Origin of the sequence: Citricoccus parietis (assembly GCF_042433045.1) — a bacterium.
In the GTDB taxonomy this organism is placed as follows: domain Bacteria; phylum Actinomycetota; class Actinomycetes; order Actinomycetales; family Micrococcaceae; genus Citricoccus; species Citricoccus parietis.
Genome location: NZ_JBHLWH010000011.1, coordinates 1 through 57,671, shown reverse-complemented (window position 1 = coordinate 57,671; position 57,671 = coordinate 1). Strand labels below are relative to the sequence as shown.

Sequence of the window (57,671 nt, the reverse complement as noted above, 5' to 3'; positions counted from 1 at the left end):
GATTTAAACCCGGTTCTGCGCCTCTCATGCGGAGGGGCGTACCCGCCCCAGTATTGATTCAAGCCTGGCGGATGGCTCGGGTGGTGGCGAAGTACCAGACGAGTCCGAACAGTGCCAAGGTGCCCACGGAGTAGGGCCACATCTGCGGAGCCAGGTAGAACAGCAGGATCGATTGGGCGAGAAGGAACAACAGGGCGAATCGACCGGTGGGGGCCAAACCGATTTGGGAGATTGACTCTTCCCGCTCGTCGGCAGGTTCGAAGGCCATGATGCGTTCGATGTCCTTGGAGTCTCGCCACCGGGCCATGCGCGCCCCGCCCCACCAGAAGAAGGCCACCACCAGCGGCCCGAGGATCTGGAACCATCGTTCCCCCTGGAGCATTCGAATTATCGCGGAGGCGGCGACGATGGCAATGATGGCCCAGTTCATTCCGGACACGGACCATTTCCCGCGATCGGCAGGCAGGTTGTCTTGGTCGCGGAGGTCAGCATCAGTACTCGGTCGGTTTCGGGTCATCGTGGAAGATCTCCTCGATCGGTTGGGCGAAGAATCGAGCCAGGGCGAAGGCCAGGGGCAGGGATGGGTCGTAGCGATCGTTCTCGATCGCGTTGATCGTCTGGCGCGAGACGCCGAGGGCAGCGGCCAACTGGGCCTGGGAAACCTCCCGATCGGTCCGTAGCACCCTGAGCTGGTTGCGCATATGGAAAGTATCTTTGACACTCTCGATTCATGTCAAACACGCTTGTCATGGCGAGCCGATCTCGTCATCGCGGGCATACCCACTTGGACATTCACTGCCGACCCTCAAGCAGTGTCCGTAAGACCGGTCCCATGGTCTGTCCGGTCAGCGCGGGGGCTATCTGACGAACTCCCACGCCGTGGTTGCGCTGCAGTGATGGATACCCACGCCCGAGAGAACGACGAATCTGGCCCTCTGGCACGGTGAGACCGCACTGGACATCAGTCCGCTGGATGAGGTGGATGCGAGGATATCCGCCCCGTTCACTACCATGGACAGTTGCACCCGTCACCGGCGAAAGGCCCCTGAAGAGAATGACCGATCAGCAAGCCACGGTGCTCTTCGTGTGCACGGGCAACATCTGCCGCTCCGCCTACGGCCACCACATGCTGGCCCAGCGGCTGGAGCAGGAGACGCCCGGCCGCTACCGGGTCATCTCGGCGGGCACCCAGGTCAATCCCCGCCTGACGGTCCCGCGGCAGATCCACGGGCTTCCGGGCGCCGCCGGCCTGCTGACGCTGGGCACCCACTCCCCCACAGCGCTCAATCCGCGGACGGTGCAGCGGGCGGACCTCATCCTCGCGGCCACCGAGGACCACATCGCCCGGGTCCTGCGGGACACTCCGGGCGCGCTGAACCGGACCTTCACCATGACCGAGTTCGGTGCGGCCGCCGAGGCCCTGCAGAACGGGACCTTGCCGGTCTGGGGCGGGCCGTCGTCGGGCACTGGATCTTCTGAGAACCTGCCCGAGCGGGTCCGGTCCCTGGCACGGCACCTGGCCCGGCACCGCGCGGTGGTCCGCGGCTCGCTGGAGTCGATCGACCTACCGGATCCCTATGGCCGGGAGGATGCCGCCTACCCGGCCATGGCCGAGGTGCTGGAGCCGGCGGTCGGGCACATGGCTCAGCTGCTGGCGGACCTCGCCCGCTGATTCAGCGCGTCGGCGCGGGGTGGAACTTCTGCTGGGCCTGCTCCAGGGACGCGGTGGCCAGTTCGACCACGGCGTCGGCGGCACGGTCCAGGTGGAGGGGCAGCAGCTCGCGTTCGGCGGCACTGAAGGGCCGCAGGACGAAGTCGGCGGCGGGCTGACGTCCCGGCGGCCGGCCGACGCCGACGCGGACGCGGAGGTAGTCCTTGGTGCCGAGCACCTGGGAGATGGACTTCAGCCCGTTGTGGCCGCCCTCGCTGCCGCCGATCTTCAGCTTCAGCGCGTCGAAGGGGATGTCGAGCTCGTCATGCACCACGATGATGTTCGCCGGGGTCACGGAGTAGAACCGCGCCAGGGCGCCTACGGGACGCCCTGACACGTTCATGTAGCTGGCCGGCTTGGCCAGCAGGAGCTTGGGCCCGCCGGGTGCCGGGTGGGCGGTCCCGACGGCGGCGCCCGCCTTTTGCGCGGTCAGGCGCGTCCCGAAACGGTCGGCCAGTTCGTCGATGACCATCTGGCCGACGTTGTGCCGGGTACGGGCGTAGTCGGGCCCGGGGTTGCCGAGCCCGACCACCAGCCAGGTGGAGGCACCTGAGGCTGACGGGGAGGCCGGAGCACCGGCCCCCCGCGCCGTATCCTGCGTTGTCACGAGAGGAATCAGCCCTCGGTGGGCTCAGCGGCCGCGGTCTCGGCGCCTTCACCCTCGGTGTCGCCCAGGTCCTGCACGGTGAGCTCGGAGATGGTGGCGATGACGTAGTCGTCGGCCAACTCCAGGGTGGAGCCGGCGGGCAGCTGGACATCGGCACCGAAGACGTGCTCGCCCGCGGTGCGGCCCTCGATGTTGATGGTGACGCTCTCCGGCAGCTGCGTGGCATCGGCCAGCACCGGTACGGAGGCCTCCTCGAGGTTGAAGGTGGTGCCCGGGGCGGCTTCACCCTCGACGTGCACCCACACGTCCACGACGACCTTCTCGCCGCGCTGAACGACGATGAGGTCCAGGTGGTCGATGGTCTGCTTGATGAAGTTGCGCTGGATGGCCTTCGGCAGCACCAGGTGCTCCTGGCCGTCGCGGACCACGGTCAGCAGGGCGTTGGGGTTACGGACGGCCAGGGAGGTCTGCTGGGCCGGCATCAGCAGGTGCACGGGGTCGCCGCCGTGGCCGTAGACCACCGCGGGGATCAGCCCGTCGCGGCGGGCCTGGCGGGATGCGCCCTTGCCGAAGTCCTCGCGCAGGGTGACCTGGATCTTGGTGTTGTCGCTCATGGTGTTCCTCCTGTACTTCTTCATCCGCGGCCACGGTGGTGGCGGCGGGCCTTCCAGGCAGGAAAACAGCCGTGCAGTACGGCAGCCTCGTCGATCACGGAGCTGAAAGCTCCCTCGCCTGGGCAACGCCGACCATCCTACCAGTAGGCTGGGTTCCCGAGGGACCCGCACCAGCGCAGGAGGATCCGTGGACGTGTCAACCGCCAGGCAGGAGCACGAGGACGGAGCCGGCCAACGGCACGAGGACGGGCCCGGGGGCAGCACGCAGCAGGACGACTCCTGGGCCGCGGGCGGTGAGCGGCTGACGGCCGCCGCGGCGGCGATGCTGAACGCCATGGACTCCGTGGTGGACGGCCAGCACCAGGCGGTCCGCACCGCCCTGCTGGTCCTGCTGGCCGGCGGGCACCTGCTCGTGGAGGACGTCCCGGGCGTGGGCAAGACCCTGCTGGCCCGGGCCCTGGCCCGGACCGTGGGCGGGAAGGTCAACCGCATCCAGTTCACCCCGGACCTGCTGCCCGGGGACGTCACCGGCGTCTCGGTGTTCAACCAGGACCGTCACACCTTCGAGTTCCGCCCGGGAGCGGTGTTCGCCAACATCGTCATCGGGGACGAGATCAACCGCGCCTCGGCCAAGACCCAGTCCGCCCTACTCGAGTGCATGGAGGAGCACCAGGTCACCGTGGACGGGACCACCCACCGGCTCGAGGAGCCGTTCATGGTGGTGGCCACCCAGAATCCGGTGGAGTCCGAGGGCACCTATCCCCTGCCGGAGGCCCAGCGGGACCGGTTCATGGCCCGCATCACCATGGGCTATCCGGACCCGGAGGCCGAGTTGCAGATGCTCCGCACCCACCAGGGGCCGTTGCCCTCCTCCGCCCCCGTGAACCGCTTGGCTCCCGTGACCACCACGCAGGAGGTCCTGCAGATGATCGAGGCGGTGTCCCGCGTGCACGTCTCCGAGGCCGTCGCCCGGTACGTGATCGACCTGGGCCGTGCCAGCCGCGAGCATCCGGACGTCCTCGTCGGCGCGAGCCCCCGGTCCCTGCTGCAGCTGCTGCGGGCGGCCAAGGCCGAGGCCGCGATCAGCGGCCGGTCCTTCACCACGCCCCAGGACGTGGCCGGCGTCGTGCCCGTGGTGTTCCCGCACCGGTTGATGCTCCGGCGCCGCTCCACGCAGGAGGCCGCCCAGGCCGACGCGACCACGCAGCGGATCCTGCACTCGGTTCCGGTGCCGGCCGGCCCGTGATGTCCTGAGCCGCTCTGAGACGATCCCCTCCGCCATGGCCTCCGCCCGTCCCTCCCGGCGCACGTCCGCCCGTACGTCCCGTCGATCCACCGCGGGCGCCTCCTCCCCGACCGCTCCCCGGCCGACGCCGCGCGGACTGGCCCTGGCCGTGGCGGCGGCCCTGCTCGTGGTGGTGGGGCTGGCCCTGGGCCGGCGTGAGGCCGTCGCGCTGGGCCTCTTCCTGGCCGTCGTCGTGGCGATGTCCTGTGCGGTGCTGGCCGTGCGGACCGTGCTGGCCCGGCGCATCCGGCTGACGCGGTCCGCGGTGCCCGGAGCGCTGACGGTAGGCGGCAGCACGCAGGTCACCTTTGACGGTGGGGTGCCCGGCCTGGTGGACGCGCTTCCCGGCGGCCGGCCGGTTCCCGTCCCGCCGGGCGGCTACCGGTGGCGGGCCCGCGAGCGCGGGGTGTACGACGTCGGCCCGGCCCTGGCCCGTCTGTCCGGCCCCTTCGGCCTGTGGTCGGCCCGTGCCCAGGTCGCCGGGACGAGCCGGGTCGAGGTGGAGCCCCTGCCGCTGGAGGACGACGAGCTCGACCGGGTCCTGCGGGCCGGCGTCGGTGAACACGACGCCGCGGACCTGCTGGGCAGCCAGGCCGCCCCGGACGACCTGCTGGTGCGCGAGCACCGGGACGGGGATGCGCTGACCCGCGTCCACTGGGGCGCGACCGCCAGGACCGGCCGGCTCATGGTGCGTCAGGAGGAGTGGGCGCACGACCCCTGGGCGGTGGTGGTCCTGGACTGCCGCGCGGTCTCCTTCGCCGCCGAGCGGTTCGATGTGGACGGCGGTGCCGGCCGCCACTGGCAGAGCTCCCCCGGGTTCGAACGCGCCCTGCAGGCTGCGGCCGCCCTGATCCTGCGGCTGCAGGACGCCGGCCACCAGGTGCTGCTGATGGACCAGGACGGCCACGCCCTGGACCCGTCCCTGGCACCGGCCGTCCTCGAACCGTCCTTCCGGGAGGCCACGTGGCCGGCCGCGCTACCGGGCGAGGCAGCCGCCGTCGTCGCCCTGCTCGGGACCGCCGTGGGGCAGGACCTCCCGGTGCTGGCCACAGTGCCGCACCACCTGCAGCGGGTGGCGGTGCTGTTCGGGACGGAGGGCCGCCGGGATGCCGCCGAGCGGTTGGAGGCCGGCGGCTGGCTCGTGGCGGAGGGCGGGTCATGACCGCGAACGGTCAGCTGTTCAGGACCGTGTGGCTGCCGGCTGTGCTGGTCGCGGTGCTGGTGTTGTCCGCGGCCGTGGCCGTGGATGCCGCTTTCCGGGCACCGGTGACCGCGTGGCTGGTGCCGGCCGCCGGACCTGCCGTGGTGGGGCTGGGCGCCGCGGCCGTGGTGCGCAGCCTGGGGCCCCGGATGCTGCGCCCGCTGCTGGCGGGACTGCTGGCCGCCGGGTGGTTCTGGTGCCGGCAGTGGTGGCCCGAGACCCTGATGGTCGGGCTGGTGCCACAACCGGAGACCCTCGCCGCGATCGCCACCTCCACCGCCGACCTGCGGGAGACCATCTGGACGGGCACCATCCCGGTGGAGACCAGCGCGCCGCTGCTGGCCGGCGTCGGCGCCGTCCTGGCCCTGACCGCCCTGGTGACCGATGCCATCGCCGTGGGCCTGCGCTGCCCCGCCATCGCTGGCCTCCCCCCGTTGGCCCTGATCGCCGGGGCGGCCGCGATCACGGCGGGGTCCACCCCGTGGCCGGCCCTGGCTCTCGCCGCCGCGGCCTGGCTGGGACTGCTGGCGGCGGATACCGGCTCGGGCGCGAGCAGTCCATCGGCCGGCGCGATCGGGGTCGAGACAGTGAGCACTGGAGGGGCGGCGGACGCGGGAGGTCGTCGCGCGGCGGGTTGGGACTGGACGGCGGGAGGGCGCTGGGCGGCGGGATGGGGCACGGTGGCCGCGGCCGGCGTCTCGGTGGGGGCGCTGATCGTGGCGCAGCTGACCCTGCCCTTCCTGTCCGCTGGGCTGGCACCCGAGGGTCAGCGCTTCATCCTCGGTCAGGGCACCGGGCCGGTGAACCCGGCGGCGGACCTGAGCCAGGAGCTGCGCAGCGGTCAGGGGTACGCGGGGATCACCTATGAGACGGACGATGGTCTGGGCGTCTATCTGCGCACCGCCGTGGTGGACGACGTGATGGCCTCGCCCTGGGATGCGAACCCACCGCAGTACGCCGGTGATCCGACCAACACCTCGTTCTACCCGGCCGCGGCCCACCTCGCTGAGATCGAGGGCGGTGACGTTGGCGATGCAAGCGATGTGAGCGATGGTGGCGATGCCGGCGACGCTGCCGGCACCGACGGCACCGCGGACGGCGGTGCCACGCCGAGCTGGGATCTGGTGTCCCTGACCCTCGACGGGTGGACCGGGAACTGGGCTCCGCTGCCGGACCAGACCGTGGCGATCGAGCCGATCGTCGGCGAGTGGGGCTGGCAGGTGGATCCCACCACCTTCAGCGCCTATCGCCAGGAGGCAAGCCCAGTGGAGATCTCTTACCAGACGGCCGTGCTGCCACTGGATCTCACGCTCGAGGAACTGGCCGACCGGGCCGGCGCGGTGGCCCCGCAGGGCGTGTACAACCGGTGGGGTGCGGACCCGGAACTGGAGGGCTCCGCTGTCCAGGAGCTCGCCGAGGACCTCACCGCGGGTACGGACAACCCGGTGGAGCAGGCGGTGGCCCTCCAGGACCACCTGCTCTCCGACGAGTTCACCTATTCGGAGACGGCTCCGGTGGAGCAGGGCTATGACGGGTCCGGCCTCGAGTTGACGGAGCAGTTCCTGGAGGCCGGCGCCGGGTACTGCATCCACTTCGCCTCGGCCATGGTGATGATGGCGCAGTCCGTGGACATCCCGGCCCGCGTGGTGGTGGGGTACGCCCCGGTCGGTGCAGTGGACGGGCGCCACCGGGTGACGGCGGACCGTGCCCACGCCTGGCCGGAGCTCTACATCGACCAGGTCGGCTGGGTGCCCTTCGAGCCCACTCAGAGCGTCGGCCGCGTGCCGTCCTACGCCCAGTCCGAGGACACCGCGGAGCCCACCGCCTCGCCCGATCCCTCGGTGGAGGGCCAGGGAGCCTTCCCGTCCCCGTCCGCGTCCGAGGAGACGGAGTCCCCCGGTGACGACGCCGGCCCGGACGCCACGGCCCGGCCTGGCACCCCCGGTGCCCCCGGAGTCCCGGTCGGGGTGCTGCTCGCCCTGGCCGGGACAGTCCTCGCGGTGATGCTGCTGCTGGTCCTCCCCCGCGGGCTGCGGCACCGTCGGCGGCAGACACGCCTGTCCTCCGGATCGGCGCCCCGGGCCTGGGCGGAGGTGGAGGACACCGCCGTGGACCTCGGCCTGGGACGGAAGCCGCATGAGTCCGAGCAGGCGTTCGTCTCGAGGCTGACAGCGGTGGCCTCGGTGAGCGATGCGCCCGCGGTGGATGTGGTGGCTGGGATGGCAGGGCGGTCACCGGACCTCGAGGCAGCCGCAGACACCCTGGTCGAGGCGATCACCTGGCTCCGCTACGCCCCGGCGGGCGCGCCGCCCCCGGAGGGGGCCGAGGACGTGGCTGCGGCTGCCCGGGTGATCATCGCGGGACTGGAGGACGCCTCGGATCCGGCCGGCCGGCGTCGTGCCCGGTGGTTCCCGCGGTCCCTGGTGCCAGAGTCCCTCCGCCGCTGATTCAACGCGACCAGTGACGGACTAACACATCACAAGACCCACTGATCGTGACGATTCCCGGTGATGATCACCGGGAATCGTCACGATCAGTGGGTCAAAAGTGGGCGACCGGCGCAACGCCTGACGTCAGGACTACCTCTTGGCGGCGTACGGGTCGGCCATGCCGATGTACTGCACCGTGGTGTACTCCTCGATGCCCTCGGCGCCACCCTCACGGCCCAGGCCGGACTGCTTCACGCCGCCGAACGGGGCGGAGGCGTTGGAGATGACACCGGCGTTGAATCCGACCAGGCCGAACTCGATCTGCTCCGAGACCCGGAACATCGTGTTGACGTCCTTCGTGTAGATGTACGAGGCCAGCCCGTACTGCGAGGCGTTCGCCAGCTCGATGGCCTCCTCCTCGGTGGCGAAGGTGGTCACGGGGGCCACCGGGCCGAAGATCTCCTCGGTGAGGATCGGGTTGTCATTGCCCACGGAGAGCAGGGTCGGGAGGTAGAAGTAACCGTCGCCGTCCTTCGGCTGTCCGCCAGTCACCACCTCGCCGCCGGCAGCCACGGAGTCCTGCACCAGCTGGTGGATGTCGTCGCGGGCGCCGCCGTCGATGATCGGGCCCACGGTGGACTCCGGCTCGGTGCCACGGGCCGGGTTCAGGGCCTTGAGCGCGGCGGCGAACTTCGCCTTGAACTCCACGGCCACGTCCTCATGGACCAGGAAGCGGTTGGCCGCGGTGCAGGCCTCGCCCATGTTGCGCATCTTGGCGGCCATGGCACCCTCGACGGCGGCATCCAGGTCCGCGTCCGCGAACACCAGGAACGGGGCGTTGCCGCCGAGCTCCATGGAGGTGCGCAGCACGTTGTTGGCGGCGTCCTGCATCAGCTTCACGCCCACCGGGGTGGAGCCGGTGAAGGAGACCTTGCGCAGGCGCGAATCCTTCATCAGCGGGCCGGAGATGGCGGACGCCGAGGAGCCGGCCACCACGTTCAGCACGCCCTTCGGCAGCCCGGCCTCCTGCATGACCTCTGCGAACAGCATGGACGTCAGCGGGGTGAGCTTGGCGGGCTTGAGCACCATGGTGCAACCGGCGGCCACGGCGGGGGCGACCTTGCGGGTGGCCATCGCCAGCGGGAAGTTCCACGGGGTGATCAGCAGGGACGGACCCACCGGCTTGTGGGTCACGATCATCTTGTTCTTGCCCTCGGGAGAGGTGAAGTAACGGCCGTAGTGGCGCACCGTCTCCTCGGAGAACCAGCGCAGGAACTCGGCGCCGTAGGCGACCTCACCGCGGGCCTCGGCCAGCGGCTTGCCCATCTCCAGGGTCATCAGCAGGGCGAAGTCCTCGGCCCGTTCCGTGACCAGGTCGAAGGCGCGGCGCAGGATCTCGGCGCGCTCACGCGGGGCGGTCAGCGCCCAGTCGTGCTGGGCGGCCGCGGCGGAGTCCAGGGCGGCCATGGCGTCATCGGAGTTGCCGTCCTGGATGGACAGCAGGACCTTGCCCGTGGCCGGGTCATGGACATCCAGGGTCTTGCCGGAGCTGGCATCACGCCACGCCCCGTCGATCAGCAGGCCGGTGGGGACGGACTGCAGCAGTTCCTGCTCGCGTTCGGCAGTGACAGTGGTGGCAGTCATGGGGAACCTCTTTTCCGGTCAGTCGGCTCGGTCGGGCCAGCGCCGGTGAGACCGCGCGGCTGGGTACCTTCGATCCCAGCCTACTGGGCGACGAAGCCCCGTGACGCGAGCAGGTCACTTTACGACTGCGCAGGTGCGGCCGCGGATGCTGCCCGGGATATCACTGGGGTGCCAGCCGCGGTGTCAGCCGCCCGTGGGGAGCCGGGCCGACTCCTCGGCCTGGCACAGACAGAACGGGTGCCCCGCCGGGTCGAGGAAGACTCTGAAACTCTCGCCCGGCTGGTGTTCCGTCTTGGTGGCCCCCAACTCGAGGACGGCTTTCTCCCCGGCGTCGAGGTCCTCCACCATCACGTCGAGGTGCATCTGCTGCGGGTTGTCCTGCCCCGGCCAGTCCGGTGCACGGTAATCCTGTGCCCACTGGAAAGAGATGCAGTTGCTGCCGTCGGCGGGACGGAGGTCGAGCCAGTGGTCGTCGCCGTCGGCCTGGTCCTGGGCGTCCCACCCGAGCACGGCACCGTAGAACTCCGCCAGAGCCGCTGGATCCGGACAGTCGATCACGAACGAGGGAAAGCGTGCGATAGCCATGGGCGCCACCGTACCTCTCCGGAATCGGCAGGCCGAGACCTCAGGCGCGGGCGGCCAGCACCGCCTCGTAGAGGTCCCGCTTCGGGACGCCGCGCGCGGCGGCAACGGTGTTCACCGCCTCCTTCAACCGGGTTCCGGAGGCCACCAGGACCTCGACGTCGGCCACCTGGCCGGCCGTGTCCGTGTCCGGTTCCGCCTCGGTCCCGCCGGTGACGATGACGATCTCACCGCGGATCTCCTTGGAGTTCGCCCACTGCACCAGGTGGGCCAGCGATCCCCGGGCCACCTCCTCATGGAGCTTGCTCAGCTCCCGGGCCACGCAGGCGGGCCGGTCGGCGCCGAAGGCGTCCCGCAGTGAGGCCAGGGAGGCGGCCAGCCGGTGCGGTGACTCGAAGAACACCAGGGTGCGGGCGTCCCTCGCCAGTTCGGTCAGCAGGCGCGCCCGCTCGCCCTCCTTGCGGGGCAGGAACCCCTCGAAGGCGAAGCGGTCCGTCGGCAGCCCGGACAGCGCGAGCGCCGTGGTGACGGCGCTGGGCCCCGGGGCACAGGTGACATCCACGCCCTCGGCCGCGGCGGTGGACACCAGCCGGTAGCCGGGATCGGACACCAGCGGCATCCCCGCATCGGTGACGACGGCGACGACGGCACCTCCCCGCGCGGCTGCCAACAGTTCCGGGGTGGATTCCCGTTCGTTGTGCTCGTGGTGGCTGACGACCTTCCCGGTGATCCGCACGCCCAGCCCTTGGGCCAGGTGATGGGCCCGGCGGGTGTCCTCGGCAGCGACGATGTCCGCGGTCGCCAGCAGGTCCTTCAGCCGCTGGGAGGCGTCGGCCAGGTTCCCGATCGGTGTGGCCGCCAGCACGATCTGACCGGTGGTGTCGCCGAGCCGGTCCTCGGGGGTCTGTGTAGGGGCCATCCCCTCATGCTAGAGGTCTGCCCGAGGACTGAGTCCCCGTCGGGCTGACTCGCCTCAGCCCTGGCGGGCCTTCATCCGAGGATTCTTCTTGTTGATGACGAACGTGCGCCCGCGCCGGCGGACCACCTGTGCGCCGGGGACCTTCTTCAGTGCCCGCAGTGAGTTCCGTACTTTCATGATGCTCTCCGGGAATCGATGTCATGGGTGGTGTCCAGGCCGAACGGGTCGGCCAGCGCGGTGAAACCACTCTTCATCTCGGCCTCTGTCAGCTGACAGTCGGTGAGAAGTCGGGTGATCTCGTCAGCGTCGAGGTCTTCCCCGGTTGCAGAGATCACGGTGCTCGGGTGGCCGGCGTCCGCGATGGCGCGGACGGTGGCGTTGGTTTCCCTGGCCGACGATAACCCGGGCGGAGGGGCGTCGAGATAGGCGGGCCAGGGGCCAACATTCTCCAGCCATACGCGGGGACCGGCTCCCCGCAGCAGAATCCGACATTCCGGTGCCGGTGCCATCCACAGCTGGCCGCGCAAGCGGCAGCACCCCTGTGCGAGGGAGCGCAAGGCCTGGTGGAAGCGCTCCGGATGCAGCGGGCGGTGGAACTGGTGGACGACGGTGGTGAACGGAGAATCCGTCGCGATCCCGGCGCAGGTTGGCCCACCCACATCGGTGTTCCGTTCCGATGCAGTCACTCCTGGGTGGGCAGGGCCGATGTCGGTTGCCCGTTCGGTGATCCGCGCATGCGGGGCCAGCTCGCGGAGCAGCTGGAGGCCGCGGGCACTGGCAGGCGGGTCGTCCGGGACCACGTCCGGCTCCGCCAGCAGAACGGAGTCAATAGAGGCCAGTTCCTCCATGAGGAACTCACCGGCGGTTCTCTCATCGTCGGGCAGGGCCAGGTAGCCGGACTCGAAGAGCGTATGGCGGTCCCAGATCTGGTCCTCGACAGCACCCGGCGAGCAGGCCAGCACCACGGCGTTGAGTACCAATGACCGGCGCGCGTCGCTGGTCAGTGCCCGCACCACGGCGGCCGCCGGCAGCGCTGGGGGCAAGCCGAGAATGAGGTGCTCCACGCCGGCGTCCCGCGAGCGCCGCACGGAGGGCTCGATGTCCAACCGGATGGCGCAGCTGGAACAGGGATGTTCCAGTCGAGTCTCTCCCCGCTGTGGCGGCGCCCCGGGCCGGATGGCTCGGCGCACCAGCAGGCCGTCCTCCACCAGGTCGTGCAGCATCAGCACGGCCTCGGGATAGGCAGCGGCCAGCATGTCGCAGGCCTGTTGACGGCAGAGGGCATCGAGGGAGCTGACGACGGTGAGGTACATGACCAACAGGCTACATGAGAATCATTCTCAATATCGGTGCGAGTTCATCTTCTTCTTCCAGCCCTGCACTCACCGCCCTCCGTGGTCAGCCGAACACCATCGGCAGGAGAGACAGCGCGAACCCGCACACACCCAGCACCACGAAGGTGGCGCCCAGGGCCAGGCACACGCTGGTCGCCGGTGTGCGGCGCTCGAACCGCAGCACTGAGGGGTCACGCCGGCCCACATAGCCCCGGCACACGTCCTGGCCGGCCAGACGCGCGCGTTCTGCGCCGCTCAAGGGCCGCTCATGGAACTCGCTGGCGGAGAACCAGCGCGCCCACAGCGTTCCGCCGTCCGCCACGAGGACAACCTCGGTGGGGACCAGGCCCTTCTCCCCCGCGCGCAGAAGCATTCCCACGAGCAGCACCGGCAGTCCGAGGATCAGCCCGATCCAGGAGATCAGGTCCCCCGCCGCCCCGGCCCCTTCGAGACCGTTCACGGTGCGGCTCCGGGCGGCACGGCGGTCATCACGGATCTGGCCAACAAGTTCCTCCAGCATGTCCTCGAGAGTCATGACGCCGTAGGGGTGCCCGGACTCGTCCACGGCCAGGGCGGGGTGCGCCCCGTCGCGCTGCATGCGGCGCACGGACGACTGCAGGTGGTCCTCCACGGCCGTCGGCCGCGGATTCACCAAATGATGCCAGCGGGGCTGCCCCTGCGCAAACAGACGGAGCGGCGAACTCGAGGGACGAGATGTGCGTCCGCGCCAGCCCACCTGATCCTGCTCCCGCCTGCACGTACGATGGCAGGGTGCCTCAGTCCACCCCCACAGCGCAGTCGGTACGGCCGGTGCAGTCGGCATCTCCGGCTCCCGCCACATCCGCACCCCGGTGGTTGAGCACCCCCGCAGCCGCCTACACGGATGCAGCCCTGCGTCTTCGGCTGCTCGGCGAGCGCTTCCATCCGGGCCGCTGGGGCTGGATCGTCCCGCTGGCCGTCACCGTTCTGGCCGGCGTCCTGCGCCTGATCCGGTTGGACCACCCGCACCAGCTGATCTTCGACGAGACCTACTACGTCAAGGACGCCTTCACCCTGCTGCAGTCCGGCGTGGAGATGAACTGGCCGGAGGACCACAACGAGCAGTTCGCGGCCGGAAACCCGCAACCGGAGAACACTCCCGAGTACGTGGTGCACCCCCCGCTGGGCAAGTGGCTGATCGCCCTCGGCATGGCCGTGTTCGGTGCGGACAACGGCACCGGCTGGCGGTTCTCCGCGGCTGTGGCCGGCACCCTGTCCGTGCTGCTCACCGCCCTGATCGCCCAACGGCTCTTCCGCTCGGTCTTCCTCGGCGGCATCGCCGGCCTGCTACTGGCCGTGGAGGGACACCATCTCGTGATGTCCCGCACCGGGCTGCTGGACATCTTCCTCTCCTTCTTCGTCCTGGCCGCCTTCGGCGCGCTGCTGCTGGACCGCGCGGACGGCAGGCGCCGTCTGGCCGAGCGGCTCGCGGCCGCGGCCGCACGCCATGGTGGGGCGCCGCCGTCGTCCCTGCTGAGGTACGGGCCGTGGCTGGGATGGCGCCCGTGGCGCCTGGTGGCCGGGATCCTCCTGGGTGCGGCCTGCGGGGTGAAGCTCTCCGGGCTGGCCTTCATGGCCGTCTTCGGGCTGATGACCGTGCTGTGGGACATGAACGCCCGGCGCGTGGCGGGCATCCGGCACTGGGTCCGCGCCGGCGTCACGCATGACGGGCTCTACGCGTTCGTCGCCGTCGTCGGCGTGGGCGCGGCGACCTACCTGGCCACCTGGACCGGCTGGCTCGTCACCGGCAACGGCTACAACCGGCAGTGGCACACCACCCATCCCCCGCAGTCCTGGTGGGAGCATCTCGTGCCCGGCCCGCTGCGCTCGCTGGGCGACTACCACCGGCAGTCCACCCAGTTCCACGGGGGTCTGTCCTCCGGCCACGACTACGCCTCGAACCCGTGGACGTGGCCGTTCATGGGCCGCCCCACCTCCTTCTACTACGAGGGCTACGACGACGGCGCGAACGGCTGCCCGGTGGACACCTGTTCCGCTGCCATCACCGATCTGGCGAACCCCGTCATCTGGTGGGCGGGAACCCTGGCCGTGCTGGCCCTGGTGTTCCTGTGGCTGGGCCGCCGCGACTGGCGGGCCGGGGCCTTCCTCGGGGTCTACGCGGCCGGCCAGCTCGTCTGGTTCCTCTGGCCGGAGCGGACCATGTTCTTCTTCTACACGATCGCCTACACGCCCTTCCTCATCCTCGCGCTCACCCTGTGCCTCGGGGCCCTGATGCGCTTCGGCGGCCCCGCCAACCGCCGCCGGAACACGGTGCTGGTCCTGGCGTTCGTGGCGGTGGCCGTGGCCGCCAGCGCCTTCTTCATGCCGGTCTGGACCGGCGAGATGATCCCCTATGAGCAGTGGCGGCTGCGGATGTGGATGAGCAGCTGGATCTGAGTCCGACCTCAACGGATAGGCTGAGTCCCATGATGCAGGAAGCCCAGACGGACCAGGTCGCCGACCTCCCCGCCCAGACCAACGTGACGGACCGGTTCCTGGCCGTGGCGGCCGAACGACCCCACGCCCCGGCCTACGCCGTGCGCAATGGGGCCGGCGGGTGGCTGGACGTCTCCTACGCCTCCTTCCTCGACCAGGTGAGGGCCGCCGCCAAGGGCCTGATCGCCCTCGGCGTGGAGCCGAGATCCATGGTGGGCATCATGGCACCCACCTCCTATGAGTGGGCCGTGATCGACCAGGCCATCTGGTTCGCCGGTGCGGTGTCCGTCCCCGTCTACGAGACGTCCTCACCGATGCAGGTGGAGCACATCCTCGCGGACTCCGGCGCCCGGCTGGTCTTCACCGCCGCCGCTCGGCACCGCACCGCCGTGGAACGTGCCGCCCAGCAGGGTGGTTTCGAGGTCTCCGTGGTCCCGCTGGATGCCACCGGGCTGGCCGAGTTGGACCGCGCGGGCCGGGGCGTGACGGACGAGGCGCTCGAGGCGGCCCGGTCCGCCAACTGCCTGGCCGACGTCGCCTCCCTCGTCTACACCTCCGGCACCACCGGCAAGCCCAAGGGCGCCCGGATCACGCACGCGAACTTCGCCGTGGGTGCCGCCAACATCCTGCCCTTCGCCCAGGGGATCGTGGGCGGCTGCGAGCAACGCACCCTGATGTTCCTGCCGCTGGCGCACGTGCTGGCCCATGCCGTGCAGTACATCTGCCTGGTCGGCGGGATCCAGATCGCCCACGCCTCGGACTTGAAGACCCTGACCACGGACCTCTCCTCCTTCCACCCCACGTGGCTGCTGGCCGTGCCGCGTGTGTTCGAGAAGCTCGACGCCGGCGCTGCCGCCGCCGCGCACGAGGGCGGCACCGCGAAGATCTTCGCGGCCGCCCGCGCCACCGCGATCGAGTACTCGGAGGCCCAGGACGCCGAGGCCCGGGGTGAGGGCAACGGGCCCGGTGCCCCGCTACGGGCCCGGCACGCACTGTTCGACAAGCTGGTCTACCCGAAGATCCGCCGGATCCTCGGCGGCTCGGCGAAGTACACCGTTTCCGGGGCCAGCGCCCTGAACCCCGAGCTGGCCCACTTCTTCCGCGGCGCCGGACTGGGGATGCAGGAAGGGTACGGCCTGACCGAGACCACCGCTCCCGCCACCCTCAACATCCCCGGCCACACGCGCATCGGCTCCGTGGGACTGCCGGTGCCGGGGACCACGATCCGCATCGCCGAGGATCAGGAGATCCTCATCCGGGGCGCCATCGTCTTCGACGGCTATCACGGTCAGCCTGAGGCTTCCGTCGCGGCGCTGGATGAGGACGGCTTCTTCCGGACCGGGGACATCGGCCGCCTGGACGCGGACGGCTACCTCTATGTCACCGGCCGCAAGAAGGAGATCATCGTCACCGCCGGCGGCAAGAACGTCTACCCGACACCACTCGAGGAGACCATCCGCTCCGCCGGTGTGGTCTCCCAGGTGGTCGTGGTGGGTGACGGCCGTCCCTTCGTGGGCGCCCTCGTCACCCTGGACGCGGACGGGCTGGCCCAGTGGGCCAAGGCCCAGGGCCTTTCACCCCTCTCCCTGGCCGAGGCCAGCACCCACGAGGGGCTGCGGGCCGAGGTGCAGAAGGCCGTGGACCTGGCCAATGAAGCGGTCTCCCAGGCGGAGTCCATCCGGAAGTTCACCATCCTGGACACCGAGCTGACCGAGGAGTCCGGCCACCTCACCCCGTCCCTGAAGCTGCAGCGCAACGTGGTCATCACCGACTACGCGGACGCCATCGAGGAGCTGTACCGGGCGTAGGGGCGCACCCTTCGGCAGACCTCCGGTGACCTGGAGGCGAACGAACGCCGAACACACTGGTCACCTGGCGTTTCTCTGTGCGCCGTACGGTCCATGAGGTTCGTAGGCACCCCTGTCATTGACAGCGGGCCCCCGGACCGTCATCCCGTACCCCTCATGGAAGAGTCCCCATGCCCGCTCAGCCCTTACGCGCCCGGATGACCGCACTCAGTGCGGCCTGCCTCGTCGCGCTCTCTCCACTGGCGGTCTCGGCCGCCAGTGCCGCACCGCTGCCGTCGGCAGTCCCCCAGGCGCAGACCACCGCGTCCGGTGCGACGTCCACCGGCAACACCGCCGCCGTCACCGACGCGGATCCGACGTCCGGTCTGCTGGTCACCGAGATCGTGCCCAACACCACCGGTGCCGACGCCTTCGAGTTCTTCGAATTGCACAACCCGACAGAGGAGGCCATTGACCTGGCCTCCGCGGGCTATGGCTTCAGCTACTCGTACGTCGATTCCGCCGACACCTCCCGCGACGTTCCGCTGGCCATCGCCGAAGATGAAGGTGACGTGGTCCTGCAGCCGGGTGAGACCGTCGTGATGTGGTTGAGCTACACGGCCGATGACCTCGATTCCTTCGCCCACACCGTGGACGAGTTCCGTGAGTTCTACGGCATGGCGGACGCCAACTCCGCGCGCGTGGTTCGCGTCACCGGCCAGAACGGCATGGCCAACGGCGGTGATCGCGGCATCCGCGTGCTCAAGGACGGACAGGTCGACGGCTGGTCCCACTACCCTTCCGGCTCGGCCGCCGCCCAGAAGGGGATCCACTTCGGGCGCACCACGGCCGAGGGTCAGCCCTCGCGCACCGTGGTGGAGACCCAGGCCACGCCCACCCCGGGCGAGGTCACCGAGGACCAGACGCGACTCGGAGCTCCGGGAGAGGAACCCGAACAGCCCGGAGACGAGACCGAGGGGCCGGGAACCGACGTGGTGCCGCCGGTCATCGTGACCGAGATCCTGCCGAACACCACGGGCACCGACCGCTTCGAGTACTTCGAGATCCACAACACCACTGACCAGGCCATCGACCTGGGCGGGCAGGGCTTCTCCTTCGCCTACAGCTACGTCGACTCGGATGACCGATCCAGCGACGTCCCTCTGGACCTCGTCGAAGACCTCACCCTGGATGCCGGTGAGACCGCCGTCCTGTGGCTGAGCTACGAGACCGCGGACTTCAGCTCCTTCGACCACACCGTGGCGGAGTTCCGCGAGTTCCACGGCATTGCGGCGGATGACACCACCCCCATCGTGCGCGTCACCGGTCAGGACGGCATGGCCAACGGCGGCGACCGTGGCATCCGGGTACTCGAGAACGACGAGATCAGCTCATGGTCGCACTACCCGTCCGGCTCGGCCGGCGTCCAGCTCGGTATCGAGTTCGCACTGCCGACGGTGGGCGGCCAGCCCTCACTGTCCCTGCTCGCCCCGCAGGCTGAGCCCACCCCTGGCCAGGTCCGCGAGGAACAGCTGAGCACCTCGCCGGTCGAACAGCCGGAACCAGAGGACCCCTTCGCAGACCGGACCCCATCCCAGACCGCGGCTCCGCTGGTGATCACCGAGCTCGTGGTGGACTCGACCAACGTGGGCAATGCCGACGGGTACGAGTTCGTCGAGGTCGCCAACACCTCGGACCAGGCCATCGACCTGTCCGACTACACGCTCAATTACCTCTATCCGGACACCGGCAGCGACGCGGTATGGGCTGCCCAGCCCTCGGACGTGCTGTTGCAGCCCGGCGAGACCCTGGTCTACTGGATCAAGAACGGCTCGAACGGCGACCTGACCGTTGAGGACTTCAATGCGTTCCACGGTACGGAGTTGGTGCTCGGCCAGTCGCTGGTGGAGGTCCATACCGGTGGCATGGCCAATGGATCGGCGCGCGGCATGCAGATCCAGACCAACACCGGGTTCCCCGTCAACCGCGGCTTCTACAACATGGACGGTGTGCGCGATGTCGCCACTGACCAGGGCCTCCACTTCGGTGTGGACCCGGAGGACCTGGAGGTCCAGCAGCTGTGGGGATCCGCTGATCCGACCCCCGGCTCACTGCACCGAGCGCAGCTGCCCGGTAGCCCCGTGAGCCTGCCCGCCGATACCGCCGAGCCGGTGGTGGAGGACACGACCGGCGGGGCCATCGACCCGGCAGAGCCGTTCGGCTTCTCCGCACGGATCACCGACGACGTGCTGGTCCGCACCGTCACCCTGAACCTGCGCTCCAATGCCGACGATGCTCCCCAGCAGTTCAGTCTGCAGGCGGGCCAGGGGGCCGACCAGCAAGACCTCTATTCCTACGGCCTGCCGCAGGCCGACCTCACCGGCAAGCGCTGGTTCGAATACTCCTTCACGGTCTCGGACGGGACCCAGGAGATCACCTCCGACACCCAGCGGGTGTCCGTGGAGGGCGCCGACACCGCCCCCGTACGGCTCAACCTCGAGGATGGCCAGTTCCTGGCGGGCACTGCCGCGCTGATCGGCGCCGCTGACTCCGTGGAGAATCCGGTCGGACTCATGATCGACGGCACGCCGGTCGAGACGACGGCCTCCCTGGAAGCTGAACCGGTGTTCGCCTTCGAGACCACGCAGACGGACAACTACTTCCGCAATGGGGTGTTGGCCGGTGGCGAAGAGCTGCACATCTTCGATGAGGGCACCTACGAGCGCACCGAGACCGTCTCGGTCCCGGTTCCGCTCCACCACATCACGGACGACAACACGCTGACCGCGTCCGTTTATGCGGGGACCAAGGCGGCCCCGGAGATCGACCCGGGCGAGAACAACGATGACTTCCAGATCCGCAACCCGCGGTTGATCCTGCCCGACGGCCGCACCCTCACCCCGCGCGGGCTCGAGGACCCGCAGTCCTGGATGAACATGGGCGACAGCGCCGGGAAGCTCGAGTTCTACGACGCCGCGTTCGACCTGCCGGACGATGCCTTCACCGGCTCTGCGCACCAGTGGGACACCACCGCGGCAACCGATGGCGAGCACACGGTGAGCGCCTCCCTCGGGGACGGCGGTGAGTCCGTGTCCCGCACCGTGCAGGTGGACAACACCGGTCCTGAGATCTCCGTGTCCGGGGTGCAGGCCGGCGAACCCGCCCGCGGCCCGATCACCGTTGACACCGACATCACCGATGCCGGGGCCGGAATCGCCTCATCGGCGGTCACCCTGAACGGTGAGGAGATCGAGCTGCCGTATGAGACCTCGTCCGTGGACCTGCCCGCCGGGGAGCACACGATCGAGGTCTCCGCGGTCGACGAGCTGGGCAACACCAGCACTGAGTCGGTCACCTTCACGACCCCGGACGAGAATCCCACCTCGGACGGCTACTCCCCCGCGGACGGTGCCACCGTCGAGGCCGGCGACGTGACCCTGTCCGCGGACGTGGACGACCCCAGCTCCGACACGGTGGACGCCGCGTTCTATGAGGGATTGCGTCCCGATCTGGACTCCGCTGGCGTCCGCGCCTCCTCCGGCACCGTCATCGATGCCGCCAGCACCGAGCGCCAGGAGGCCACGGTCCTGACCGCGGAGGACGTCGAGGCGATGTCCACCCTGGACGGGGTCTCCTCCGCCGTGGAGTCCTCCTCGCAGTTCCCGTATCAGATGTTCGAGGTGGACGTCCCGGCTGATTCCGTGGACGGATCCGAGGTACGGCTGCAGTGGGACGGCTCGGCGGAAGAAGACGCCCAGGTGGCCCTCTACGCCCTGCGCGCCGATGGCTCCGGCTGGGACGAGGTCGACCGGCACATCACCGGAGAACAGCCATCCGGCCTCTTCAACCGCGTGGCGGCGGGGGTCACCCGCGCCGCGACCACTGAGGCCGGGCAGGAGTCCTTCACCTTGGCGGGCGCGGTGGACGCCGAGGCCTACGCCACCGACGGCACGGTCACGGTGCTCGTGCAGCACTCCGACGGATTCGCCGGCCAGGACTTCACCACCCGTGAGTCCACGGTGGAGAACGCCCACCCGGACGACGTCGACCGTTCGGAGTACGACTTCACCCTGGCCTGGGAGTCCGATACCCAGTACTACAACGAGGAGTTCTACGACCACCAGGTCGCCATCCACGACTACCTCCTGGCCGAGCGCGAGAACAAGAACATCCAGTTCATGTTCCACACCGGAGACGTCATCGACGAGATGGACAAGCTCTACCAGTGGCAGAACGCCGATCCCGAGTACGCGCGGCTGGACGAGGCGGGCCTGCCGTACTCGATCCTGGCCGGCAACCATGACGTGGTGCTGGACAACCAGGTCGACTACTCGACGTTCAGCTCCTACTTCGGTGAGGACCGCTACGCGGACAAGCCCTGGTACGGCGGCTCCTACGAGGACAACCGCGGCAGCTACCAGCTGTTCTCCGCCGGCGGCGTCGACTTCATCGTGGTCGCCATGGGCTGGGATCCGGGTGACGCGGAGATCGAATGGATGAACGAGGTCCTCGCGGCCCACCCGGACCGGGTGGGCATCCTCAACCTGCACGAGTTCATGCTCACCACCGGCGGCCTGGGCCCGATCCCGCAGCGGATCCTCGACGAGGTCGCCGCGACCAACCCGAACGTGCAGATGATCATGTCGGGCCACTACCACGACGCGTTCACGCGCACGGACGACTTCGACGACGACGGCGACGGCACCCCCGACCGCACGGTCACCTCGATGCTGTTCGACTACCAGGGCCTGCCTGAGGGCGGCCAGGGCTACCTGCGCATGCTGCACTTCGACAACGAGGGCGAGCGCATGATGGTGCGCACCTATTCGCCGTCACTGGAACGCTACAACTCGGACGAAGCCTCGCTGCTCGCCGAGGGCGAGGACATCTATGCCGATCAGGAGTTCGAGTTGTCCTACGAACAGCTGGGCATCGAGCCGAGCTCGCGGGTGCTGTCCACGGACGCCTTCTCCGCCGAGATCCTCACCGATCATGAGATCGGCACCGATGAGGACGTGGTCACGCCGGGCACCGCTGAGACGGTCTGGACGGACCGTGACGCCGGAGAACACTCGTGGTTCGTCCGGGTCACCGACGAGTTCGGCGGAACCGAGACGTCCCCGGTCATGACCTTCTTAGCCGAGGGTGAGGACCCGGGCACCGAGGTCCCGGGCGACGGGAGCGAGAACCCCGGTGATGAGGACGGGGGTACCGGCGGCGATTCGGAACCGACCCCGGGCTCCGGCAACGAGGGCACCGCTGGCGGGGACGTCGCACCCGGCCGCGAAACCGGTCAGGACACCGGCAGCAACGATGGTCACGGCGGCAATGGCGAGACCGGCGTCGTCGACGAGGTGGACACCGGCGCTTCCGACGACCGGCGCGGTACCGGCACCCCGGACCGCGGAGAGGCCACACTGGCCAGCACCGGTGTCTCGGGCGGACTGGTCTGGCTGCTCGGTGGTGGCCTGCTGGCCCTGGGCCTGGGCACGGTGCTGGTCATCCGCCAGTCCCGGAGCCGCAACATCTGACGGCACGCCGGACTGAGACCATCCCGGCCGCCCTCACCGGGACAGCCGGGATGGTCAAAGGCCGCACGCCAGCATGACAAAGACCCGGGAACCACCACATGGTGGTGGTTCCCGGGGCCCTGCTGTCCTGTCCTGGTGTGCTGTCCCGTCCTGGCTTCGGTCCAGTCCCGGGGCGGCTCAGGCCTCCTGGGCGTCGTACCAGTCGTTGCGGCGCTGGATCAGGTCCATCTGCGCCAGGCGGGACTCGTGCCGGCGGCGGCGGGTGGGCCACGTGCAGATCAGGGTCACGATGAGGGTCACCAGCACCAGGGCGGCGATGCCGATCCCGGCGTCCATCCAGAACTGGTTCGGGTAGAGCCGGATCAGGGCGTCCGTGGCCTGGAAGGTCCAGGTGCCGTCCGCGAAGAACAGGCTGTGGAAGGTCGCGAAGAACTGCTCCCAGCCGAGCACGGCCAGCACGGCCAGGGCGATCAGGACCACGAGCATCCAGACGGATCCGGCGAACAGCGAGCGGCGGATGCCACCCTTGGCGGTGCGGGCGAGCACGATCATGAAGATGATGCACAGCAGTCCCAGGACGGCGCCGACGGCCATGCTGATGAGCATGACGAGCTTGACGTCCGCCATGTGGGATACCTCGGTGTCCGTGAACAGCTGGTTGCCCTGGTGTGTCAGGTCGGACAGGTACCGGGGCGGTGCGGCGTTGAAGAGGAAGTCCATGCCGGCGGAGCCGTAGGTCAGCCGGTCCTCGGTGGTGAAGCCCAGCTCGTCGGCCGGGAAGCCGGGACGGTGGTACTCGATCCACAGGAAGAGTGGGGAGGCCACGGCGCGGACGGCGGCGATCAGCACGACGATCGGGAAGAAGATCGCCAACAGCACCTGCAGCACCTTGGGTGCGGTCGAGGGGCCTTCCAGCGCCTCGTCCCGGGCCGCGGCACGCGCCTCGGCACCACGTAGGTCCCGACGCCGGTCCTCGGCGTCCGTTGCGGGTGCGCCGCTGGCGAAGCCCCGGTAGTCGGCCTGGGCGGTCTGCGGGGCCGTGCCGGACATCCCGGCGGCCGCGCCTGCGCCGGCGGCGGTCGAGCCGGCCACGGCGCCGTCGTCCCACAGGGTGCCCGTTCCGGCGCGGCCGGACTCGGGATCGGGCTCCGGTGTCGCCGTGGCGGTCACGGTCTCCGGCGGGAGTCCGTTCCTTTCGCCGCGCGCCCGGGCGGCCGGGCGGTCCCGCGCCGCGGAATCGCCGGCGGCCCATGCATCGAGCTCGGCCCGGTCGATGGACTGTGTCGACTGGGTTCCCGGATCCGCACGGTGTTCGGCGCGGTCGATGGCCTCGGTCGGCTGGGTCCCCGGGTCCGCACGGTGTGAGCCGCCGTCGTCGGAGTCCAGGGCGTCCGAGGTCACCGGTGCGGAGGCGGGGTTCGCCTCGGTGGTCCGATCAGAGGTGTCCTCTTCGTCGTCCTCCATGAACGCCGCGTAGTCCAGACCGCTCTCGAACTCGGGGGCGTCTGCCTGCTCCGCTGCACGCCCGTCCCGGTCCCCGTTCATGCCGGAGGAGGCGTTCGTGCCGTCCTGTGACCTGTCCTTGCCAGCCATCGTCCTGCCTTCTGTTCGCGCGTGATGAGACGTTTCCTTCCGAGACTAGTGCCGCTGCGGCCCCTGGCGGTTTCGGCCACGCCCGCGCGCCCTCGGTGCGCTCAGGCGGGCTCACGCAGTGAGCTGGCGGGCGCCGGCGTCGTGTGCCTCGAGGTCCCCGGTGGCGCCGGCGGCGACGGCCCGGCGCCCCAGGATCAGCGTGTAGGCCCAGTAGCCGGCCAGCACGAGCAGGCCGATGCCCAGGCGCAGCCAATGCGGCAGCCCGGACGGGGTGACGAAGCCCTCCACCACACCGGACACGGCCAGCACGAGGACCAGCCCGGCGGCCACCGTGAACAGCGAGCGGCCCTCCGAGGCCAGCGAATCGAGCCGGGTCCGCTGCCCCGGAGCCACCCAGGCCCAGAAGATCCGCAGCCCTGCGGCGCCGGCGATGAAGATCGCCGTGAGCTCCATGAACCCGTGCGGAAGGATGTACAGGAAGAAGGTGTCCAGCTCACCGTGCGCCGCCATGACCCCGCCGGAGATCCCGACGCCCTGCGCATTGACGAAGAGCACGTAGGGCACGAAGTAGCCGGTGATCCCGAAGGCCACCTCCTGCGCGGCGATCCAGGCGTTGTTGGTCCACACCTGCCCGGCGAAGGACGCGGCCGGGTTCTCGGAGTAGTAGCCGGTGAACTGCTCCTCGGCGTACTCGCGCATCTGCTCCTCGGTGCCCAGGGAGGCGAGCACCTCGGGTTCGCCGTTCACCCAGAATCCGAACCAGACCGCCACGAGGCAGAAGGCCGCCCCGAGGAGCACCGTGAGCCAGCGGATCCGGTAGAACGCGGCGGGCAGCTGTTCGAGGAAGAACCGGGAGAAGCCGGCGGAGGCGTTGGAGGGCGCCCCCGTGATCCGGTTGCGGGCCCGGGCCAGCACCATGGACAGCCCGGCGGCCTGAGGTCCGTCCGGGTCGTGGGCCTGCACCACGGACAGGTGGGTGGAGGACCGGCCGTAGAGCTCGAGCAGCTCGTCGGCCTGTCCGGCGTCGAGACGGCGGGTGCGCGCCAACGAGTCCAACCGCTCCCACGTGGGGCGATGTACCGAGGTGTAGGCGTCCAGATCCACGACTTCAGGCTACCGGCCGCTACGCTGGGCGGGGCACACGACGGGCCGCATGACCCGTCCGGCACAGCTGCGGGACCGTATCAGGGGGTTGTTCATGAGCACGACGGTGGTCACCGGCGAGGCGGTGGTGCTGCAATTGCGGCCCGCGTCCTTCGTGGTCCGGGCCGCCGGCGCCCTCATCGACGCCATCGCCCTCGTGCTGCTCTTCCTCGCGGTGGTCTGGGTCCTGGCCCAGACGATCCTCGAGGAACTGGACCCGGCCGCGGCCCAGGCCACAGTGCTGGCCCTCGTCGTCGGCCTGCTCGTGGGCGTCCCGCTGGCCGTCGAGACCCTCAGCCGGGGCCGTTCACTGGGCAAGCTCGTCTTCGGCACCCGCGTGGTGCGGGACGACGGCGGCTCCATCCGCCTGCGGCACAGTCTGGTCCGCGTCCTGGTCGGGATCATGGAGTTGTGGATGACGTTCGGTTCCGTGGCGCTCATCGCCTCCATGCTGAACGAACGCGGCAAGCGCCTGGCGGACATGGTCGCCGGCAGTCAGGTGGTCGTCGAGCGCCAGCGCGCCGTCCCTCCGCCGTTGCCCGGCGTTCCCGAGTCGATGCGGACGTGGGCCGAGGTGGCAGACGTCGGCCGCCTCCCGGACGCCCTGGTCGCCTCCGTGACGCAGTTCCTGCGCAACGCCCGCTCCGTCCCGCCGGCGGTCCGTCACCAGACCGCAGGCCGCCTGGCAGCGCAGGTGGCGCCGTTCGTGGCACCGGGCCCGCCGGCCGGGGTGCTCATGGAGGACTTCCTGCTGGCCGTGGTGGCCGAGCGGCGCAACCGCGACTTCCGGATGCTGAGCCGCCAGCAGGAGAGGGCGGACGCCGCCGCCGAGCGCCTGCACTCCCTGCCGTTCTCCTGACGGTCAGTAGCGGTAGTGGTCCGCCTTGTACGGGCCGGCCACGTCCACACCGAGGTACTCGGCCTGGCCCTTGCTCAGCTCGGTCAGGTGGGCGCCGAGGGCGTTCAGGTGGAGACGGGCGACCTTCTCGTCCAGAACCTTCGGCAGCACGTAGACCTGCTTCTCGTAGTCCAGGCCAGTGATGGACCCGTGGCGGGCGAAGAGCTCCATCTGGGCCATCACCTGGTTGGTGAAGGAGGCGCTCATGACGAAGGACGGGTGGCCGGTGGCGTTGCCCAGGTTCAGCAGGCGGCCTTCCGAGAGCACGATGATCGAGCGCTCGTCCGCGGTGCCGGCGTCGAACGTCCACTCATGGACCTGCGGCTTGATCTCGGTCTTGCTGACACCGGGGATCCTGGCCAGGCCGGCCATGTCCAGTTCGTTGTCGAAGTGGCCGACGTTGCCGACGATCGCCTTGTCCTTCATCTGGACCATGTCCTCGGCCATGATGATGTCCATGCCGCCCGTGGTCGTGATGAAGATGTCTCCGGAAGAGATCACCTCGTCGAGGCGAACCACCTGGAACCCGTCCATGGCGGCCTGCAGGGCGTTGATCGGGTCCACCTCGGTGACGACCACGCGGGCCCCCTGGCCCCGGAAGGCCTCGGCGGCGCCCTTGCCGACGTCACCGTAGCCGCAGACCACCGCCGTCTTACCGCCGATCAGCACGTCCGTGCCGCGCATGATGCCGTCCGGCAGGGAGTGGCGGATGCCGTACTTGTTGTCGAACTTCGACTTGGTGACCGAGTCGTTCACGTTGATGGCCGGGAACATCAGCTGGCCGGTCTCGGCCAGCTGGTAGAGGCGGAGCACGCCGGTGGTGGTCTCCTCGGTGACCCCGCGGATGCCCTGGGCGATCCGCGTGAAGCGCTGTCCGTCCGTGGCGAGTGACGCCCGCAAGGTCTCGAGGACGACCTGGTACTCCTCAGGGTCCTCCGCAGTGGGGCTCGGCACGGCGCCGGCGGCCTCGAACTCCACGCCCTTGTGCACGAGCATGGTGGCATCCCCGCCGTCGTCGAGGATCATGTTCGGGCCCAGCTCCGGGTCCTGGTCAGCCCCGGGCCAGAGGAGGATCTGGGAGGCGGTCCACCAGTAGTCGGTGAGGGTCTCGTTCTTCCAGGCGAAGACCGGGACACCGTTGGGCTCGTCCGGAGTTCCGGTGCCGACCACGATCGCGGCGGCCGCCTCGTCCTGGGTGGAGAAGATGTTGCAGGACGCCCAGCGAACCTCGGCGCCGAGGGCCACCAACGTCTCGATCAGCACGGCGGTCTGCACCGTCATGTGCAGGGAGCCGGCGACCCGGGCACCCTTGAGGGGCTGGGCCTCGCCGAACTCACGGCGCAGGGACATCAGCCCCGGCATCTCGTGCTCGGCCAGGCGGATCTGGTGGCGGCCGGCCTCGGCCAGGGAGAGGTCCCGGACGGCGAAGTCGAAGGTGGCCCCGGGGACGGTGACGCGGTTGGCGTACCCCGGGTCGGTGGCAGGGCTTGGAGCGCTGTCGGCAGGGTTCTCAGTCATGGACCCAGCCTAAGGCAGACCACGTCCCCACCAGCGCGGAGGTTTCCCCGGATGGCGCTGTTCCCCGGCTCGCCGGGCGGGGTCAGGAATCGCGCAGCAGGCGCAGGGTGGGCCGACCGGGGCGGGCGGGGGCGTCACCGTTGACGGAACCGGTCGTCTCCGGGCGGGGGACGGCGTCGGGAGTGGTGCCGCGGCGACCGACCGAGGGACCCGGGGAAGCAGGGCGGACCGCCGGCTCACGGACCGCGTGGGCCAGGGCCAACAGGTCGTCCGGCTCCTCCGGAACGGGGCGTTCGGCACTCTCCGGCGGCTGGATGCGCAGCAGCTCCCAGCCCTTCGGCGCGGTCATGCTGCGGGCGTGCTTCTCGCACAGGTCATAGGTGTGGGGTTCGGCCAACCGGGACATGGGACCCAGGACCACGGTGGAATCGGCATAGTTGTACGTCAGCGTTGCCAGAGCCGCAGATTGGCAGCTGGTCTTGGAGCACTGTCGCATCGATCCCACGGCAGACCACCCTACCGCGCTGGGCCCCGGAAGCCGTGCACTGCCCCGCCGGGACGCGTGTCCGGCGGCGTTTCAGCCCCCGTCTGACGGCGTCCCGCCGCAGAACCTCCGTGTCCGGCACCGGCCTCCCGGTGTCCGGTACCGGCCCACCCCTGCGGGGTCTAGCATCGAGTCATGACTTCCTTCGAACCCGTTGCCGTGGAACACGGCGTGGCGCGGGGCATGGGGCAGGATTCCGGCGAAGCCCGCACACCCCGCTCGTCAGGAACCGTGTCCCGGTCAACCCGCCGGGACCGCCGTGGACGCGGCCTGCGCGGACCGCTGATGCCGCCGGGACTGCCCGGCGCCCGGAGCCGCAACGAGGCGTTCTCCGACCACCTGGCCGCCGCGGTGTCCCGGCTGGCCGAGGTCTGCGGCCCCGCCGTGGAACAGGCCCGATTCCGCATGACCATGGTCCCCGAGGACCTGGAGAACCGCCTGGAGCTGGTGCGGGCCTGGGGCGCGGAACTGGTGGACGATCCCACCGGCTCCACTCGCCGCGATGCCCAGGGCACGGCCGTCATCACCATCCACCGGCGCCCACTCGAGGCCCGCTGCCCGGCTCCGTCCCTGCTGCCCGACCTCGTCTACGGGGCGGTCGTGGAGCAGTGGGCCGAGCTGACCGGCGTGGCGCCCGAGGCCGTGGACCCCGACTTCCACTGGTAGACGCCCTGCACAGCCGGTGCCCGGCGCCGGCCGAGACCCGCCGGGCCCGCCCGGTGGCCGGCTCAGTACCCCACGCGCACCGGGACGCCGGAGACCTGTTCCTGCTGCGGCACCACCGGGTACGCGGAGATCCCCTGCTCGCCGCGCACGTCCACAGCGGCGTACACCTGCCCCTCCACGGTCTCCAGCAGAGCCCCACTGGGGACGCCACCTTCTCCGCCAGCCAGGTCCTCGAAGGAGAGCGCCCGGGTGGATTCCGGGCCGAGTTCCTGCACCCGGGACTCCCCCAGGCTGCCGTCCTCTGAGACGGGGGTGATCTCCACGGCCCCGCCGTCGGCCGAATACAGCACGAGGTTCGCCGTGGTGTTCTCGGGCCGGGCCACCAGCCGTTCCAGGCCCAGCGAGTCCACGGCGGACACGCTGGAGAAGTCGACCGGTTCGCCGGCCTGGCCGGACAGGCCCCGGGCGCTGGCCGCCACGGGAGCATCCGCGCTCACGGTGACGGTGTACACCCCATCGTCCAGCCCGTCGAGGGGGAAGCGCACGGTGGAACCGGCACCGATGTCCACCAGGCCGCCCTCCGGCAGTTCCACGGTGCCGTCCGGGCCGCTCACGGTGATCTCGGCGGTGGCCGCGCTGGTCGGCGCCGCGAGCGAGAGGGCCGGGCCGGCCTGCTCATAGCCGTCCTGGCCGACGATCTCCTCGGTGACCGCCCTGTTCGGCACCACGAGCCCGGGCATGACCACCCCCCGGGACGGGTTCGAGGTCGGTTGGATGACCTCCACGCCGCCCGGCGTGATGCCGAAGAGCCGGTGCTGCTGGGCCGTGGCACCGACCGCACCCCCCTGGGCACGGACCTGGACGGCCAGGTGCTCCTCGTCCGGGGCCATGCCGCCCAGCACGATCGACCGGGTCTGTCCGGGCGCCAGGACGATGCCGGCGGTGCCCGGTGCCTCGACCGGCCCGTCGGCCCCGTAGAGGGTCAGGTCCACGGTGCTGGCTGACGCCGAGGGGTTCGAGAGCACCAGGATCGAGGTCGAGCCCACCGTGGTGGTCATGCCGGTGAGCCAGTGTTCGTGGGCCGGGGCCAGGCAGGAGCTGGCGTCGGTGCCGGCGAGGTCGCCGTCCGTGGCGGAGTACAGGGACACGGCGTCCGAGGGCATCGCCTGTCCGCCGATCGGCTCGACCGTGACGGCCGTGGCCTCGCCCGCTTCGCCCCCCGGGGACTCCAGGTGGTCCACGGCGGACTCCCGGACCAGGACACCATCAGCACCGGCCGTGGCCGGGTCCCCCTGCTGGACCTCTTCAGGCTGGGACTCAGTCAGGTCCACCGGTTCGGCGCCCTCGCCGGACTCCCCGTTCTCGGCCGACTGCAGGGTGCTGATCGAGGTGCCGGGGAAACGACCGGCCAGATCGGAGAGCAGCACGGAGGTGACCCGGGAGACGGCAGAGGTGGAGACGGGGCTGAACTGCGTGTCCGTCCCCTCCTCGGCACCGGCAGGCAGTCGCGGCGGTCCGGCGCAGACGGACCGGACCGGCACGGCATTCAGCGCGGCGGGCGCTGCCCGGCCGTCCACCTCCGGCGTGGCGGGCGGTACGAGCGTCCCGGCGGTGACCGCGGCGGCCACCAGGACCACGACGCCAGCCCCGGCCAGGCCAGCGGTCATGGGCGCCCTGCGGACAACGCCCCGTTGGTGCGCCTCGAGGGCGGCCTGACGCTTGAGGTCACGGGCGGCTGCGGCCCGCTGGCCCTTGAGCTGCCCGCGCGAGGCGGGCGGATCCTGCAGCGAGTCCTGGCTCGGCGTCCCGGACCCGTCCGGGGTGCTGGAGGCGTCCGGCTGCCGATCGTGGTCTTGGCCGCTCATCGTTGCTCCGTCCGCACATTGTCATCAACCGTGCCGTCACCGGTGCCGACGTCGACTCCGTCCCTGAGGCCGGCGTCGCCAGCCCGCGGCCGGCCGTCCGTGCGCCGGGTGGGCGAGGGGATGGCCAGCAGGGCGGCGAGTACGAGCAGGAGTCCGGGAATCCACCAGGCCCAGGCCGCAGCCGGGGAGGAGTGCCAGACCCGGAGCTGACCACCGTCCGCGGGAAGTTCGAAAGCCTGTGCCCAACCGGTGCGGTCATCGGTGTGAGCGTCGAGCGGCTCACCATCGAGCGTGGCGTGCCAGCCGGCGTCGGCCCGTTCGGCCAGGACCAGCCGGCGGTCCCCGCCCTCCGCCGCGTCCTCGGCGGCTGGGATGGGGGTGTCCACGGTGGTTCCGGGCCGGGACACCAGGTGGGTGGTCTCGCCGGTGCCGTCGACGATCCGGGCGCGGGCCGTCGAGAAGCCCATCCGGTCCTCGAGGTCATGGGTTCCGGCCACGGGGATGCCGCCGGTCTGCTCGGGAAGCACGCGCCACAGCCAGCCCGAGTCGGTCAGGCCGACCGGGGCGAGACCCGGGACGGCGTCGATGGAGGCGGCCGTGCCCAGCTCTCCCCCGTCCCGGTCCCGCAGCACCACGAATGCGGCTCCGAAGTCCTCGAGGGCGGGCCGCGGGTCCGCGTTGGCACCGGAGACCAGCTGAGCGCCCAGGCTGCGCAACTGTTCGTCGGCACGGTCCGGGGCGGCCGCCGTCGGGCCGGACAAGGGACCGGTCAGGGAGCGTGCGGTCCACCCTGCGCTGAGCCGGTCCAGTGCGGGGCCGGCACCACTGGCGAGGCTGACCTGTAGTTCGTCGGCACGGCGCTCCAGGACCACGGTCCGGGTCGCCAGCGCACTGGCGCCCTGGTCGGCTGCGGTGGCCGGGAGCAGCCGGACGGGGCTGGACTCGATGACGCTGCCGGTGCCCAGCGTGGACAGCACCGCCTCGGCCTCGCCGTCCGCGGTGCGGGAGGCCAGGGCCTCGCCGGCGGCGGGGTCCAGGGTCGAGCCGGGGACGGTGCGCGGCACCACCCAGAGGGTCGCGGTCAGGGCCACGGAACAGCTGGCCAGGACCGCCAGCACCACCACGGCGGTCCGCCGCGCGGGGCCGATGCCGGCACGCAGCCCCAGACGCGACGCCCCGGGGACCCGGCGCGGGCCGAGGACCCCGTTGAACCCGGCGACGGCGGCGATCAGCACGCCCAGCAGCGCGGTGGAGGTGAAGGGGCCGGTGAACACCGTGACCGAGTCACCGTTGGCGTCCACCGAGGTGGCGATCAGGGGCGCGACGGCGGCGCCGGCCAGTCCCAGCACCGTGGCCCCCAGGCCGATGCGGGCCTGCGTGCCGATCCGGCCGGTCATGAAGGCGCCCACCACGGCGGCTGCCAGGATGGGAAGCCCGATGACGAGCGCCGCGACCAGGGCCCAGGGATACCCGGCCCCGCCCGGCACGGCCGTGTCCAGCCACGGCAGGGCCAGCAGGCCGGAGTCCGCGGCGAAGGCCTCCGGGAAGCCGAGGATCTGCTGCCACAGCGGAGCCGGATCGTAGGCCTGCGGCACCCCGGGATCACCGAGGACCGCACGCAGGTCCGTCCAATGCGTCAGGACGGTGGGGAGGAACAGGGCCAGGCCCGGCAGGGGCGTCCACCACAGGGCTCGCCCGCGCTGGCCCATCAGCACGGCAAGGCCCAGCACGCCCACCACCAGGAACGGCAGCAACAGGGGTGCAGCGGTCCCCAGGGCGGCGAGGAGCAGGGCGGTCCAGCCCGAGGCCGTCCAGGAGATCACCCTGCGGTGGCCCGGGCGCTGCAGGGCGCCCAGGATGTCCTCGGTCACGCCTTCGGGGTCAGGTCGCCGCAGGGCGGCCGACCCGGTGGCGCGAATGACGGCCAGGGCCAGCCAGGGCAGGCCGAGGTGTACCAGGAGGGCTCCCGGACGGCCCTCGCCGGCGGCGGTCAGCAGTGCCGGGGACAGCCCCCAGAGCAGGGCCGCCAACAGGCGCACGCCACGGCTGCGGGCCACGGCGCCGGCGGCCATCCAGGCGCCGATGGCCGCCAGGGGCATGGCCAGGATGGTCAGCCACACCAGCGCCAGGGACCCCTGGCCGGTGAGGCCGAGGACCGTCAGCGCCAGTCCGAAGGGGCCGGGTTGGACGGGGGCGCCGACTCCGGCAGGCGCCCAGCTGCCGGTGGCGTGGTGCCAGAGTTCGGCGGCCGAGGCGGACAGCGGCAACAGCGAACCGCCGGTCAGGGCCGGGGCGGCCAGCAGGTCGCGCAGGCCCACCAGGGAGAGCCCGCCGAGCAGCAGCAGGGCCAGCACCAGGCCGGTACCCACCCAGTTGCGTGCCGGGGTGGCCAAGGCCGCGAAGTCGTCGTGACCGCCGGTCGCCTCGCTGGAGATCATCGTGGATCCGGTGCCGTCGCCGATGATCTCCTCCGGCGATTCGAGGTCCAGCACACTGCGCCGGTAGGTGCGCACCTCGGCGCGGGAGGCCTTGAGCGGGGCCACGATCGACCTCGGCGTCCGCCGGGTGTTGCGGGCTTGGCGCCGGGCAGCGGCCAGGGGCAGGATCCGCACGAGGGTCCGCATGGTGCCGGCCAGGTGGGAGGCGCCGCGGCCGGGTTCCTTGGCCAGCAGCGAGGCGGCGAATCCGCCCAGCCCCGTGATCAGGCCCCAGACCCACAGCAGGGGCACCGCCCACGGCCGGGCGTGCTTGAGACGCAGCCACAGGGAGGCCTCGCGGAGCGCCGAGGTACCGGCGTCCAGGCCCTCACCGCGGCCGGCGTGGCCGATGACCGCCTCGGGGACCACGACCACGCGATGCCCGGCCAGCCGGTTGCGCCAGCACAGATCCACGACGTCGGCCGTGGGCGGCCCGGACGGGTCGAACCCGCCCAGCTCGGTCCAGACATCCTGCCGGATGAGCATCCCGGGGGCGGACACGGCGAAGGTGTCCGTGCGGGCGTTGTACTGGCCCTGGTCCAGTTCGCCGGGCTCGACGAGGCTGATGGGCTCGGCGGCGGCGGTGACGGTCATGCCCACGTCCAGCAGGTGCCGGGGGCGGCCCAGCTCGACCTGCTTGCAGCCGCCGATGGTCACGGAGGGCGAGGTCTCCACAACCGTCATCAACCGCTGGAGCGCGTCCGGGGCGGGACGCGAATCGTCGTGGATCCACCACAGCCAGCCCGTGCCATCCGTGGCGTCCAGCTCGGCAGCGCCGTCGAACGTTGCGAAGGCGAGGCCGGCGTCGTCCACGAGGTCGGCGAGGTGCTGCCGGAGGCCTCCGGCGGCGCCAGCAGACTCGGTGACAGCAGCCTCCCTGTCAGCGGTGTGGGGGTCAGCCTCCGTAGACCCTGACTCCACATCGGTACCGGCCTCGGTGTCAGGGCCAGTGCCGGTTTCAGTACTGGCACCGGCTCTTCCCGTGAAGACCGCGACGATGCGGTCCGGGTGCCGGTCCTGGTCGAGCACCGCCTGGACGGCGTCTGCGGTCAGGTCGGGCCGCCGGTCGACGACCACGACGGCGGTGACGTGCTGGGCCGCGGGGCCGCCGGTGACGGCGGACGCAGGCAGGGTGGCCGGCGCTGTAATCAGACTGACCGTTTCCGAAGGCGGCGCCGCTCACGCTCGGACAGCCCGCCCCAGATGCCGAAACGCTCGTCGTTGCCGAGGGCGTACTCGAGGCATTCACTGCGAACGGTGCAGGCGGAGCAGACCTTCTTGGCGTCGCGGGTGGACCCGCCCTTCTCTGGGAAGAAGGCCTCGGGGTCCGTCTGGGCGCACAGGGCGTCGACCTGCCAGGCGAGCTCGCCGTCCACGTCGAGGGGATCGGCCAGTCCGGGCAGTCCCAGCCACACGGAGGGCTGGGCAGTGCTGGTGGAGCCCGCGCCAGGCGCCTCGCCGGGGGTCTCCAAGGGGGTCACCGTGCCGGGATGCAGAGCGGTGACGGTGGCGAAGCCGTCGGCGTCGGTGTCGGAGGCCGTCGGGGATTCGCCTTCGGCGTCGTCTACGGCATGATCCGCCAGGAAGGCGGTGGCCTGGTCTTCGAGGGATCCCAGGGAGGTGCCGGCCTCAAGACGGCGGGCTGCGTCCGGATCAGCCGGGTCGAGGAACCAGTCGGCGGGTACGCTGCGGCCCGGGTGGGGGCCGTCGGTCAAGGGTTGGCCGGACAGTCCGGTCTGGTTGGCTTCGGACTCGTGGATCTCGTCGAGGCGCTGGGCGTTCTCCATGTGATTCCTCCCCGTTCTCACGTTCTCACGCTGATCATCCCGTCACCGGAGGTTCCGGTGTCTGCGGATCGGGCAGGGCTCCTGACACGCCTTCCGACCACGTCCCCCGCGGCGCCGGGCGCGCCCGGACCGATTCCGTCTGTACCGACGGCAGCGGGGAACCAGTGGTGGGCGGTGGGAAGCGCCGTGGTCACCATGACCGTTCCACAGTGAATTACACCGGTGTAACTCTCTATTAGTCAAGCGGAGACGGCACAATGTAACGCGGGGAACAGCCCCAAACCTACCGACACGCCGCCGCGCCGATGCTCGGAAGCGGGCGTGTTGTCCCACGGCGAAAGGACACCCTTGGTCAACCTCGGAACAAATCTACCCGGTGGAGCAGCAGGAGGCGGAAACGGTTCGTCAGGCCGGCGTCTGACCTGGTTCGAGGCCATCGCGGCCTCTCCCCGGCCGGCCGTGGTGGACCACGCCGCCCACGGCGACCGCGTCGAACTCTCCGGCCGGGTCCTGGCCAACTGGGCGGCCAAGACCGCGAACCTGCTGGATGTCGAGGGGCACGGCCCCGGGTCCACGGTCCTCCTGGACTTGCCGCTGGGTTGGAAGTCGCTGGCCCTGATGCTGGGTGCCGCGCGGGCAAGGGTCGAGGTGCGGTTTGCCCCTGGCACCTCCGTCACCCCGGATGAGTCCGGCTCGGTGGACCTGGTGGTATCCGGCACGCCGGGCGCCTGGTCGGAGCATCCCGCCGAGCTCTGGGCGGTGTCCCCGGGAACACTCATGGCCTTGGAGGAGCCGGAACCATGGGGTTCATCGGACGCGGAGGTGCCGCCACACGCCCTCGAATATGCCTCCGAGGTGCAGATGCAGGCGGACCAGTGTCACCTGCCCCTGCCGGGGACCAGCCTGCCGGCGCTCGTCGAGGCCTGGGAGGATCTGGCTGCCACAGGCCCCGGGGACGACGCCGGCCTGGCCCTCCCGCGGTGGTCCCACCGCGAGCGCGGTCTGGTGGTGGCGGCCGCAGGCGGGCGGCTGGACCGCGAGACGGCACGCGCCGTCGTCGGGACGTGGGACCGGGGACTCCCGGTGGTGCTGGTGCCGGAACGGGACACGGACCTCAGCGCGGCCTCGGCCCGGCTCGTGGACGCCGAGCGGGTGGGCTCCCCTTCCCGCCTTCCCGGTGATGCCCGGTGATGCCCGGTGAGTGGTTATCGAGGTTCGGCGGGCGTGCGTGCCGACGGCGCGGAAGGACCCTGAAGCGCCGAGCGGGCCGGTGGCGCCACCGGCCCGGAGTCTGACGAGGCAGACCCCCTGCGGTGCCGGCGCGGGGTGTCGGCGGTGCGGATGACCGGCAGTTCACCGGTGAGCCGTTCGCGGTCGTCCTTGAACTTGGGGTCCGCGTCCAGTTCTTCGGTGAACACCCAGAACCGGTAGGCGAAGAAGCGGAAGATGGTGCCCAGGACCAGACCGACCACGCTTCCGGCGATGAAGATGCCGGCGGTCGAGGTGACGCCCAGCCAGTACTGCGCCACGAACACGCAACCGGCCTGGATGCCCATACCGATGACGTTCATCACCGCGAACAACACGAACTCGCGCATGAGGTTGTTCTGCCGGCGGTGGCGGAAGGTCCAGAGGCGGTTGGCCACATAGGAGAAGATCGTGGCGACCACGCTGGCCACGATCTTCGACTTGACGTTGCTGCCCTCCATCGGGCCGTGCATGAGCCACAGGAAGATCGCCGAGTCCACCACGAAGGCGGCCGCCCCGACCGCCCCGAACTTGGCGACCTCGCGCCAGAGCATGGCGACCAGGGCCACGAAGCGTTGCCACAGGTTGCTGATCATGGGGGTGGGTGGACTCCTTGTTGCGTGCAGAAGACGGGCCGTTGCGTGCAGAAGACGGGCCGAGAACCGGAAAATGTCTTTGCATACCTTAGACCGGATTCCTCCCCGTTTCCTGACAACTGGAGGACGCCGGGCGGTTCTGCCGGGATGGGACTGATCCGCTGGTTACCCTAGGTCCGTGAGTTTTCCTGTGATCGGAGTAGTGGGCGGCGGCCAATTGGCGCGCATGATGGCCCCGGCAGCAACAGCCCTGGGCGTGCGGCTGAGAGTCCTGGCCGAGGGCCCGGACGTCTCGGCCACCTCGGCAGCCCCCTCCACGGTGGGCGACTACCGGGACATCGAGGTGCTGAAGGCCTTCGCGGCCGAGGTGGACGTGGTGACGTTCGACCATGAGCACGTGCCCCCAGAGCACCTGCGCGCTCTGGAGGCGGCCGGGGTGAACCTGCAGCCGGGGCCGGAGGCCCTGCAGTACGCCCAGGACAAGCTGCTCATGCGCCAGGCCTGTGACCGCCTCGGACTGCCGAACCCGGCCTGGGCCGCCGTGTCCTCCGTGGCTGACCTGCTCGACTTCGGCGACCGGACCGGCTGGCCGGTGGTCCTCAAGACCCCGCGCGGCGGCTACGACGGCAAGGGCGTGCGGGTCCTGCGCTCGCCCGAGGCCGCCGAATCCTGCGGCGACTGGTTCGAGCTGGGCTTCGAGGCACTGCTGGCCGAGGAGATGGTGGACTTCTCCCGGGAACTCTCCGCCCAGGTGGCCCGCACCCCCTCGGGGGCCACCGCCTCCTACCCGGTGGTCGAATCGATCCAGACGGAGGGGGTGTGTGACGTGGTCACCGCCCCCGCACCGGGCCTGGATGGCCGCACCGCCCACGCGGCCGAGGCGGCCGCCGTGGCCCTCGCCGAGGGACTCGGCGTGACCGGCATGCTCGCCGTGGAACTGTTCGAGACCCCCGGCGTCGGCCCCGGATTCATGGTCAACGAACTGGCCATGCGCCCTCACAACTCGGGCCACTGGTCCATGGACGGCGCCGTCACCGGCCAGTTCGAGCAGCACGTCCGCGCGGTGCTCGACCTGCCGCTGGGGTCCACGGCGACCCTGGGTTCCTACACCGTGATGAAGAACTACCTCGGCGGAGCCAACGAGGACCTCTACGCGGCCTTCCCCACCGCCATGGCCACCTTCCCCGAGGCCAAGATCCACGCCTACGGTAAGTCCGTGCGCCCCGGCCGCAAGATCGGTCACGTCAATGTCACCGCCGCCACCCCCGAGGACCTGGTCTCCGCCCGCGCGGCCGCCGAGGGAGCCGCCGCGATCATCAGCGAGGGACCGCAGGCCGTCGACCAGCAGGAGCAGCCATGACCCCCAGCGAAGCACCCGCGACCACCGCCCAGGGCGGTGTGGCCCCCGCCCGGGTGGCCGTGATCATGGGCTCCGACTCCGACTGGCCCGTGATGGAGGCCGCCGCAGCGGCCCTGGAGGAATTCGGGATTCCCTACGAGGCCGGCGTCGTGTCCGCCCACCGCATGCCGCACGAGATGGTGGCCTTCGGCACTGAGGCGCACGAACGCGGGATCCGGGTGATCATCGCCGGCGCCGGTGGCGCCGCGCACCTGCCGGGCATGATCGCCTCCACCACTCCCCTGCCGGTGATCGGCGTGCCCGTGCCGCTGAAGACCCTCGACGGCATGGACTCCCTGCTGTCCATCGTGCAGATGCCCGCCGGCGTCCCGGTGGCCACCGTGTCCATCGGCGGCGCCCGCAACGCCGGGCTGCTGGCCGTGCGGATCCTCGCTGCGGGAACTGACCCGGAGGCGGCGGAGCTGCGCGAGAAGATGGTGGAGTTCGCCGCCGAGCTGCGGAACACGGCCAGCGCCAAGGGTGAACGGCTGCAGGAATCGCTGGCCAACCGGCCCGGATACCGCCCGTGATGGCCGGCCAGGTTCCCCAGAGAAACCCGTCCCTCCTGCACGGCCCCCAGGGCGCAGGAGGGCCTGACCCGGTCCGCGACCCGCAGAGCGCCGCGGCACCCCAACGCACCAAGCGGGCCTGGATCCTGCTGCTGCTCACCCTCTTCGTCCCCGGCGGCGCCCAGGTGGTCGCCGGGAATCGTGCCCTCGGCCGCGCCGCTCTGCGGGTGACACTGACGGTCTGGCTCCTGGTCGTCGTCGCGCTCGTGCTGCTGGTGGTCAATCGCGACCTGCTGGTCCAGGCCTTCGCCAACACGTGGGTCCAGCTGGTTGCGGTCGTGGTCCTGGCAGCCCTGGCCATCGGGTGGGTGGTGCTCTGGGTCGACACCTTCCGGCTGCTGCGGCTCAGGCTGGTGGCCCCCGGGATGAAGCCGCTGCTGGCCTTCTCCACGGTGCTGCTGCTCGTGGCCACGTCCGGCATGCTCGGCTACGGCTCCTTCGCCGTGAACGCCGGGCGCAACGCCCTGAACGAGATCTTCGCGCCCGGCCCCGCCATCGAGCCGGTGGCCGGCCGCTACAACTTCCTGCTCATGGGTGGCGACGCCGGTGAGGGCCGGATCGGGCTGAGGCCGGACTCCATCCATGTGGCCTCCGTGAATGCCGAGACCGGCAGCACGATCCTGTTCTCGATCCCCCGCAACTTCCAGAACGCCCGCTTCTCCGAGGACTCCCCCCTGTGGGGCGCCTATCCGGAGGGTTTCAGCTGCGGCGACGAGTGCATCATCAACGCCCTCTACGTGGACGTCATGGAGAACCACCAGGACCTCTATCCCGGTGCGGAGGATCCCGGCGCGGAGGCCATGATGGATGCCGCCGGCGGCATCCTCGGGCTGGACATCCAGTCCTACGCGATGGTGGACATGGGCGGGTTCTCCCAGCTCATCGACTCCATGGGCGGAGTGACGGTCACGTCCGGCGGTTGGACGACCTACCGCGGCCCCCGCCCGGACGGGGAATGGGGCAACGCCTGGTGGGGCCCCGGAACCTATGACTTCAACGGCGAGGAGGCCCTGGCCTTCGCCCGCTCCCGCCACTTCTCCACGGACTATTCGCGTATTCGCCGCCAGCAGTGCATCCAGTCCGCCATGTTGGCCCAGTTCAATCCCCAGACCCTGGTGACCCGGTTCCAGGGCATCCTGGATGCCGGCGAACAGATCGTGGAGACCGACCTGCCGGGGCAGCAGCTGGGCACGTTCGTCTCCCTGGCCACGAAGGGACAGTCCCAGGGCATGGGGCGGCTGACCATCGGTCCCCCGGACTTCGAGGGCGAGGACGGCCGGTTCACGACCTACCCGGACTTCGACGAGATCCACACCCGGGTGGACGGCATGCTCGCCGAGGACGGCACCCCGAACGCCGCCGGCACGTCCCCGGCCCCGCTGCTGTTCGTGGACGCCACCGCTTCCCTGGTGGCCTCCGCATCGCAGGAGGCCGGCACCGGCGACGACCCTGCTGACTGGCCTGCGCCGCCGACCCAGCCGGACGGATCCGAGATCACGCTCGAGTATCTGCAGCACCTCGAGGACACGGGCCAGACCGGCCTGCTGGAGGACGCCGCCTCCACCAACCACCTCTGCGCGGCGGGCTAGTCAACGGCAGGGGCCTGCCAGCACCGTGGTGCTGGCAGGCCCCTGCCGTTGACCCGTTCCGGGCCGGGCAGCTCAGTTCTTGTCGGACGTGTGCCTCTTACCCTGATCGAAGGCGGCCCCCAGGATCACAAGGAGGCCGGCGGCCACCAGGACCACGCTGACTCCCACGGTCGAGTTGGTGGGTGAGGCCACCACCAGAGACAGGGCGCCCAGCGGAGCCAGACCGCCCGCCACGGCCGTGCCGATCTCGCGAGCGGTGCCGACACCGGTCGCCCGGGACTCGGGGGTGAACTGACGGGACAGGAAGGATCCCTGCGCGGAGAACATCATCGGCGCCAGGATGCCTGTGCCGATGCCGATGGCTAGGTACACGGACCACGTGGAGGACACGCCCAGAAGGCCCATGAAGCCGAACGCAAAGACGGCGGACAGGGCGCCGCCCCAGGTGATGACGGCCTTGGAGCCGAAGCGGTCGCACAGTTCGCCGCAGATCGGCACCACCACGATGGCGACGAGCCCGGCGACCATGACAGCACCGGACGTGGTGTTGGCGCTGATGCCCTGGAACTCATCTAGGTAGGCCACCGAGAAGGTCTTGAAGATGTAACTCAGGGCGTTGTAGCCGATGGCGACGACAAAGACCACCAACAGGCCGCGCCAGTGGTCGCGGAAGACCTGGCCGAACGTCGACTTGTCATCCGCCTTCTCCACGCGGTTCTCGAACTCGGGCGACTCGGGCAGGGACTGGCGGACCCACATGCCCACTCCGATCAAGATGATGCTGGCCACGAACGGGATGCGCCAGCCGCCGCTCATGAGGAACTCATCGCCGTTGAGGGTCATCACGAAGATGGTGGCGGAGGACAAGACGAGGCCGAGGTTCAGGCCTAGGGCCGGCCAGGCTCCCTGGCGGCCCCGGCGTCCTGCCGAGGCGTGTTCATAGGAGTTCACGGCCGCGGAGGCATACTCCGCGCCGGCGCCCATGCCCTGCAGCACGCGCAGGACCACCAGCAAGATCGGCGCCCAGACTCCGGCCACGGCGTAGGTGGGCAGGATGCCGATCAGGAAGGTCGAGATGCCCATCAAGGCGAAGGTGATAACCAGCGTCTTCTTGCGTCCGATGCGATCGCCCATCCGTCCGAAGACGATGCCACCGATCGGCCGGGCAATGAACCCGACCGCAAAGGTCGCAAAGGCGCTCAGGGTCGCGAGCTGGCTGTCCACGGCGGGAAAGAACACCGCGCCGAAGACGATCGAAGCCATGGTGGCGTAGAGGTAGAAGTCGAACCACTCGACGGTTGTTCCGATGATGGTGGCCGACATGACCTTGCGCAGGCGGCTGCGTTCCTCCTCGGGTGTCTCGGGTGGTCGGGAAGCGGTGGTGGTGTGAGTGGTCATTCTCTTCTTTCACGTGGTGGAGTGGACGCCCCGTCCGGGCCGGGCGGCCTCAGGAGCTGGTGGAGGGAGTGCCTAGACCGAGGCCAACCGATGGTTCGCGGCCATCTCGGAGACGATGTGTTCGGCGATGGCCAGGGACGAGGTGGCCCCAGGGGACGGTGCGTTGCGCAGGAGCGTGGCGCGCCCGATGACCTCGATGACGAAGTCGTCCACGAGGTCGCCGTTCACATCCATCGACTGAGCGCGGATGCCACGCGTGATGGGCGTGGACTCCGCCCCTTCCAGGGAGGGCACGTAGCGCGCGGCGCCGGCCAGGAACTTTTGGCGGGAGACCACGGCACCGAACTCCTGGACGGCCGCCGACATGTTGCGGCTGGCGAACTTCCAGAACCCCGCGTTGGCCACCACGTCCAGACTGTCCTTGATGCCGATGCGCCGCCCGGAGTAGTTCTCCCGGCCGAACGAGAGGAAGGCGTTGGGGCCCACGAGCATCTCCCCGTCGACGCGCTTGGTCAGGTGGACGCCGAGGAAGGGGTAGGCGGGGTCCGGCACGGGGTAGACCAGTCCGTTGAGCACGGTGCGGTACTCCGGGGCCAGCTTCGAGTACTGCCCAAAGAACGGCACGATCTTCGGGTAGGCATCTCCCCCGGCCATCCGGGCGATGCGGTCTGATTGGAGTCCGGCGCAGGCGATGACGAAGTCGAAGGACTCGGTGCCCTCCGGGGTGCTGATGCTGCATCCGTCCGCGGAGTTGGTGATCCCGGTGACCTCGGCGCCGAGGCGAACGGTCCCGCCAGCCGACCGGACGTCGTCGACGAGCGCCCGGGTCACCGCGGCATAGTCGATGATCGCCGTGTGCGGGGAGTGGAGCGCGAGGCGCCCGGTGGCGTTGGGCTCGATCTCGAGGATCCGTTCCGGGCCGACCAGTTCGACGCCCGGCACGCCGTTGGCGATGGCCTTCTCGTGGATGCTCCGCAGCCGGTCCTCCTCCACCTGCTCCAAGGCCACGACCAACTTGCCGCACTCCTCATAGGGCACACCGCGGTCCAGGGCGAAGTCCCGCAGCAGGTTGACCCCACGGCGGCACAGCCGGGCCTTCAGGCTGCCCGGCTGGTAGTAGAGGCCGGCGTGGACCACGCCGGAGTTGTGGCCGGTCTGATGGGAGGCCACGCTGTCCGCCTTGTCATACACGGTGACGTGGTCGTCGGGGAACCGTTGGGTCAGCTCCCGGGCGACCGCGGCACCGATGATTCCGGCACCGATGACGGCGAATGAGGTCATGACTGGACCTTCGCTTTCTGTGGGTTGAGTGGGGACGCAGCGCACCAGGGCCCTGCTGCCCCATGGGATCTATGAGGTCTATCGGGTCTATCGGGTCTATGGGGTCTATGGGGTCTATGGGTTGGCATACTGAGGGGATGAAATCTGTCCATCGGCCTGCGAGCCTGACCGACCAGGCCGTGGAATCGATTCGGGCATCGATCATCAGCGGCGATCTGGTTCCAGGGGAGCTGTACACGGCAACCGAGCTGGGCAACCAGCTCAACGTCTCCCGCACCCCGATCCGAGAGGCCCTGCAGGAGCTCGCCCGCCGCGGACTCGTCCAGATCGAGCGGAACCGCGGGGTACGCATCCTCAGCACCTCGCTCCAGAGCCTGATCGAGGTGTTCCAGATCAGGCTCATGTTGGAGGCTCCCTTGGCCCGCCGCGCCACGCAGTTGAAGACGGCGGCCACGGCGGCCGCCGTAGAGCAGTCCTACGAGGCCTTCCGACGCGCGGCGGAGGACGGAGACCCGGAACTGGTGCTCCGGGCAGACCGGGACTTCCACCGCACCCTGCTGGCGGGGGCGGGCAACGACAAGGCCAACCAGTTGCTCAGCGAACAGCGTGACTTCGTGCTGCAGACCGGCGTGGGGACCGTGCCCACCTCGCGCACCGCGCGGGAGTGCTTCGAGGATCATCGGGACATCATGGAGGCGTTCCGCGAGGGACGGGACGCTGAGGTCGGTTCGGCTTTGGCGCGGCACATCAGCCACACCGCGACCATGCTGATCACCCAGGAGACGCGAGACCGGCCCGATTTCGCGGATGCGCGGAGCGCCGAGGCCATCGATTGGCTGGTGCACTAGCGGCTCCCCTCGTGCCAACTGCGACTGGCCGGAACGACCGACAAGCGCAACGAATGTGGTGTGGACAACAGTCAGCATAGTGGGTTGCATGCAACATGCAAGAACGTTGCGCCGGGTTGTCTCAGGCGGGTCGATAGGCTGGGAGCATGTACCTGCTGCACACCCCGATCCGTGACTATGCGTGGGGTTCCGCCACCCTGCTGGCCGAGCTCCAGGGCCGGACTCCCACCGGCCGACCGGAGGCGGAGATGTGGATGGGCGCACACCCCAGCGCTCCCGCTGGAGCGGTCCCGGCGAGCGATCCCGAGTCCGCGCCGGTGCCCCTCGACGAGCTGCTGGCCTCTGATCCGGAGTCGCTGCTGGGCGAGGCCGCTCGCTACGGCCGCCTGCCGTTCCTCGTGAAGCTGCTGGCCGCGGGGCGCCCCCTGTCCATCCAGGCCCATCCGGCCCTCGAGCAGGCCCGCGCCGGGTTCGCCGCCGAGGAGGCCACGGATGTCCCGGCCTCGGCGCCCCACCGCAACTACCGGGATGACAGCCACAAGCCCGAGATGCTCGTGGCCCTGACACCGTTCGCCGCCCTGTGCGGATTCCGCTCGGCCCAGGATGCCGGCACCTCGTTCTCCCGGCTGGCCCAGGTGCTGGGCGAGAACATGGAGGACCACGACGCCGGCCTGGCCGGTCCTGCGGTCGCCGCCCCCGGCGTATCCGGCGTGGCCGACACGTTCGACGCGTCAGCCTCCGAGGCGTCGGTTGCCCAGACGGTGGCCGGCTACGCCGACCTCCTCCTGCACGGCGGAGAGGAATCCGATGGCGATGACGTCGACGGTGGCGGCAGCTCTGCGCTCGAGCGCGTCTTCGCGGACCTGCTCGACCCCGCCGGGAACTGGTCCCCAGGCACGTGGGTGACGGCCGTCGTCGCCGCCCTGAAGAAGGCGCCGCGGGCCCTGGACGAGGATCTGAACCTGTCCACGGCGGTGGGGATCGCCGAGCACTATCCGGCCGATCCGGGCCTGCTGGTCTCGATCCTGCTCAACCGCGTGGACCTGGCCCCGGGCCAGGCGATCCACCTGCCGGCCGGCAATGTGCACGCCTACCTCTACGGCTTGGGCGTGGAGGTCATGGCCGCCTCGGACAACGTCCTGCGCGGCGGGCTCACGCCCAAGCATGTGGACGTCCCCGAGCTGCGCCGGGTCGTCGCCTTCGAGTCCGTGCCGGTGCCGTACTGCGCCCCCGTCTCCGTAGGGGACGGCCATCTGGTGTTCCGTCCGCCGTTCGAGGAGTTTCAGGTCGAACGGATGGATCTGCCCGCCGCGGACGGCAGCACCCTGACCGCCCGCGGTCCGGTCCTGGCGGTGTGCACCTCCGGACGGGTCCGGGTCGAGGCCGGATCCGAGGCGGCCGTGCTGGCCCCCGGGGAGTCGGTGTTCCTGACGGCGGCCGATGCCGCCGCGATCGTTCATGGCGCCGGCGAGGAGCCAGCCACCCTCTTCTCCGTCACCCTCCCCTGACAACAGGGAACTGGCGGTCGATTTCGCCCCATTCCAGCCGGTTACCCGTCAGTAAATGGTGCGATCTCGACCGCCAGTTGTGCAGGTGTGGTGGCAGCTCAGCGCACCGGCAGGGCGTCCGGGCCGATCCAGGGTTCCCATTTGCGGGCCTGGTGCTCGGCCTCGATCACGCGGACGGTGCCGGACTTGGAGCGCATCACCATGGACTGCGTGGTCACGCGGTCGTTGTAGTAGCGCACTCCGCGCAGCAGGTCGCCGTCCGTGATGCCGGTGGCGGCGAAGTACGCGTTGTCCGTCTTGACCAGGTCGTCGGTGGTGAGGACCGCGTCCAGGTCGTGGCCGGCGTCGATCGCCTTCTGGCGCTCGGCGTCGTCGACCGGGGCGAGCCGGCCCTGGATGACGCCGCCGATGGCCTTGATGGCGCACGCGGTGATGATGCCCTCGGGCGTGCCGCCGATCCCGAGCAGCATGTCCACATCGGTGTCATGGCGGGCCGCGGCGATCCCGCCGGCCACATCGCCGTCCATGATGAACTTCACGCGGGCACCGGCAGCGCGGATCTCGGCGACCAGCTTCTCGTGACGCGGACGGTCCAGCACGCACACGTTCAGCTGGCTGATGGGCTTGCCCAGGGCCTTGGCAACCAGGTGGATGTTCTGCTTGATGGGCAGGCGGAGATCGACGAAGTCAGCTGCCTCCGGTCCCACGACGAGCTTGTCCATGTAGAACACCGCCGAGGGGTCGAACATGGCACCGCGCTCGGCGACGGCGAACACGGACAGTGCGTTGGGGTAGCCCATGGCGGTCAGGCGGGTCCCGTCGATCGGGTCCACGGCGACGTCCACCTCGGGCCCGGTGCCGTCACCGACGTTCTCGCCGTTGTAGAGCATGGGCGCCTCGTCCTTCTCGCCCTCACCGATGACCACCACGCCGTTCATCGCCACGGTGTCCATGAAGGCGCGCATCGCGTCCACGGCGGCGCCATCGGCAGTGTTCTTGTCTCCGTAGCCCACCCAGTGGCCTGCGGCGATGGCGGCGGCCTCGGTCACCCGGACCAGTTCCATGGCCAGGTTGCGGTCCGGCTTGGTCCCGGACACGGCCAGGCTCGGGCTGAGGATGCTGCGATCAGTGTGATGCGGCTCCGCGGTGCGCGACTGTGCCTTGTCGGTCCGAACGCCATTGTTCTCGGGCTGGTCAGTGGTCACCGAAATACTCCGTCTGTGGGGGAACGTCTCGGAATCCATCCTAGTGTCCCGGCTGATGGCAGAATGGACCGGTGACTTCCCCTCAGCCCGAGGCCGATCCGGCCGCCAGCTCGGCCCCCACCCCGGCCGCCAAGCCACGCCTGACGCAGAAGCAGGTCAAGCGGGCCGGACAGTCCGCACGGGCCATGGTGATCTCTGTGCTGGCCACCCTGGCCATCGCCCTGCTGGTGGTGCTGATGAACCCCAGCAGCACCGAGGAGACCTACGAGCGCACCGTGGACGTGACGGCCACCGCCGAACAGGCCTCGGCCACCGCCGGCTTCTCCGCCGTCGCCCCGCGCGTCCCCGCGGACTGGAACGCCAACTTCGCCCGGTGGAACGGCGCCGGTGTGGACCAGGTGGAGTTCTGGGAGGCCGGGTACGTCACCGCCGAGGATGACTTCGCCGGGTTCAAGCAGACCGTGCAGGCCAATCCGACCTGGATGTCCCAGCAGATGGACAATGCACCCCTGACCGGGACGCGCTCCGTGGACGGGACCACGTGGGACTTGTACGAGCCGACCGACGGCGACCGGCATATGGTGACAGAACTGGACGGGACCACCATCCTCATCAGTGGCTCCGGTGATCTGGCCGCGCTGGACACCCTGGCGGCCGCCATCCAGGACTCCGTCCACGATTCCGCCGAGGACAACTGACAACCACTCAACAGCTCAACAGCTCAACAGCTCAACAACCAGGAAGCAGAGCCGATGACCGACAGTGCCGACTTGAAGACCGCCACCTCTCCGTCCTCCTCCCCCCTGTCCCCCTCGGCCGCGTGGGACCTGCTGCGAGCCGGCAACGAACGATTCGTGACGGATTCCTCCAATCACCCCAACCAGGATGCCGCGCGCCGTGCCTCCCTGACGCACGAGCAGCATCCGGTGGCCGTGATCTTCGGTTGCTCGGACTCCCGGCTCGCGGCGGAGATCATCTTCGACGTGGGGCTGGGCGACGTCTTCGTGGTCCGCACGGCCGGCCAGGTGATCGACGACGCCGTCCTCGGTTCCCTCGAGTACTCCGTGGACGTCCTCGACATCCCGCTGATCGTCGTCCTCGGCCATGACAGCTGCGGCGCGGTGACCGCCGCCGTGGACTCCTACGTCTCCGGGGAGATGCCCCCCGGGTTCATCCGCTCCCTCGTGGAACGCATCATCCCGTCTGTGATCTCCGCCCGGCGTGCCGGGGTCAAGGACGTCAACGGCACGGTGGCGGAGAACGTGCGTCAGATCAGCTCCCGCCTGATGGAGTCCTCGATGTCCGTGTCCAAGGCAGTCAACGAGGGCCGCACGGCCATCATCGGCGTGACCTACTCCCTGGACAACGGCACCGCCAATCCGGTCAAGATCATCGGGGACCTGGATCCGGACGAGGTCGGCTGACGCTCGAGACGGCTTGGAGATACCGGCCCACGACGGGTTCTACCTGCGGCGATGGCGGAGGGGGATCCGTTGAAGGTCCTCGCCGACGGTCACCTTGCCCGAGTAGCCGCGTTGGGCGGCCCGTTGCCACTTGCCCCGCTTGATCTCACCGGTGAAGTCCCCCAAATGGGAGAGGACTAGGTGTTTGGCTGCAGCCGCTTGAGCGATGGTCCCCACCTCATCGACCAGGACGTGTGATTCCAGCATGTGGGTCAGGATCGGTCCAGAGATGCCGACCTCCGCTGGATCGCTGATCGCCTCGTGGACCAGGATGTCCGTTTCTGCGGCCAGCTCGATGAGGTTTTCGCTCTTCCGGGTGTCACCGGAGAACGTGACGGATCCGTGATCGGTGTCGAATCGATACGCGAAAGAGGGGTAGACCGGTCCATGTGGGACCAAGGTGGCGGAGACGCGGACCCGATCGTCCTCCATCACGACGAAGGGGGACATTCGCGGCGCGGTGTCGCCCCGAGGGCTTGCGCCGACTTCCGAGATGACGATCTCATGCGGGGTGACCAGTTCGCTGATGTCCCTCATGCCGGCATCGCGCATGAATACGTTCGAGCTGTAAGCGTAGGCGGCGTGGAGGCTGTTGGTCATCTCAACCAGACCGGGAGTGGGGTTGGCGGGATTGATGGTCGGAGCAGTACCTCCGCCCCACTTGTCCGGCAGTCCACCGGCAGGACCGGGGCCGTACGCGGGGACGTTGTCGGGGACCACGTCCAGATAGGGCAGCCCTGTCACGGCTCCCATCAGAATGGTGTTGTAGTAGTCCGCGACGTGGTCGGCATGCAAGTGGGTGATGAAGATCCCTGCGAGGTCCTGCCGCTTCAAGCCGGCACGCTGGTATTGCCACGCTGAGGCGTAACCGCAATCGATCTGATAATTGCGGCCTTCGACAGTCACGACGGAGGCGATGCCGGACCGGTCCGAGCTGGGGGGCAGGCCACCCCTGGTGCCGAGCAGTACGAGTTCCAAGGGCGTACGGCCGGCCGACGGCCGAGGGTGGGCTGCCGCCGAGGCCGGCAGGGACAGGCCCATGGCGGCCGCCGTGCCGAGTCCTCCGGCTAGGACGGCGCGGCGGGAGGTTCGGGGTTTGGCGGCAGCCTCGACGGCCACGCGCCGAACGTTCTCAGGTGTACACATGGAATACTCCAGTCCTGGTTGGGCGGTTGTTCTGCTACGTTGCGGCCACTACGTCTGCGCCCATCTTCAGAAGCGACTGTTCGGCCAGCCGTTCGTTGGCCAGCAGGTGTTCCCTGAGGGCGTGCGCTGCCCGGTCCGGATCGTGCGCCCGGAACGGTTCAAGCAGTTGACGATGGGAGCATTCGCGGCGCTGGTGTTCCCCCGGGGTGAAGTCCCGTTCGGCGAAGGCGAGACGGACGTAACGCTCGGCGGCATGCCAGAGGTTCTCCAGGATCCGCAGGTCCCAGTCGCTGGCAGCGGGGCGCAGCAACTCGAGGTGGAAGTCATGGTGTGCGTCGTAGATGTCGTCGATGCCCTTGGACTCGTCGCTGAATTGGGTGATCAGCTCGTTAAGCCGGTCGACATCGTCAGGGGTCAGTAGTTCACAGGAGCGGAACGCGATCTCTGGTTCGAGCCGGAGCCGGATCCGGTAGATGCTGCGCAGATCGACAGGGTCAAGCGGAGCGACCACGGAGCTGCGGCCAGGCCGGGAGATCACCAGGCCTTGGGATTCGAGGCTGCGCAGGGCCTCGCGAACCGGAATGAAGCTGACCCCGAGTTCGGAGGCCAGGGCGCGCAACGAGAATCGCTGCCCCGGCACCAACCGCCCCGTGAGGATCATCCTGCGGATCTCCACCACAAGATGGTCCACGGTCGACAGGTTGCTGTTCGTCTCGGTTTCAGCTGTCATGTTCTCTCATTCATCGTCGGAGATATGTGCATGGGGCCGGGACGCCACCATCACGACGCCCCGGCCCCACGGGATGGATCTAGCTTCGCAGTACTGCAGACTGGATTCCCAGAACCTCATGCAGGACCGAGATGAGTTCGCTCGAGGGGTCTTGAACCGGCCCGGTGCTACGCCAGGCAATGAACTGGTCGGGCCGCACCAGGATTGCTCCTCCAACCTCCAGTTCATTGATCTCCCGCCAGCGCCCCTCGACATCGTCCGCTCCACCGTCTCCGCCGATGACGTTCACAGTGATGGGCACGCCGATGCTGGCCGAGATGGCCTCGGCCGCCTCGCCCCAACCCTGTCCCTCTGCATCTGTGATCAAGGTCAGTCCCCACCCCTGGCTGACCAGGTCCAGGGTTGAGATTCGCGTGCCCTCGACCTCCAGCCAGGCATGGGGCAGGCGCCGGCCGGGGGTGGTCGTCGGCGTGTAGACGGTGCCGTCCAGGGATGTCGGTGCGGTGGTGCCGTCAGAAATGAAGGAGCCAGTGGGATAGGCGTACCCCATCTCGATGTCATGGGCTTGGAACTCGAAGCGCTGGGTCCCGATGGCGTCCGCGGTGCGGGCACGGATGGCTCCGCTGATCCTGGTGTCACCGAAGAGCGTCTCGAAGGCCACACGGTTCTGGTCAACTGTTGCCCCGGGGACCAGCCCGATGGCCGCATCGATGACCGTGTGATTTGAGAAGGCCAGTAAGGCCCAGTCTGCACCGTCCGTGGCGACGGGGATCCGCTCGGCTTCGTAGCTGTCCAGCACGTCCTCGCCACCGACTCCGTTGATCGCCGCCGCCAGGCGCCAAGCCAAAGCCTGGGCGTCCTGGATACCCGTATTCAGTCCCAGCCCGGAGGTCGGGGGCTGCCGGTGGGCAGCGTCACCCGCAAGGAAGATGTCCCCGAAGCGCCATTGCTGGGCGACGATCCGGTCCAGAATCCAGTGGCTCACCTTGCGAACCGAGATGTCTAGCTCGGGGAGCTTCAACAGGTCCCGGAGGCGCGGGACGATCGCGGACTCATCGAAGCTCTCCGGGTCGTCCGGCCGGAACATGAAGTGGATCGTCCACTCCTCGGAATGACGGTCCCAGGTCGGACCCATCTTCACCAGGGCACCGGCGTCCCAGGAGTTCTGTGCCTCGGGGTTGAGGAACCAGTGGATCAAGGTGGCGTCATCCACGTACTCGGACAGATCCGCTTCGAAGTGGACGCTGACCATGTCGACCATATTGGTCGGGCCGGCCATTTCGACACCGAGCTTAGGTCCGACGGTCTTGCCACCGTCGGCCGCCACCACGTACCGGGCATTGATGGTCTGAGTCTCATCTGTTTCACCGTTCACCACCGTGACGGCCACCCCGCCGCCGTCCTGCTGCTCCCAGTCCGTGACCGTGTGGTTGAACAAGATGCGGCCAGGTGCCCGCTTCTCGGCTTCTTCCCGCAGCAGGGGCTCCAACCGCAGTTGGGGATAGTTCGACGCCACGCTGGGGCTGTCGGTCATGTACCGCTCCTGCAGCGACCCGCCACCGAAGGAGTCCATCTCGTGGATCAGCCGCCGGTCCAAGGGGCGGTCCCCGCCGATGGAGGTGACCCACTTGATCTTGCCGAAATTGTCCAGTGGTGCTCCAACCTCATAGATCCGGTCGGCGACGCCGTGCTGGCGGTATACCTCCAGCGTGCGCTGGTTCAGATAGTGGGCCTTGGGCAGGTGGGACGTGGTGGGATGACGCTCCACCAGGGTGTGCTCGACACCAAGGTTGGACAGAAAGATGGAGGCGGACAGGCCGCAGCCGCCTCCACCGATGATCAGGACGGGCACATCGGTCGTGGCCATGGAAGGCTCCTCATCGTCGTTGATGTTATGCCGAAATCATGCGTCCTGTTTGATATAACGTCAACCCCCCATTCCTTGAATAGGTGAACTTTCTTCAGGCGCCTCCTCAGCCATACACTTTCCCGCCAGGATTGACGTACACGCCGATATACCGCCCATCTCAGGGTTCTTCACGTGATCCTCCGGAGGGCTTGTCCGATATATCAAAATCGACTAGCGTGCCGTTATCACCCGTGTTCCAGCTCACAGAGGAGTCGACGATGAAGTGGACAACCCGGGCACAATTGCACCTTGACCGAACCGCATCCGCATGGCTGATCCGCCGCTTCGTCGACGCCGACGCGCAGTTCCGGTTCGCGGGCTGGGATGAGGCCGTCGATCCGGCCGATCCCCGGTCCTTCGGCATGGCCGGTGCTCAGCTGGGCAGCCACGATGAGGACGGGACCTGTTTCGCCAAGGTCCTCCAGCGTCACGATCTGGCAGGCGATGAGGCGTTGGTCCGGCTCGAGGCCTGCGTCAACGCGGGGGTGCGCCATGCCCTGAGCCTTCCCAGGGTCCCGACGGAAGAGGCCGTCCATCGGATCGGTCTGTCTCTGGATTCCGTGGGCATCGGCTTCAGCGTCCTCCACCCAGACGACCTGAACCACCTCGAGGCGGCCACGCCCCTGTACGACGCCCTGTACACCTATTTTCAGCTTCCGGATCTTGCGGCACTGGAATTACCCGCAACCCAACCTGAGCGGGTGTCCTACCTCCGGTCCCTCGTCGGCTAGGTCACCACACCTCACACGTTCCACCCCGACCCACCGTTCACCGTTCACCGTTCCCGAAGGAGAAACCCATGTCCCCGTCCGAGAAACTCCCGCACCGTCCCCGCCCGGTCATCGCACCTCGGCTGCATCACGCCACGTTCCTGACGATGAAGCTGGACGAGATGGTGTCCTGGTACGAGAAGGTCTGCGGCCTCACCCCGACGTTCTATTCCGAAGTCGGGGCCTGGCTGAGCAACGACGAGGCCAACCACCGCCTGGCGCTGGTGGCCCATCCGGCCATCAGGCGAGCGGTCGACAAGCCCACCAGCCATGGTCACCACCACACTGCCTTCGAATACGAGCAGTTCCAGTCGTGGCTGGACAACTACGTCCGGCTGCGGGATGAAGGAATCGTTCCCTTCATGTCCATCGACCACGGCCTGACCATGTCCCTGTACTACGCCGATCCCGAGGGGAACGGCGTGGAGATCCAGGTCGACAATTTTGGCGACTGGGCTCGGTCCACGCAGTGGCAGTGGGGCTCCAGAGAGTTCGCCGAGAATCCCATCGGCAATTTCTTCGATCCGGACAAGATCGTCGCCGCAGCCGAGTCCGGCCTGACGTTCGCGGAGATCCATGAAAAGGCCTATGCCGGGGAGTACTTGCCGGAGAACCCTCCGGCAGACATCTTGCTGCCGGAAGCCTACTGAGGCCCGCCATGACCGTCCTGCTTCTCGGTTCCACGGGCCGCGTCGGCCCCCACGTGGCCCGCTCGCTGGTGTCCAGGAGCGCTGACGTGCGGGTCCTGAGCCGCGATCCGGATCGCGCCTCATCTGTCCTCCCAGTAGAGGTGGAGGTCAAGCATGGCTCCTCCGCCGACGTCGCCCTTCACCTGGAGGGCGTCACTGCGGTGCTACTGCTGTCCGAACACGGTCCGGACATGCAAGGCGTCCAGAAGCAGGTCATCGACCGGCTCGAGGGCACGGGGGTGCGCATCGTGAAGATTTCCGGAAGTACGGCGATCATCCGTCCAGATGGCCCCGATGCCGGCCGACAGCATTGGGCCGTCGAACAAGCCCTGGCCCGGGGAGTGAATCCCTGGATCGTGCTGCGTCCGAATGCCTTCATGCAGACGCTCGTCGCCGGCACCGCCGGAACGGTGGCGGCAGGGGGTTTCGTGGCCAACCCCATCGGCACAGCTGGCATCTCCCTCATCGACGCCGTCGACATCAGTGAGGCCGCTGCGGTGGCTTTGCTGTCCAACGGTGAGCACGACGGAAAGACGTACGTGCTCACCGGACCGCGGTGCTACAGCTACGCCGATGTAGCAGCGGGCATTGCCGCTGCCACCGGGCGGGACATCGATGTCAAGGCCGTGCCGGCCCAGTCCATCGGAGAGGCTTTGAAATCCAAGGGGGCCAGCGACTGGGAGGCCGACCATCTGGTGGGCATGCTCGCACTCTTCGCCGAAGGCGTCTCCGAGGACACCACCGATGACGTCGAACTGCTCACCGGCCACACGCCGCGGCACCTCCGCGACTACCTTTCCGACCACCCCGACCTATGGAGGACGACCACGTGACTGAGACGACTTCACCTCTCCCGACCGCGACGGCTCCAGGTGCTGGAGACACCGGCACCTTCCGTGAGATCGAGAACCGGGTGCTGTGGCTGTCCACCGCGATCATTGACCACGCGAACCGGGTCCGCCCCAATCCCTCCGGGATGAAGGTCGGCGGACACCAGGCTTCCAGTGCCTCGATCGTGACCATCATGACCGACCTGTGGTTACGGCATCTGCGCCCCGAGGACCGGGTATCCGTCAAACCCCACGCGTCCCCAGTGCTGCACGCTCTGAACGCTCTGACCGGGACCCTGGACCCGGCCTACCTGCCCCGCCTGCGGGAACTCGGCGGCCTCCAGTCCTACCCCTCCCGTTCCAAAGACCCCGATCCCGTCGACTACTCCACCGGCTCAGTCGGCATCGGTGCGACCGCCCCGCTGTGGGGAGCGATCTCCCGACGCTACGTCGCCGGCCTGTCCCAGGGAGAAGCCGGCGGCACCGGCCTGGGCCGGCAGTACTCGCTCGTCGGTGACGCCGAGCTGGACGAGGGCGCCGTCTGGGAGGCGGTCCTGGACCCACAGGTGCCCAACCTCGGGGAAGTGGTGTGGATCGTCGACCTGAACCGGCAGTCGCTGGACCGGGTCGCCCCCCGAATCACGAGCTCGCGCTTCGAGGCCATGTTCGCCGCTGCCGGATGGCAGGTCATCACCGTGAAGTGGGGACGGCGCATCGAGACGTTGTTCTCCCGGCCCGGCGGGCAGCCGCTCCGCGAGCGAATGGAGACCATGCCGAATGCGGAATACCAGCGGATGCTCCGCCGCGAACCGGCCGAGGTGCGGGCCCACCTACCCGGCGATGGCCCTTCATCGGATGCCATCCGCAGTGCGTTGGAGGGGCTGACGGACGAGGACATCGCCGATGCCTTCCGCGATCTAGGCGGGCACAGCCCGGAAGCGCTGGATGCGGCCTTCGCCCAGATCGACGACACCCGCCCCACGGTGATCATCGCCTACACCGTCAAAGGACACCGGCTGTCCTCCGAGGGCCACCCCCAGAACCACGCATCACTGATGACGGCGGATCAGATGGCGGACCTGGCGACCGCTCTGAATGCCAGCCTGGACGATCCCTGGGCACTGCCAACGCCGGATTCGGCCGCCGGGCGGTGGTGCGCCGCCGTGGGAGAGCGCCTGCAACGGGCACCGGTGACGCTCTCAGAGGTCGGGCCGGTACCAGAGGACTTCGGCCGCACGCCCAAGGGGACCTCCACGACCCAGGCCGCCTTGGGCCGGGTACTCCTGGACCTGACCAGATCGGCGCCAGACGTCGCCGCACGCGTCGTCTCCGTGAGCCCCGACGTCTCATCCAGCACCAATCTCGCCGGCTGGGTCAACAAGGTCGGCGTGTGGACCGGGGCCGAAACCTCGGCCCGGAACTGGTTCGCCGACGACCCGGAGACCATGTTGCATTGGGACGAATCCGGATCGGGGCAGCATGTGGAGCTGGGGATCGCCGAGGTAAACCTGGTGTCCCTGCTCGGGGAACTGGGATCCACGTGGTCACGGTGGGGCGAACCCCTGCTGCCCATCGGCGTGCTGTACGACCCTTTCGTGCACAGGGCCTTGGAGCCGTGGACCTACGGCATCTATGCCGGGGGCCAGTCGATCCTCGTCGGTACCCCTTCCGGGGTGACCCTGGCCTCGGAAGGCGGTGCCCACCAGTCGATCACCACCCCCTCGGTCGGGATGGAGCAGCCCGGTCTGGTGACCTACGAGCCCGCCTTCGCGATCGACACCGAATGGGCGTTGCTGGCTAGTCTTTCCCGCTTGGGCCGCCCCGAGGGCACCTCGGCGTACCTTCGGTTGTCCACCAGATCCGTTGACCAGACGCTGGCCGCCGTGCCGGAGGACCCTGCGGCACGGCGGCGCCGCCGCGACCATGTGGTGGCCGGCGCCTACCGGTTGCGCAGGGCCGAGACACCCGCAGTCACCATCGCAGCCATGGGCGCGATGGTGCCGAATGCACTGGAGGCGGCAGAGGCCCTGAAGGCCCAGGGGATCGAGGCCGACGTCGTCTGCGTCACCAGTCCCGGCCTGCTGTTCCAGGCCCACCTGGCCCGGCACGGCACTCAAGTGTCCGAATATGCTGCGCCGTGGATCCTGGACCAGGTCTTCCCCGCCGACCGTGCTGTTCCCCTCGTGACCGTGTTGGACGGTCATCCGCACACCCTGGCCTTCCTGGCCGGGATCAACCACGTGCCGGCACGGCACCTGGGCGTGACCGAGTTCGGCCAGTCCGGGTCCATGGACGACGTCCACCGCCTGCACCACCTTGACAGCGACTCGATCGTCCGGTCTGCGCTGGACCTGATCAGTTAGGAGAACCATGAGAATCGGCAACCTAGAGGGCCGCGCGGTGCTCATCGCGGACGGCTCCGCACTCGATGTGGCACACGCCAGTTCCGGCGCGTTCGGCCCTTCTTCGCGGGCCGTCTTCGAGCGGTGGGACGAGTTCAGGGAGTGGGCCCAGGCACAGGACCCGGCCCAAGGCGAGCCGTTCACCCCGGAACAACTCGGGGCTCCGGTCCCCCACCCCCCACAGGTTTTCGGCATCGGACTGAACTATCGCGACCATGCCGTGGAAGGGGGACTCGCTCTTCCGGAGGAGCCCATGGTCTTCACCAAGTTCCCGTCCTCGATCACCGGGCCCCATGCCCAGGTGAGGCTGCCGAGCGATCGCGTTGATTATGAGGTCGAACTCGTCGTGGTCATCGGCAAGGGCGGATTCGGTATTGCGGCCGAGAACGCCTGGGACCATGTCGCCGGCCTGACCATCGGGCAAGACCTCAGTGACCGTGCCGTGCAGTTCCGTGACCAGCCCCCGCAGTTCTCGCTGGGCAAGTCCCTGCCCGGGTTCGCCCCGATTGGTCCGGTCATGGTGACGCCCGACGAGTTCAAGGACCCGAACCGCTTGACGATCGCCTGCCGCTCGGGCGATGCCACCTTGCAGGACGGCACGACGGCTGACATGGTCTTTCCCGTGGCCGAACTCATCGCGAGGCTCTCAGCCGTCGTCACTCTCCTGCCCGGCGACCTGATCTTCACGGGCACGCCCGCTGGAGTCGGCGCGGTCCAGGACCCACCACGGTACATCTGCCCCGGAGAGGTCATCACCAGTTCCATCGAAGGCATCGGACAGATGAGAACGACCTTCATCCTGGGCGAATAACACATCAACGAAGCCGGCAGCCCACCCCAGAGCCGAGCAACAGTGAGGAGCCACACCATGGAATCGACGTCACGCCCCCTCCCGGGGATCGACGGCACCACCGATCCGAAGCGCACCGTGCCGGCTCCGGCTGGCGGCACGGAAGGAGGGCACGACGGCGGCGCCGATCGCACGCTGATGTGGTCGCCGTCCGCGCAGCGCACGCAAGGGTCGCGGATGCGGGCCTTCCAGCGGTGGGTGGCCGAGCACCGCGGCGTGCAGACCACCGACTACCGGTCCCTGCACGAATGGTCCGTGACCGACCTCGCGGGCTTCTGGGGTGCGGTCTGGGAGTACTTCGAGGTGCTGGCCTCAGTCCAGCCGCAGTTTGGTCGTCCCGGCGCCGTGCTGGCTGACGAGTCGATGCCGGGAGCCACGTGGTTCCCGGGCACCCGGCTGAACTACGCCCAGAACATGCTCCGGCACGCCGCCGAGCGGCCGGACGAGGTCGCGATCATCGGCGAGCACGAGACCCTGGCGGCAACCACGTTGACGTGGGGCGAACTGGAGGGCCAGGTCGCGGCACTGGCCGCTCAGCTGCGCCGGCTCGGCGTCCGGCCGGGCGACCGGGTGGCCGCCGTGCTGCCCCACATCCCGCAGACCGTGGTCGCCCTGCTCGCCACCGCCTCCG

General features: G+C 69.4%; 47 protein-coding genes. 23 read left to right on the top strand and 24 right to left on the bottom strand.

Annotated elements, in window-relative coordinates; translation table 11 throughout:
- Positions 1-58 precede the first annotated feature (58 nt).
- Complete coding sequence (locus ACFFIO_RS03555; protein WP_378040221.1) at positions 59-439, bottom strand: hypothetical protein; 381 nt, start codon at positions 437-439, stop codon at positions 59-61.
- 52 nt (positions 440-491) lie between these two features.
- The gene (locus ACFFIO_RS03550) at positions 492-701 is read right to left on the bottom strand and encodes a helix-turn-helix transcriptional regulator (RefSeq protein ID WP_378040220.1); all 210 of its coding nucleotides are present in this window, start codon (positions 699-701) and stop codon (positions 492-494) included.
- Positions 702-1,054: 353 nt separating this feature from the next.
- Here ACFFIO_RS03550 and ACFFIO_RS03545 point away from each other — a divergent pair, with 353 nt between their 5' ends.
- Positions 1,055-1,672, top strand: coding sequence for an arsenate reductase/protein-tyrosine-phosphatase family protein (locus ACFFIO_RS03545; protein ID WP_378040219.1), 618 nt, complete (start codon positions 1,055-1,057; stop codon positions 1,670-1,672).
- A 1-nt stretch (position 1,673) separates the two neighbouring features.
- On the opposite strand, the gene pth is transcribed toward ACFFIO_RS03545, so the two are convergent.
- Together pth and ACFFIO_RS03535 are read right to left on the bottom strand one after the other, a co-directional pair.
- Positions 1,674-2,246 carry an aminoacyl-tRNA hydrolase gene (gene pth / locus ACFFIO_RS03540; protein WP_378040306.1) on the bottom strand — a complete coding sequence of 191 codons (573 nt, stop codon included), beginning with the start codon at positions 2,244-2,246 and terminating at the stop codon, positions 1,674-1,676.
- Between the two features lie 80 nt (positions 2,247-2,326).
- A complete protein-coding gene (locus ACFFIO_RS03535) occupies positions 2,327-2,932 on the bottom strand; it encodes a 50S ribosomal protein L25/general stress protein Ctc (RefSeq protein ID WP_378040218.1) in 606 nt (201 codons plus the stop codon).
- Positions 2,933-3,233: 301 nt separating this feature from the next.
- Between ACFFIO_RS03535 and ACFFIO_RS03530 the strand changes: the two genes are divergently transcribed.
- From ACFFIO_RS03530 to ACFFIO_RS03520, 3 genes are read left to right on the top strand one after another with little or no spacing between them, the layout of a single operon-like run.
- Positions 3,234-4,178, top strand: coding sequence for an AAA family ATPase (locus ACFFIO_RS03530; protein WP_378040305.1), 945 nt, complete (start codon positions 3,234-3,236; stop codon positions 4,176-4,178).
- 34 nt (positions 4,179-4,212) lie between these two features.
- Positions 4,213-5,379 (top strand): DUF58 domain-containing protein, encoded by a 1,167-nt coding sequence (locus ACFFIO_RS03525; protein WP_378040217.1) that lies wholly within the window; start codon positions 4,213-4,215, stop codon positions 5,377-5,379.
- Positions 5,376-7,865 (top strand): transglutaminase-like domain-containing protein, encoded by a 2,490-nt coding sequence (locus ACFFIO_RS03520; RefSeq protein ID WP_378040216.1) that lies wholly within the window; start codon positions 5,376-5,378, stop codon positions 7,863-7,865. The genes ACFFIO_RS03525 and ACFFIO_RS03520 overlap by 4 nt, the downstream gene beginning before the upstream one ends.
- A gap of 132 nt (positions 7,866-7,997) precedes the next feature.
- Here ACFFIO_RS03520 and ACFFIO_RS03515 read toward each other — a convergent pair whose 3' ends face one another.
- From ACFFIO_RS03515 to ACFFIO_RS03490, 6 genes are all read right to left on the bottom strand, one after another.
- A complete protein-coding gene (locus tag ACFFIO_RS03515) occupies positions 7,998-9,491 on the bottom strand; it encodes an NAD-dependent succinate-semialdehyde dehydrogenase (protein WP_378040215.1) in 1,494 nt (497 codons plus the stop codon).
- Between the two features lie 183 nt (positions 9,492-9,674).
- On the bottom strand, positions 9,675-10,076 hold the full coding sequence (locus tag ACFFIO_RS03510) for a VOC family protein (protein WP_378040214.1): 402 nt from the start codon (positions 10,074-10,076) through the stop codon (positions 9,675-9,677).
- 40 nt (positions 10,077-10,116) lie between these two features.
- Positions 10,117-10,992: a 16S rRNA (cytidine(1402)-2'-O)-methyltransferase gene (gene rsmI / locus ACFFIO_RS03505; protein WP_159549429.1), complete on the bottom strand. Its 876-nt coding sequence runs from the start codon at positions 10,990-10,992 to the stop codon at positions 10,117-10,119.
- A gap of 54 nt (positions 10,993-11,046) precedes the next feature.
- Positions 11,047-11,169 (bottom strand): type B 50S ribosomal protein L36, encoded by a 123-nt coding sequence (gene ykgO, locus ACFFIO_RS03500; RefSeq protein ID WP_026544400.1) that lies wholly within the window; start codon positions 11,167-11,169, stop codon positions 11,047-11,049.
- Positions 11,166-12,305 (bottom strand): GTP-binding protein, encoded by a 1,140-nt coding sequence (locus tag ACFFIO_RS03495; RefSeq protein ID WP_378040213.1) that lies wholly within the window; start codon positions 12,303-12,305, stop codon positions 11,166-11,168. Before ACFFIO_RS03495 ends, ykgO begins: the two co-directional genes overlap by 4 nt.
- Before the next feature lie 85 nt (positions 12,306-12,390).
- A complete protein-coding gene (locus tag ACFFIO_RS03490; protein ID WP_378040212.1) occupies positions 12,391-12,978 on the bottom strand; it encodes a hypothetical protein in 588 nt (195 codons plus the stop codon).
- 62 nt (positions 12,979-13,040) lie between these two features.
- Between ACFFIO_RS03490 and ACFFIO_RS03485 the strand changes: the two genes are divergently transcribed.
- The 3 genes from ACFFIO_RS03485 to ACFFIO_RS03475 all read left to right on the top strand — a co-directional run bounded on the left by ACFFIO_RS03485 (position 13,041) and on the right by ACFFIO_RS03475 (position 22,119).
- Positions 13,041-14,762, top strand: a complete 1,722-nt coding sequence (locus ACFFIO_RS03485) for a dolichyl-phosphate-mannose--protein mannosyltransferase (protein ID WP_378040211.1) — start codon at positions 13,041-13,043, stop codon at positions 14,760-14,762.
- A 32-nt stretch (positions 14,763-14,794) separates the two neighbouring features.
- Positions 14,795-16,609 carry an AMP-dependent synthetase/ligase gene (locus ACFFIO_RS03480; RefSeq protein ID WP_378040304.1) on the top strand — a complete coding sequence of 605 codons (1,815 nt, stop codon included), beginning with the start codon at positions 14,795-14,797 and terminating at the stop codon, positions 16,607-16,609.
- Positions 16,610-16,779: 170 nt separating this feature from the next.
- Complete coding sequence (locus ACFFIO_RS03475) at positions 16,780-22,119, top strand: lamin tail domain-containing protein (RefSeq protein ID WP_378040210.1); 5,340 nt, start codon at positions 16,780-16,782, stop codon at positions 22,117-22,119.
- 177 nt (positions 22,120-22,296) lie between these two features.
- Here the strand turns inward: ACFFIO_RS03475 and ACFFIO_RS03470 are convergent, their stop codons facing one another.
- Complete coding sequence (locus ACFFIO_RS03470) at positions 22,297-23,712, bottom strand: TIGR01906 family membrane protein (protein WP_378040209.1); 1,416 nt, start codon at positions 23,710-23,712, stop codon at positions 22,297-22,299.
- A 111-nt stretch (positions 23,713-23,823) separates the two neighbouring features.
- Positions 23,824-24,816, bottom strand: coding sequence for a stage II sporulation protein M (locus ACFFIO_RS03465; RefSeq protein ID WP_378040208.1), 993 nt, complete (start codon positions 24,814-24,816; stop codon positions 23,824-23,826).
- Positions 24,817-24,910: 94 nt separating this feature from the next.
- Between ACFFIO_RS03465 and ACFFIO_RS03460 the strand changes: the two genes are divergently transcribed.
- A complete protein-coding gene (locus ACFFIO_RS03460; RefSeq protein ID WP_378040207.1) occupies positions 24,911-25,714 on the top strand; it encodes an RDD family protein in 804 nt (267 codons plus the stop codon).
- 3 nt (positions 25,715-25,717) lie between these two features.
- On the opposite strand, the gene ahcY is transcribed toward ACFFIO_RS03460, so the two are convergent.
- Both ahcY and ACFFIO_RS03450 read right to left on the bottom strand, forming a co-directional pair.
- Complete coding sequence (ahcY, locus tag ACFFIO_RS03455) at positions 25,718-27,271, bottom strand: adenosylhomocysteinase (RefSeq protein ID WP_378040206.1); 1,554 nt, start codon at positions 27,269-27,271, stop codon at positions 25,718-25,720.
- Between the two features lie 82 nt (positions 27,272-27,353).
- A complete protein-coding gene (locus ACFFIO_RS03450) occupies positions 27,354-27,767 on the bottom strand; it encodes a DUF3499 domain-containing protein (protein ID WP_378040302.1) in 414 nt (137 codons plus the stop codon).
- Between the two features lie 183 nt (positions 27,768-27,950).
- Between ACFFIO_RS03450 and ACFFIO_RS03445 the strand changes: the two genes are divergently transcribed.
- Positions 27,951-28,481: a metallopeptidase family protein gene (locus ACFFIO_RS03445; RefSeq protein WP_378040205.1), complete on the top strand. Its 531-nt coding sequence runs from the start codon at positions 27,951-27,953 to the stop codon at positions 28,479-28,481.
- 62 nt (positions 28,482-28,543) lie between these two features.
- On the opposite strand, the gene ACFFIO_RS03440 is transcribed toward ACFFIO_RS03445, so the two are convergent.
- The 3 genes from ACFFIO_RS03440 to ACFFIO_RS03430 all read right to left on the bottom strand — a co-directional run bounded on the left by ACFFIO_RS03440 (position 28,544) and on the right by ACFFIO_RS03430 (position 34,610).
- On the bottom strand, positions 28,544-30,346 hold the full coding sequence (locus ACFFIO_RS03440) for a DUF5719 family protein (RefSeq protein WP_378040204.1): 1,803 nt from the start codon (positions 30,344-30,346) through the stop codon (positions 28,544-28,546).
- Entirely contained in the window at positions 30,343-33,900 is a 3,558-nt protein-coding gene (locus tag ACFFIO_RS03435) for a glycosyltransferase (RefSeq protein WP_378040203.1), read from the bottom strand. The genes ACFFIO_RS03440 and ACFFIO_RS03435 overlap by 4 nt, the downstream gene beginning before the upstream one ends.
- Before the next feature lie 71 nt (positions 33,901-33,971).
- Positions 33,972-34,610 carry a WhiB family transcriptional regulator gene (locus ACFFIO_RS03430; protein ID WP_378040202.1) on the bottom strand — a complete coding sequence of 213 codons (639 nt, stop codon included), beginning with the start codon at positions 34,608-34,610 and terminating at the stop codon, positions 33,972-33,974.
- A 348-nt stretch (positions 34,611-34,958) separates the two neighbouring features.
- Between ACFFIO_RS03430 and ACFFIO_RS03425 the strand changes: the two genes are divergently transcribed.
- Positions 34,959-35,801 carry a TIGR03089 family protein gene (locus ACFFIO_RS03425; RefSeq protein WP_378040201.1) on the top strand — a complete coding sequence of 281 codons (843 nt, stop codon included), beginning with the start codon at positions 34,959-34,961 and terminating at the stop codon, positions 35,799-35,801.
- Positions 35,802-35,815: 14 nt separating this feature from the next.
- Here the strand turns inward: ACFFIO_RS03425 and ACFFIO_RS03420 are convergent, their stop codons facing one another.
- The gene (locus ACFFIO_RS03420; protein ID WP_378040200.1) at positions 35,816-36,454 is read right to left on the bottom strand and encodes a GtrA family protein; all 639 of its coding nucleotides are present in this window, start codon (positions 36,452-36,454) and stop codon (positions 35,816-35,818) included.
- 178 nt (positions 36,455-36,632) lie between these two features.
- Between ACFFIO_RS03420 and ACFFIO_RS03415 the strand changes: the two genes are divergently transcribed.
- The 3 genes from ACFFIO_RS03415 to ACFFIO_RS03405 are packed head-to-tail and all read left to right on the top strand — an operon-like array spanning position 36,633 to position 40,011.
- Complete coding sequence (locus ACFFIO_RS03415; RefSeq protein ID WP_378040199.1) at positions 36,633-37,814, top strand: 5-(carboxyamino)imidazole ribonucleotide synthase; 1,182 nt, start codon at positions 36,633-36,635, stop codon at positions 37,812-37,814.
- Positions 37,811-38,383 carry a 5-(carboxyamino)imidazole ribonucleotide mutase gene (purE, locus tag ACFFIO_RS03410; RefSeq protein WP_378040198.1) on the top strand — a complete coding sequence of 191 codons (573 nt, stop codon included), beginning with the start codon at positions 37,811-37,813 and terminating at the stop codon, positions 38,381-38,383. The genes ACFFIO_RS03415 and purE overlap by 4 nt, the downstream gene beginning before the upstream one ends.
- A complete protein-coding gene (locus ACFFIO_RS03405; protein WP_378040197.1) occupies positions 38,383-40,011 on the top strand; it encodes an LCP family protein in 1,629 nt (542 codons plus the stop codon). Before purE ends, ACFFIO_RS03405 begins: the two co-directional genes overlap by 1 nt.
- A gap of 72 nt (positions 40,012-40,083) precedes the next feature.
- On the opposite strand, the gene ACFFIO_RS03400 is transcribed toward ACFFIO_RS03405, so the two are convergent.
- Together ACFFIO_RS03400 and lhgD are read right to left on the bottom strand one after the other, a co-directional pair.
- The gene (locus ACFFIO_RS03400; protein WP_378040196.1) at positions 40,084-41,409 is read right to left on the bottom strand and encodes an MFS transporter; all 1,326 of its coding nucleotides are present in this window, start codon (positions 41,407-41,409) and stop codon (positions 40,084-40,086) included.
- A 72-nt stretch (positions 41,410-41,481) separates the two neighbouring features.
- Entirely contained in the window at positions 41,482-42,690 is a 1,209-nt protein-coding gene (lhgD, locus tag ACFFIO_RS03395; protein WP_378040195.1) for an L-2-hydroxyglutarate dehydrogenase, read from the bottom strand.
- A 137-nt stretch (positions 42,691-42,827) separates the two neighbouring features.
- On the opposite strand from lhgD, the gene ACFFIO_RS03390 reads away from it, so the two are divergent.
- Together ACFFIO_RS03390 and manA are read left to right on the top strand one after the other, a co-directional pair.
- Entirely contained in the window at positions 42,828-43,538 is a 711-nt protein-coding gene (locus ACFFIO_RS03390) for a GntR family transcriptional regulator (RefSeq protein ID WP_378040194.1), read from the top strand.
- Positions 43,539-43,684: 146 nt separating this feature from the next.
- A complete protein-coding gene (manA, locus tag ACFFIO_RS03385) occupies positions 43,685-45,046 on the top strand; it encodes a mannose-6-phosphate isomerase, class I (RefSeq protein ID WP_378040193.1) in 1,362 nt (453 codons plus the stop codon).
- Between the two features lie 98 nt (positions 45,047-45,144).
- On the opposite strand, the gene glpX is transcribed toward manA, so the two are convergent.
- A complete protein-coding gene (gene glpX / locus ACFFIO_RS03380; protein WP_378040301.1) occupies positions 45,145-46,110 on the bottom strand; it encodes a class II fructose-bisphosphatase in 966 nt (321 codons plus the stop codon).
- 212 nt (positions 46,111-46,322) lie between these two features.
- On the opposite strand from glpX, the gene ACFFIO_RS03375 reads away from it, so the two are divergent.
- Positions 46,323-46,949 carry a DUF4245 domain-containing protein gene (locus ACFFIO_RS03375; RefSeq protein ID WP_378040192.1) on the top strand — a complete coding sequence of 209 codons (627 nt, stop codon included), beginning with the start codon at positions 46,323-46,325 and terminating at the stop codon, positions 46,947-46,949.
- A gap of 54 nt (positions 46,950-47,003) precedes the next feature.
- Entirely contained in the window at positions 47,004-47,675 is a 672-nt protein-coding gene (locus ACFFIO_RS03370) for a carbonic anhydrase (protein ID WP_378040191.1), read from the top strand.
- Between the two features lie 39 nt (positions 47,676-47,714).
- Here the strand turns inward: ACFFIO_RS03370 and ACFFIO_RS03365 are convergent, their stop codons facing one another.
- From ACFFIO_RS03365 to ACFFIO_RS03355, 3 genes are all read right to left on the bottom strand, one after another.
- Entirely contained in the window at positions 47,715-48,860 is a 1,146-nt protein-coding gene (locus tag ACFFIO_RS03365) for an MBL fold metallo-hydrolase (RefSeq protein WP_378040190.1), read from the bottom strand.
- Positions 48,861-48,894: 34 nt separating this feature from the next.
- Positions 48,895-49,590, bottom strand: a complete 696-nt coding sequence (locus ACFFIO_RS03360) for a GntR family transcriptional regulator (protein ID WP_378040189.1) — start codon at positions 49,588-49,590, stop codon at positions 48,895-48,897.
- 79 nt (positions 49,591-49,669) lie between these two features.
- The gene (locus ACFFIO_RS03355; protein ID WP_378040188.1) at positions 49,670-51,457 is read right to left on the bottom strand and encodes an FAD-dependent monooxygenase; all 1,788 of its coding nucleotides are present in this window, start codon (positions 51,455-51,457) and stop codon (positions 49,670-49,672) included.
- Between the two features lie 260 nt (positions 51,458-51,717).
- On the opposite strand from ACFFIO_RS03355, the gene ACFFIO_RS03350 reads away from it, so the two are divergent.
- From ACFFIO_RS03350 to ACFFIO_RS03325, 6 genes are all read left to right on the top strand, one after another.
- The gene (locus ACFFIO_RS03350) at positions 51,718-52,230 is read left to right on the top strand and encodes a chromate resistance protein ChrB domain-containing protein (RefSeq protein WP_378040187.1); all 513 of its coding nucleotides are present in this window, start codon (positions 51,718-51,720) and stop codon (positions 52,228-52,230) included.
- Between the two features lie 68 nt (positions 52,231-52,298).
- A complete protein-coding gene (locus ACFFIO_RS03345) occupies positions 52,299-52,919 on the top strand; it encodes a VOC family protein (protein WP_378040186.1) in 621 nt (206 codons plus the stop codon).
- An 8-nt stretch (positions 52,920-52,927) separates the two neighbouring features.
- Positions 52,928-53,791 carry an NAD(P)H-binding protein gene (locus ACFFIO_RS03340; RefSeq protein ID WP_378040185.1) on the top strand — a complete coding sequence of 288 codons (864 nt, stop codon included), beginning with the start codon at positions 52,928-52,930 and terminating at the stop codon, positions 53,789-53,791.
- Positions 53,773-56,151 carry a transketolase-like TK C-terminal-containing protein gene (locus tag ACFFIO_RS03335; protein ID WP_378040184.1) on the top strand — a complete coding sequence of 793 codons (2,379 nt, stop codon included), beginning with the start codon at positions 53,773-53,775 and terminating at the stop codon, positions 56,149-56,151. The genes ACFFIO_RS03340 and ACFFIO_RS03335 overlap by 19 nt, the downstream gene beginning before the upstream one ends.
- 7 nt (positions 56,152-56,158) lie before the next feature.
- Complete coding sequence (locus ACFFIO_RS03330; protein WP_378040183.1) at positions 56,159-57,001, top strand: fumarylacetoacetate hydrolase family protein; 843 nt, start codon at positions 56,159-56,161, stop codon at positions 56,999-57,001.
- A gap of 57 nt (positions 57,002-57,058) precedes the next feature.
- Positions 57,059-57,671, top strand: a 613-nt coding sequence (locus tag ACFFIO_RS03325; protein ID WP_378040182.1) for an AMP-binding protein, incomplete at its 3' end; no start/stop codon positions are given.

Excerpts from the sequence above, each read along its gene's own strand:
- ACFFIO_RS03445 (WP_378040205.1), top strand. The coding sequence starts at position 27,951 with ATGACTTCCTTCGAACCCGTTGCCGTGGAACACGGCGTGGCGCGGGGC.
- ykgO (WP_026544400.1), bottom strand. The coding sequence starts at position 11,169 with ATGAAAGTACGGAACTCACTGCGGGCACTGAAGAAGGTCCCCGGCGCA.
- ACFFIO_RS03370 (WP_378040191.1), top strand. The coding sequence starts at position 47,004 with ATGACCGACAGTGCCGACTTGAAGACCGCCACCTCTCCGTCCTCCTCC.
- ACFFIO_RS03390 (WP_378040194.1), top strand. The coding sequence starts at position 42,828 with ATGAAATCTGTCCATCGGCCTGCGAGCCTGACCGACCAGGCCGTGGAA.
- ACFFIO_RS03360 (WP_378040189.1), bottom strand. The coding sequence starts at position 49,590 with ATGACAGCTGAAACCGAGACGAACAGCAACCTGTCGACCGTGGACCAT.
- manA (WP_378040193.1), top strand. The coding sequence starts at position 43,685 with ATGTACCTGCTGCACACCCCGATCCGTGACTATGCGTGGGGTTCCGCC.
- ACFFIO_RS03440 (WP_378040204.1), bottom strand. The coding sequence starts at position 30,346 with ATGAGCGGCCAAGACCACGATCGGCAGCCGGACGCCTCCAGCACCCCG.
- ACFFIO_RS03470 (WP_378040209.1), bottom strand. The coding sequence starts at position 23,712 with ATGGCTGGCAAGGACAGGTCACAGGACGGCACGAACGCCTCCTCCGGC.
- ACFFIO_RS03550 (WP_378040220.1), bottom strand. The coding sequence starts at position 701 with ATGCGCAACCAGCTCAGGGTGCTACGGACCGATCGGGAGGTTTCCCAG.
- ACFFIO_RS03335 (WP_378040184.1), top strand. The coding sequence starts at position 53,773 with ATGGAGGACGACCACGTGACTGAGACGACTTCACCTCTCCCGACCGCG.
- ACFFIO_RS03495 (WP_378040213.1), bottom strand. The coding sequence starts at position 12,305 with ATGTACCTCACCGTCGTCAGCTCCCTCGATGCCCTCTGCCGTCAACAG.
- ACFFIO_RS03400 (WP_378040196.1), bottom strand. The coding sequence starts at position 41,409 with ATGACCACTCACACCACCACCGCTTCCCGACCACCCGAGACACCCGAG.
- ACFFIO_RS03430 (WP_378040202.1), bottom strand. The coding sequence starts at position 34,610 with ATGGAGAACGCCCAGCGCCTCGACGAGATCCACGAGTCCGAAGCCAAC.
- rsmI (WP_159549429.1), bottom strand. The coding sequence starts at position 10,992 with ATGGCCCCTACACAGACCCCCGAGGACCGGCTCGGCGACACCACCGGT.
- ACFFIO_RS03545 (WP_378040219.1), top strand. The coding sequence starts at position 1,055 with ATGACCGATCAGCAAGCCACGGTGCTCTTCGTGTGCACGGGCAACATC.
- ACFFIO_RS03475 (WP_378040210.1), top strand. The coding sequence starts at position 16,780 with ATGCCCGCTCAGCCCTTACGCGCCCGGATGACCGCACTCAGTGCGGCC.
- ACFFIO_RS03515 (WP_378040215.1), bottom strand. The coding sequence starts at position 9,491 with ATGACTGCCACCACTGTCACTGCCGAACGCGAGCAGGAACTGCTGCAG.
- ACFFIO_RS03535 (WP_378040218.1), bottom strand. The coding sequence starts at position 2,932 with ATGAGCGACAACACCAAGATCCAGGTCACCCTGCGCGAGGACTTCGGC.
- ACFFIO_RS03340 (WP_378040185.1), top strand. The coding sequence starts at position 52,928 with ATGACCGTCCTGCTTCTCGGTTCCACGGGCCGCGTCGGCCCCCACGTG.
- ACFFIO_RS03525 (WP_378040217.1), top strand. The coding sequence starts at position 4,213 with ATGGCCTCCGCCCGTCCCTCCCGGCGCACGTCCGCCCGTACGTCCCGT.
- ACFFIO_RS03485 (WP_378040211.1), top strand. The coding sequence starts at position 13,041 with ATGTGCGTCCGCGCCAGCCCACCTGATCCTGCTCCCGCCTGCACGTAC.
- glpX (WP_378040301.1), bottom strand. The coding sequence starts at position 46,110 with ATGGAACTGGTCCGGGTGACCGAGGCCGCCGCCATCGCCGCAGGCCAC.
- ahcY (WP_378040206.1), bottom strand. The coding sequence starts at position 27,271 with ATGACTGAGAACCCTGCCGACAGCGCTCCAAGCCCTGCCACCGACCCG.
- ACFFIO_RS03460 (WP_378040207.1), top strand. The coding sequence starts at position 24,911 with ATGAGCACGACGGTGGTCACCGGCGAGGCGGTGGTGCTGCAATTGCGG.
- ACFFIO_RS03480 (WP_378040304.1), top strand. The coding sequence starts at position 14,795 with ATGCAGGAAGCCCAGACGGACCAGGTCGCCGACCTCCCCGCCCAGACC.
- ACFFIO_RS03330 (WP_378040183.1), top strand. The coding sequence starts at position 56,159 with ATGAGAATCGGCAACCTAGAGGGCCGCGCGGTGCTCATCGCGGACGGC.
- ACFFIO_RS03450 (WP_378040302.1), bottom strand. The coding sequence starts at position 27,767 with ATGCGACAGTGCTCCAAGACCAGCTGCCAATCTGCGGCTCTGGCAACG.
- ACFFIO_RS03365 (WP_378040190.1), bottom strand. The coding sequence starts at position 48,860 with ATGTGTACACCTGAGAACGTTCGGCGCGTGGCCGTCGAGGCTGCCGCC.
- ACFFIO_RS03520 (WP_378040216.1), top strand. The coding sequence starts at position 5,376 with ATGACCGCGAACGGTCAGCTGTTCAGGACCGTGTGGCTGCCGGCTGTG.
- ACFFIO_RS03510 (WP_378040214.1), bottom strand. The coding sequence starts at position 10,076 with ATGGCTATCGCACGCTTTCCCTCGTTCGTGATCGACTGTCCGGATCCA.
- lhgD (WP_378040195.1), bottom strand. The coding sequence starts at position 42,690 with ATGACCTCATTCGCCGTCATCGGTGCCGGAATCATCGGTGCCGCGGTC.
- ACFFIO_RS03420 (WP_378040200.1), bottom strand. The coding sequence starts at position 36,454 with ATGATCAGCAACCTGTGGCAACGCTTCGTGGCCCTGGTCGCCATGCTC.
- ACFFIO_RS03355 (WP_378040188.1), bottom strand. The coding sequence starts at position 51,457 with ATGGCCACGACCGATGTGCCCGTCCTGATCATCGGTGGAGGCGGCTGC.
- ACFFIO_RS03345 (WP_378040186.1), top strand. The coding sequence starts at position 52,299 with ATGTCCCCGTCCGAGAAACTCCCGCACCGTCCCCGCCCGGTCATCGCA.
- ACFFIO_RS03350 (WP_378040187.1), top strand. The coding sequence starts at position 51,718 with ATGAAGTGGACAACCCGGGCACAATTGCACCTTGACCGAACCGCATCC.
- purE (WP_378040198.1), top strand. The coding sequence starts at position 37,811 with ATGACCCCCAGCGAAGCACCCGCGACCACCGCCCAGGGCGGTGTGGCC.
- ACFFIO_RS03405 (WP_378040197.1), top strand. The coding sequence starts at position 38,383 with ATGGCCGGCCAGGTTCCCCAGAGAAACCCGTCCCTCCTGCACGGCCCC.